The organism is Halorubrum xinjiangense, from assembly GCF_900102375.1.
Lineage (GTDB): Archaea > Halobacteriota > Halobacteria > Halobacteriales > Haloferacaceae > Halorubrum > Halorubrum xinjiangense.
Window position 1 is genome coordinate 1 of record NZ_FNBO01000001.1, and the last position, 57671, is coordinate 57671.

Sequence of the window (57671 nt, forward strand, 5' to 3'; positions counted from 1 at the left end):
CTGGCCATGCCAAATGGCCGTTACTCCTATCCTCGGCGCCGTTGACCCTCTCCTGTTGTTTTTGCCAGCAGAAGGTCGCTGGTGCGTTAGCGGATTTGGAGTTACCTTTGGGCTTACTCAGGCCGACAGGCACGAGACGAACCCTTCGAGGATTCGTGTTCACCACGTCGGCGTTTCGGATACTGCCTCGTTACTGTGGGCGGACAGACCGCCTCCAAAGGTCGTTCGGAATCCGCTCCGTTCCGACCTGACCTTACCATTATATATCGATTCTTGCTATTTGAAAGTGTGTATTGGAAATTCAGGCCGTGTGACTATCGGTGGAAATGTAACAGTATGTCGGTTTTATCACCCGCCTAAAGGCGGGTGTATTCACCTTACAGTCTGTATAAACAGAGCCGCACGCCCCGCCGCCGCGGCTCCTCGCGCTTCTACTCCTCCCGCCGGAACGCCCCCTCCCCGTGCTTCTCGACGGCCGCGAGCAGTTCGTCGCGCTGGCGGCGGACCTCGGGCGGAAGCTCGGCGTACGCGTCCTCGAACACCTCGCTCGGCTCGGCCTCGATCGACTCGGCGAAGTCGATCGCGTCGGCGACGACGTCGTCGGCCTCCTCGCGGATCGCCGCGACGCCCTCGTCGTCGATCCGACCCGTCTCGCGGAGGAACGCCTCCATGCGGTCGAGCGGGTCGAGCGCGCGCCACGGGTCCACGTCGTCGGGGTCGCGGTAGGCGGTCGGGTCGTCGGCGGTCGTGTGCGCGCCGAACCGGTACTCGACGAACTCGATGAGGACCGGGCGCGGGTCGTCCCCATCGGAGCCGTCGCCTCCCGACTCGTCCCCGTCGCCTCCCGACTCGTCCCCGCCGCTCCGCGCGCGCTCGGCCGCCTCCCGCGTGACCGCGTAGCTCGCGAGCGGGTCCATCCCGTCGACGCGGACGCCCTCGAAGCCGTAGGCGGTCGCCTTCTGCGCGAAGGTGTCGCTCGCGGTCTGTCTCTCCCTCGGGATCGAGATGGCCCAGCCGTTGTTGTGACAGCAGAAGAGGGTGGGCGTGTCGAAGACGCCGGCGAAGTTCATCGCCTCGTGGAAGTCGCCCTCGCTGGTCGCGCCGTCGCCGAAGTGACAGGCGACGACGCGGTCCTCGTCGCGGTGGTCGAACGCCCACGCGGCGCCGACCGCGTGCGGGAGATGCGCCGCGATCCCGATGTTGAGGGGGAAGACGTTGCCCTCGGCGATCGCCTCCGTTCCGGACTCGTGACCCATCCAGTACGGGAGGTACTCGGCGAGGAGGTCGCGGACGACGACCGCGCCGTGCTCGCGGTACTGGTAGCTGATCAGGTCGCGGTCCGCGAGCGCGTGCGTCGATCCGACCGCAGAGCCCTCCTGGCCCGCGCAGGGCGCGTACGTTCCGATCCGCCCCTGTCGCTGGAGGCTCACCGCGCGCTCGTCGAACCGGCGCGTGACGACCAGGTCGCGATAGATCGCGCGGAACTCCTCGTCCGACAGGTCCGGGACCGTCGCGTCCGGCAGGGGGCTGCCGTCCGGGCCGAGCACGCGATAGACGTCCTCGTCGGCGAGGGGGTCGGCCGCGGCGTCGTCGGTGTCAGCGCGGTCGGCGGCGTCAGTGCGGTCGACGGCCTCAGCGCGGTCGACGGCCTCAGCGCGGTCGGCGGCGTCAGCGCGGTCGGCGGCGTCAGCGCGGTCGGCGCCGTCGGCGCCGTTCTCGTTCATGCGGATCGGTGTGCGCGCCGGTCACAAGGAGTTAGCGGTCGGGTCGGCCGCCGACCGCGCTCGGCTTCGCCGCCGGAAGAAGGCGATCGGCGGACCGATCAGCGTTCCGACGGCCGTCGACACCCCGAACACGAGCGCGATGAGGGTCAGCGTCGGTCCGGCGGCGAGCAGGTCGACGCTCCAGACGCCGAGGAACCATGCGGTCCAGCAGAGTCCGGTGACGAGCGCCGTGAGCGCGCCGAACGCGACTCCAGCGGGATACGTGTACGCGCGCCGGCGTTCGACGAGCAGCCACCAGACCGCAGCGCCGACGAACAGCGCCGGCGCCGCGAGGAGGGGTACCGGGAACGACTCGGGGAGCCCGATAACCTGGGTGAACACGCGAAGGATGTCCGACAGCACACGGGCCGTGACCGCGCCGCAGCCGAAGGCGTAGACGCCGGCAAAGAGCGACCACAACTGCGGAGACGAGCGGCCGGACACGGGCGAGGCGGAGCCATCCATACGCCGAGATCGCGAACGGTCGGTAAAGGACTTCCCGTGAGTGAAACGCTGATTTAAGCCACGCCTGCGGCGCGTCCGCGGGCGGAGTCGTCTCGGTCAGCGCGACCGCTGAGGGCGCTCACGCGTCGGCGGGCAATCCACCCCGCTCACGCGACGGAAATCGCCAGCTCGAACGGGTACCTCCCGTGTTCGTCCGGCGTCTGGTCCGGGACGCCCCAAGAGACGCCGAACAGCCCGCGGCTCACGTACGTGTCCGCGGGGAGGTCCTCGGGGACCGCGTACGTCGCTGCCATCTCGTCGCCCGCGCCGAGCGACTCCAGCGCCTGGCCGTCGCTGCGGTTCGGTCGCGGCCCCTCGATGCCCTCGGTCTCGACGATCTCCAGCGAGCGCCGCTCGCCCTCGTGGAAGGTCCAGAGGGCGCTCGGCAGCGCGCCACGGCTCGTGAACGTGTACGGGCCCTGGGCGTCGCCGTCGGCGTTCTCCGGCGCCGGCGCGACGGTGAGCGTGAACTGGCGGGGCGCGTCCTCGCTCGGCTCGACCGAGACCGACACCGGGAGCCGGTCGTATCGCGGCTCGCCGACGGCGATGTCGTACACCGTCCCGTCGATCCGGTAGTAGACCGGCTCGTCGCGCCCCGCGGCGAACGCCTCGTAGGCGTCCGGCACCTCGTCGGCGAAGAGCTGGCTGCGGTCGTCTCCCGACAGCGCGGGCGCCCGGTGTTCCGACGCCAGCGCGCGCTCGAAGAAGGTGACAAGCTCCGCGTCGAGTTCCGACTCGTCGATCACCGGGCGCTCCCACATGTCCGCCGTGGACAGCTCGCGTGCCGTGATCGTGTACGGCGGGTCCTCGTTCTCGACGGCCGTCTCGATCCGGGTGACGCCCAGCATGTCCTCCAAGTAGTCGTACTCGTCGAGGAACGCGGCGACAGAGTCCGGGCGGACGCACCGACGGTACTCCCCGCGCGCCACGTTCGTCCCGTAGGCGGTCAGCGCGTGCACGAACGTCTCGACCGCCTCGGAGCGGAGGTCGTCGCGCTGCCCCGCCTCGCGGAGGACGCGGTCCTCGTCGTACCCATCGGCCTCCTCGTCCGCGAGTTCCGCGGTGAACGTCGGGAGCGTCGGGTCAAATGCATAGCGCGTCCCGTCGATATCGACGTACGGCTTCAGCTCGCCCCGGTCGTAGACGCGGAACTCGTCGACCGCGGCCAGCAGCGCGTCGCTCGGGTCCTCGGTCTCGAACCCGCCGTCGCGCGCGGCGGCGAGCGGGTCGCGCAGCGCGTCCGGGATCTCGGACTCGGGGACGACGTTTTTGGGGTCGATCCCGCGGCTCGGCGAGGGCTCGTAGGCGGTGACGACGTGGGGAACCGTCCGGAGTTCGACGTCGAGCGACGGGGTCGACCCCTCGCCGTCGTCCGATCGCCCGTCGTCGGTCCCGTTCGTCTCGTCGTCGGTCCCGTTCGCCGCCGGGTCCGTGACGGTCTCGCCGACGCACCCGGAGAGCGCGACGACGGAGCCGCCGACGGACCCACCGATAGCGGAGAGGAGGGCTCTGCGGTCCATACCGGGCGTTCGCAACGAGCGATAAAAACCTTCCGTGGGCTGTGTCGGGTCTCGCCGATCGAAACCCGGCTCAGGGCGTGATGACGGCGCGCCCGTCGATCTCGCGGTGTTCGAGCTTCTCGGCGACGGTGTTGATCTCGCCGAGATCGTAGCGGCTGGTGTGGAGGTCGACGTCGCCCTGCTCGACGAGCGCGACGAGCTCCTGCAGCTCGGCGTACCGCCCGACGATGTTGCCGACGAAGGAGAACTCGCCGTTCACCAGCGCCTGCGCCGGCTCGTGGACGTGGCCGCCGTAGCCGATGATGTGGTGGTCGCCGCCGGCGGCGGTGATCTCGGGGGCGTACGCGGTCGTCACGTCCTCGCCGACGAAGTCGAGCACCTGCGCCGCGCCGGTGCCGTCCGTGATCGCCTCGATCTCGGCGGTCACGTCTTTCTCGCTCGGATTTATCAGGTGGTCGGCGCCGTAGCTGTCGGCGAGGTTCAGCGCCGACTCCTTGAGGTCGACCGCGGTGATCCGGGCCGCGCTCATCGCGTCGAGACACTGGAGGCCGATGTGGCCGAGCCCGCCGACGCCGATGACGACCGCGTGGTCGCCGGGGTTCAGGTCGCCGACCGCCTTCTTCGCGGCGTGGTACGCCGTGATCCCGGCGTCGGCGTGGGGCGCGATGTCGATCGGCTCGACGCCGGACGGGAGCGGGATCACCGAGCGCTCGCTGGTGTGGAGGTACTCGGCGAAGCCGCCGTCGGTGGTGAGCCCGTTGAACGCGTCGTTCTCGCAGTACATCGTCTCGCCGAGCCGACAGGGGCGACACGTGCCGCAGGTCTGAACCGGGTGGCAGATCACCGGGTCGCCCGGGGAGACCAGGTCGACGTCGTCGCCCGTCTCGACGACGGTGCCGGCGTTCTCGTGGCCGAGGGTCAGTGGGAGCTCCTGGGGAACGTACTCGGCCCACATCCCCTCGATGATGTGGTTGTCCGTCTGGCACCACCCCGCCCCCTCGACCTCGACGATCACGTCGTCCGGGCCCGTCGCCGCCGGCCGGTCTACCTCGTCGATCGTGAGCCCCTCGCTCATGTCGTCCGTGTACTCGTGGAGCCTGGCTGCTTCCATGCGTGTGATCGTCACGCGGAATTCACATAAACGTTCGTCGGAGACTCCGGGAGCCGACCGCCGTCCGGGGAGGAGGCCACCGGGCGAGACGTCGCCCGCGTCGGACTCACGACAGCCGGGCGAGACGCCGGCCGCATCGGACTCACAACAGCCGGTCGAACGCGCCGAGCGGCGGGAACCGGAGGGGCTCACCGACGTCGCCGGCGTCGGCGTCGTACACGATCGGCGCGAGCGCGGCCGCGTCGTCGACGAGCGGGGAGTCGAGCCCCGTGGTCCTCGCGTCGTTGACCGGGACGCCGGCGGCGAGCCGGGTGAACGCGGGCAGCAGCAGCAGGTCCGCGCCGCGATACGTCCCCTCGCCGCGGAGGACGCAGGGCCGGCGGTCGCCCTCGATCTCGATCGTCGGGTGGACGTGGCCGATCACGTAGCGGTCCGCCGCCGCGGACGGTTCCTCGTGGCCGTGACAGACGACGGTGCGGGGCGCGTCGGGCGCGTCGCAGCCGACGCCCGAGGTGTCGCCGCCGTCGGTCCCGCCGAGGACGACCTCCTCGCGGACCGGGCCGTCCCACGCGCTCGCGAGGGCGGCGTCGTGGTTGCCCGCGACGAGTTCGAGGGCGGCGCCGCTCGCCTCGCAGCGGTCGCGGAGCGCGTTCAGGGTCCCGCGAGCCCTGTCGGTGACCCGGTCGAAGGTGTGGACGACGTCGCCCGCGACGACGACCGTCCCCGGGTCGAACCGGTCGAGGAGGGCGCCGAGCCGGTCGGTGAGGTCCGCGCGCTCGCCGAGCGGGAGAGAGACGGCGGAGGCCTCGCCGCGGCCGACGTGGAGGTCGGCGACGACGAGCGCGTCGGCCTCGGAGAGGTACACCGCCCGCTCCGCGAAGGCGACGCCAGCATCAGGGGCCGAGCCGATCACCGGCCGTACCCGGTCGAGCGCTCGCGGCGGCGGTCCGCGTCGCGGTCGGCCGGGCCGCCGTCGGCGTGGTTGCGAGCGGTGGCGTACGCCTCGCGGACGCGCCGGAACGACTCCTCGTCGCCGCCCTGGTCCGGGTGCGTCTCCTTGACGCGCTCGCGGTAGGCGCCCTTCACCGCGTCGAGGTCGGCGTCGCGGTCGAGGCCGAGCTCGTCGAAGGCGTCACCGACGGGGTCTGCGCGGCCGGCGGGGGCGCGCGGTCGCGACGCGCCCGCGGAGCGGTCGGCCCCGAAGCGACCGCCGCCGAAGCGGCCGGAGCCGCCGGCGCGTGAGTTCGTCGACTCGTCGGTCGCCCAGTCGGGCTCGTCGACGTCGAAGGGGAGCCGGCGGCCGAGCCCGCGGCCCGGCATCTCGTGCTCGCAGAGGACGGTGTAGACGCCCTCGCCCTCCAGCCGGAAGTAGTCGTGCGCGTCGAAGGTGATGGCGACGCCCCGCTCGGGGAGGTAGAAGGGAACCGAGACGCCGTCGAATCCGTGGTCCTCGGCGAAGCGCTCGCCGGCCGCGGTCAGGTACGTCCGGATCTCGCGGCGGCGGCGCTCGTCGCCGGCGGCGCCGCGGCGTCCGGTCGCGGCGGCGGGAGGGGGGACGAACCGGTCGCCGAGGTAGAAGGCGAGCGCGACGACCGCGGTGGCGACGGCACCGAGGCCGATCCCCCAGAGGACCCACCGCGGCACCAGCGTCGTGAGCTCGGCGAACACACCCGCCGTAGCGGCTCCGCGGTAATCAACCTCCCGCCGGCGCGTCGGCTACGGCGACAGCGGATTCGCGAGAACAGCGGTGCGTCAACTACGGCGACAGCGGATTCGCGAGAACAGCGGTGCGTCAACTACGGCGACAGCGGATTCGCGAGAACAGCGGTGCGTCAACTACGGCGACAGCGGATTCGCGAGAACAGCGGTGCGTCAACTACGGCGACAGCGGATTCGCGAGAACAGCGGTGCGTCGTCGCTCGCCGGTCAGATCATTCCTTTCGCTTCGAGCCCGTCGAGGATGTCGTCGACGAGCGCTTCGGCGTTGTCGTAGGGAAACTCCTGTTCACTGCCGAGCTTCGCCGCCATCTCCATCGCGGTGAAGCTCACATCACCGGCCTCGAACTTCGTCCCCGGACCGTCCGGCAGCGCCGGGACGAGGTCCATCTGGTTCTCGACGGGGAAGTCTGCGCCGCCGAACGCGTCCATGAACTGTTCGCGGAGTTCCGCTTTCACGTCGCTCATACACACGATATCCCGAGAGCGACCGCAAAAGGGTTGCGGAACAACGGTAAATGTATTTAGGGTTGTCTTTTCCGGTGACGCCCTCTGAATGCGTGACGCACCGACTCGAACACCGCCAGAGCCCCAGCCGTTCGCTTATAAATCGGTAATAGTAGATCGACAGCGAACACCGCCAAAGCCCCAGTCGCGAGGCGGGCGCACGCTAGTTGCGCTCCTCACTCGGTCGCTACGGCTCCCTCGTTGCGGTGCTTACGTCGCCTGCGCCCGCCTCGCGACTGCCCCTTTGAGTCCCGCCCCGCACAGCGACCGCAACCGCACCTCACGCCTCCCCAGCGTCGTCGGCGGTCCTCCGCTTCGCTCCGGATCGCCGACTCCCTCGCGCGTGCGACTCACGGCCGCCTCCGGCGGCCGCTCGTCGGCACGCGCCACCGCGGTGGTTTATAAGTGATTCTCGTTGCCGTTCATCGTATTTCCCTATCGCCTCGCCGCGACGAGAGTCGAGAACGGGACCTCGGCGGTGTCGATGACCCGGCTGTCGTCGAAGGCCGACGGCCGTGCCGGATCCTGCGGACCTTTGTCGCTGGCGCGGTCACGTCTTCGTATGCCACGCGAGTTCGACTTCGACTTCGACCTGCTCCGAGAGCTGACCGAGGCGCGCGGCGTCCCCGGCTACGAGGACGACGTCCGCGAGATCGTCCGCCGCGAGTTCGCCGACAGCGTCGACCGCGTCCGGACCGACGCGATGGGCAACGTCGTCGGCACGATCGAGGGCGACTCGGACTACTCCGTCGCCGTCGCGGCCCACATGGACGAGATCGGGTTCATGGTCCGCCACGTCACCGACGAGGGGTTCGTCCAGGTCGACCCGCTCGGCGGCTTCGACGCCCGGGTGCTGCGCGCACAGCGCGTCACCGTCCACGGCGACGAGGACCTGACGGGCGTCATCGGCTCCGTCCCGCCGCACACGCTGACGGAGGAGCAGCAGGAGAAAGACGACGAGGTGAAAGACATCTTCATCGACCTCGGGCGCGACGCCGAGGCGGTCGAAGAGCTCGTGAGCGTCGGCGACCTCGTCACGCTCGACCAGACCACGACGCGCATGGGCGACCGCGTCACGGGGAAGGCGCTCGACGACCGGATCTGCCTGTTCGCGACCTTCGAGGCCGCCCGCCGCATCGAGGACCCAGACGTGACGGTCCACTTCGCGGCGACGGTCCAAGAGGAGGTCGGCCTCCGGGGCGCGCAGGCGCTCGGCGTGGACATCGACCCCGACCTCGCGGTCGCCTTGGACGTCACCGTCGCCAACGACGTGCCGCAGATCGGCGACCCGGCCGACGCCGTCACAGAGCTCGGCGAGGGGACGGCGGTGAAGCTGAAGGACTCGTCGGTGATCACCAGCCCGAAGGTTCACAGCCGCCTGACGGAGGTGGCGGAGGACGAGGAGATCGATCACCAGCACGAAGTGCTGCCCGCGGGCGGCACCGACACCGCGGGGTTCCAGAACGCGGCGGGCGCGAAGCCGGTCGGCGCCATCTCGATCCCGACGCGGTACCTCCACACCGTCACCGAGACCGCGGACGGCGGCGACGTCGAGGCGACGATCGACCTGCTGACGGCCTTCCTGGAGTCGGAGACGGGCGAGCACGACTACACCCTCTGAGCGGGACGTTCCGTCGTCGCGCCGTGATTGGGATCAGTCGTCGCTTGGGACCGCCGCTCCCGGGTCCCGGTCCGCGCGGTGGGCGGCGCGCGCCTGCCACGCGAAGCCGGTGGTCGCGAACGCGATGAAGGCGGCCGCGAGTAGGAACCCCGTCTCCGTGCTCGTCCCGTCCATCGTGACGCCGACCAGCACGGGCCCGACGACCTGCCCGACCTTCCACGAGACGGAGCGCAGGCTCATCGCGCTGGCGACGGAGTCGTACGCCTCGCCCTCGCTGACGAACAGCGACATGCTCGCCGGCAGGCGGATCGAGTCGGCGATCCCGAGCAGGGAGTAGGCGGCGAACAGCGCGAAGAAGGCCCCACCGAGTGTCTGCGAGTCGCCGAGATAGGAGACGGTGACCGGCGCGAGGGTCCCCTCGAAGTACGCCGCGAGCGGGATTATCGCCGTGCCGACGCCGTACAAGAGCGCGCCGACCGCGACGAACAGGTACGTGCGCTCGTAGCGGTCGGTGAGGTCGCCGACGAACCCCTGCGTCAGCGCCTTCGTCGCCTTCCCGCCCGCCATGATCCAGCCGATAGCGAACGCGGAGATGCCGAACGTCGTCCGCGCGTAGATGGGGAGGAAGATTATCACGGCCATCTTGCCGACGCTAAACGTGAACCGGAAGAAGACGAGCGCGCGCAACATCGGGAGCCCGAGCAGCGACCGGAACGTCTCGATCCCGCCCGCGTCCTCGGGGTCCTTCCGGCCGCCGGGGTTGTCGCGGAGGAAGGCGAAGACGAGGGCGAACGCCGCGAGCGTGACGAGGGTCAAGACGAGGTACGTCTCGGAGAAGCCGTACGCGTACAGGAGGTAACCGCCGACGAGGTCGCCCGCGAGCGAGGAGAAGGAAGCGAACTGGTTGTACGAGCCGAGCCACCGGCCCTGCTCGTCGTCCGGACTGATCTCGCCGATCACCGTCGCGCCCGTGATCCAGAGGATGCTCGCGCCGAGCCCCTGGACCATCCGCACGAGGACGACGTGGACCGAGCTGTCGACCAACGCGAAGCCGACGAAGACGGCGACGTTGATGAGAAACCCGCCGAGCAGCCACCGCTTCGCGTTGCCGGTGTCGACCTTCCGGCCTAAGGGGAGGACGATGACCAGTTGGACGATCGCGAAGGCAGTACCGAACAGGCCCTCGATGAACCCGGTGGTACCGAACAGGTCGGCATACAGCGCAAGCGCGATGAGGATCGTCGAGTACGCCTGGCTGCGCGCGAACGCGGTCCCGGCGAGCGCCGCGAACTCCCGGTCCCCGAGCAGCCGTACCGAGTTGCCGAACTGGGCCACGGTCGTCTCCGATCCGGGCCAAGGACAGCCCGGGAAAAAAGCGGCGTCGATCCGGCGGTCCGCGTGGGGTTATGGTTTCAGAGCGGAAAGGGATCGAGCCGACTCCACCAGGGGTTTCTTAAAAATTCGAGAGCGTTGGCGACGACGATTGATAGAAGACGACGCGGTGGCGCGCGCCTGCGAGCGGCCGCCCTCGGCGGCCGCGAGGAGCACGCGCGAGGGAGTCGGTCGCCGAGCGAAGCGACGGCGACCGACGAGGTTGGGGAGGTAAGAGGTGCGGGGCGGTGCTGTGCGGGGCGGGACTCAAAGGGGCAGTCGTGAGGCGGTCGCAGGCGTTCACGAGAGCAAAGCTCTCGTGAGCCAATCAGAACGCTCCGCGTTCTGATGACGACGTAAGGACCGCAGGGCGGGAGCGAGCGAAGCGAGCGACCGAGGACCGCAGCGAGCGTGCGACCGCCTCGCGGCTGGGGCTTTGAAGATGTTCGTCGTCGATCTACAATCAGTTATTTATAAGCGAGCGGCTGGGGCTTTGGCGGTGTTCGCCGCCGATCAGCAGTCGAGTATTTATATGAGAACGGCTGGGTCTGTAGGGCGGCTTCGTCACCAGTTCGGTATAGCCTATATATACACGTCTCAGTCGTGCCGGAAGCAGCGCGACCCGGTGAACGCCATCGCCATGTCGCGCTCGTCGGCCGCGGCGATCACGTCCTCGTCGTTGACAGAGCCGCCGGGCTGGATTATCGCCTCGATGCCGGCGTCGGCCGCCTCCTCGACGGCGTCCGGGAACGGGAAGAAGGCGTCCGAGGCCATCACGGCGCCTTCGGCGGACTTGCCCTCCGCGTCCTTCTCGGCCTTCATCGCGGCGAGCGTCACGGCGTCGACGCGGGACACCTGCCCCATCCCGACGCCGACCGTCTCGGTGCCGGTCGCGAAGAGGATGCCGTTCGATTTGACGTGTTTCAGCGTCTGCCAGGCGAACAGCATCGTCTCGACCTGCTCGTCGGTCGGCTCGCGCTCGGTGACGACCTCCAACTCATCGGTTGTCGGCGACTGCCGGTCGCGCTCCTGAACGAGGCGACCGCCGACGACCGGTTTCTCGGTGAACCGCTCGGAGAAGCGGTCGTCGCCCTCGCCGAGCGGGCCCACGTCGAGCACGCGCAGGTTCTTCTTCTCCGTGAGCACGTCGAGCGCGCTGTCGGTGTAGCCGGGCGCGACGACGACCTCTTTGAACGAGTCGGCGACGGCGGTGGCGGTGTCGGCGTCGCACTCGCGGTTCAGGGCGACGATGCCGCCGAACGCCGACTTCGCGTCGGTGCGCAGCGCGCGGTCGTACGCGTCCGCGAGGTCCGAGCCGACCGCGCAGCCCGCGGGGTTCGTGTGCTTGATCACCGCGGCCGCGGGCTCGTCGAACTCCTTGACGAGGTCGAGGGCGGCGTCGGCGTCGTTGTAGTTGTTGTACCCCATCCCTTTCGCGCCGGGGTTCAGCTGGGCGGCGTCGACGACGCTCGCCTCCTCGCAGCCGTCGTCGACGTACAGGGCGGCGTCCTGATGGGGGTTCTCTCCGTACCGCAGCGAGGCGCTCCGCTCCTCGGAGACGAACCGTCGCTCCGGGAAGTCACCGCCAACGTCGCCCTCGACCGCGACGCGTTCTGGGCTCCCCTCGGCGTCGCGCTCGACGGTGACGCGGTCCTCGGCGAACCAGCGGACCGCCCGCGGGTACGCCGTGAACTCGGCCTCGCGGAGGACGCGCGCCTTCAGCGAGTCCGCGTCGTCGTCCTCGTACACCGGGATCGGCTCCTGGGTGACGACCGGGCCGGCGTCGACCGCCTCGGTGACGACGTGGACCGTACAGCCGGTCGTGCGGACGCCCGCGTCCAGCACCTGCTCGTGGGCGTCCGTGCCGGGGAACGACGGGAGCAACGAGGGGTGGACGTTCAGCGTCGTCGGGACGGCGTCGAGGAACTCGTCGGTGAGCACGCGCATGTAGCCGTCGAGACAGACGAGGTCGACGTCGTAGTCGGAGAGGCGCTCGACGATCCGGCGCTCGTGCGACTCGCGCGACTCCCCCTCCTCGCGCTCGACGACCTCGGTCGGGATCCGGCGCTCGGTCGCGGCCCCCAACACGGGCGCCTGCTCGCGGTTCGTCAGGACGACCGACAGCTCCGCCCCGCCGGGCGCGGCGTCGGCGATGTGTCTGAGGTTCCGTCCCCGGTTGCTCGCGAGTCCCGCGATCTTCATGTGTGAGCCTCCGACCGATCGGGTATATCGATTGCGGTCCGCGCCGCGAGAGTATCCACGTTTGCGGATCGGAACGCGGTCTCGACGCGTCCCGAGGGCGAGACAGATCCACGTCCGTGCGTCGCCCCATCGACACGCTTTTGCTGGCTCCGGGGGCAGTCGCGGACATGACCGACGACTCCGAACCGACGGCGGACGACCCCGGACCGACGGCGGACGACGCCATCGCCGGGCTCTCCCGGTCGGACCCGCTCGCGGCCGTCTCGCCGCTCGACGGCCGCTACGCCGGCCGGACGGCGCCGCTGTCTCCGTACGCGAGCGAGGCCGCGCTGATGCGCGCCCGGACCCGCGTCGAGGTCGAGTACCTGCTCGCGCTGGCGTCCCTCGACGCGACGCCGATCGGCTTCGACGAGGCGACCGCGGCGGCGCTCCGCGAGCTGTACGAGGAGTTCGACGCCGAGGACGCGCGGCTGATCAAGGACCTCGAAACCGAGGGCGCCGCGGGGTACGACGCCACCAACCACGACGTGAAGGCGGTCGAGTACTTCCTCCGCGTCCGGCTGGCGGAGCTCGCCGAGGGCGGGCCGGACGGGGACGCCGACGCCCCGCTCGACGACGCCGAGTCGCTGTACCCGTGGATCCACTTCGGGCTCACGAGCGAGGACGTGAACAACCTCGCGCACCGGCTGCTGCTCAAGCCCGCGGTGAGCGAGGTGATCGTCCCCGCGGTCCGCGAGGTGCGCGACGTCTTAGTCGATCTGGCACAGGAACACCGGGACGCGCCGATGTTAGCCCGCACGCACGGCCAGCCCGCGACGCCGACCACCTTCGGCAAGGAGATGGCGGTGTACGCCGCGCGGCTCGGCCGCGCACTCGGACGGGTGGTCGTCGCGAACGAGGACCTCTCAGGGAAGCTGGCGGGCGCCTCGGGCACCTACGCCGCGCACCGCGCCGCCTACCCCGACGTCGACTGGCGGGCGTTCTCCGCGTCGTTCGTCCGTGACCTCGACCTCGAGCACACCGGGCTCGCGACGCAGGTGAACCCCTGCGACGACCTCGCGGCGCTGTTCGACGCGCTGCGGGGCGTCAACAACGTCCTCCTCGATTTAGACCTCGACGCGTGGTTATACGTCTCCGACCGCTACCTCGGTCAGGAGGCCGTCGAGGGCGAGACGGGGTCGTCGACGATGCCCCACAAGGTGAACCCGATCGACTTCGAGAACAGCGAGGGGAACCTCTCGAAGGCGAACAGCGACCTCACCTTCCTCGCCGACTACGTGACGACCTCGCGGCTCCAGCGCGACCTCTCGGACTCCACCGTCAAGCGCAACGTCGGCGCCGCGCTGGCGCACTGCCTGATCGGCTACTCCAAGGCCGGTGACGGGCTCGACAAGGTCGTCCCGAACGAGACCGTCATGCGCGAGGAGCTGGACGCGACCCCCGAGGTGATCGGTGAGGCGGTCCAGACGATCTTGCGCCGGGAGGGCGACACCGAGGCCTACGAGCGCGTGAAGGCGCTCTCGCGCGGGCGGTCGGTGACGCTCGACGACTTCCGCGACCTCTTCGACGACCTCGACGTCGACGACGCGGTCCGCGAGGAGCTGAAGGCGCTGACCCCGGCCGGCTACACCGGGGTCGCCGACGAGCTCGTCGACGATATCGACGAGTAGACGGCACGAGGTCGACGAATAGCCACGACGAAGTCGACGAATAGCCCGACACGAGAGCGACAGCGCGGGTGCCGGGGCGCCGGGGCGGCGCAGGCGACGAACGCGGAGTAGCGGCACAAGAGGTTTATCGCTCGGCGGAGACGGAGCGACCGATGCCCTCCGAGAACGACGAGACGAAGTACTCCGTCTTCGGCGACGGCGAATCGAGCGACGAATGGGACCGCGCGGCCGACGGCTCGGCCGGGGGCGGCGACGCCGCGACGGCCGACGACCGCCGGCAGTCGCTCGGCGGCGACGGCGACGACGGCTGCCCGAAGTGCGGCGGCACCGAGACGGAGACCGACGAAATCGCCACCAGCGGGACGGGGCTCACCAAGATGTTCGACGTCCAGAACCGTCGGTTCGTGGTGGTCTCTTGTGCGGAGTGCGGCTACTCCGAGCTGTACAAGGGCCAGTCGTCCGGGAACGCGATCGACTTCTTCCTCGGCTAGGTCCGGCGGGCCGGGCGGCGGCCGCCCCGCGCCGTCGCCGAGCGACCGATTTTTGTCGGACGGCGAACCAGTCGCGGTATGGTCTCCCTCCGACCGCTCGCAGCCCTCCCGGTCGTCGGCGTCGTCGCCGACGGCCGGACGTATCGCCACCTGCTGTACCTGCTGATCGCGGTCCCGCTGGCGGTCGTCTACTCGGGGTTCGTCTCGTTCGCGCTCGTGTTCGGACTCCTATTTTCGGTCGTCCTCGTCGGGATCGGAATCTTAGCCGCCGCAGTCATCGGCTCGCGGCTCGTCGCCGGGCTCGAACGGTGGCAGGCGAACCGCCTGCTCGGCACCGACTTGGTCGCGCCGGACGACCTCCCCGCCGCCGCGGACGACGGCTCTGCGGGCGCGGTCGCGACCGTTCGCGCCTACCTCGCGGCGCCGTCGACGTGGCGCGGGCTCGGGTTCCTCTCGCTGAAGCTCTGGCTCGTGGTACTGGCGTTCGCGCCGCTCTACGTATTCGTGAGCGCGTTCCCGCTACTCGCTGCCCCGGTTCGGTACCCCTACGCGCCGGAGTTCGGCGAGCTGAACGGCGAGCCGCTGGTGTGGTCGGTCGACACCGCACCCGAGGCCGCCCTCGCGGCGGGGCTCGGACTGGTCGGCGTCCTGGTCGCCCTCCACCTGACGAACCTGATCGCGGGCGGCGCCCGATTGATGGCCGTCGCGCTCCTCGGCGACGAGGCCGGGGACGACGAGGGCGGATCGGCCGATAGCGACGGCAGCGACGGTATTACCGTCGACCGCGAGCCCGGCGACCGCAAGCTCGGTGACCGCGAGCCCGGCGACCGCAAGCTCGGTGACCACGACACGCCCGACCCCGATGCCGAGGCCGACGAATCGGTGCCGGACGCAGACGGATTCGAGTTCGGTGACGACCCGGACGACCCCGCCGAGTCGGAGTTCGACTCCGACGATGGCGACGACCGGGCCGACCGCGATTGACCCGCCCGGAGCGCTTATTCGCTTCCGAGCGTCAGGACGGATATGGCACCGACGCTCGTGAGCGCGGCCGTGGGGGCGCTGCTCGCGGCCGCGCTGCTGGGGCACGCGTTCGACCGGCGCGGGGTCGCCGTCGTCGTCGCGGCCGCGGTCTTTCCCTCCCTCGACGCGGCCGCGAGCCTCGTCGTGCCGGGCGCGACGAACGCCCTGCTCCACGCCGTCTGGGCGCCGGTTCTCGTCGGCGGACTGCTGTACTGGGACACCGTGCGCCGACCCGCGGGGGCGTCGACGCTCCGCGACCGCTTCGGTCGCCGCGGGGTGCGGGTCGCGTGGGTCGCGCTCGCGTCGTTTGTCGTCGCCGGGATCGGGTCGGCGCTGTTCGCCGGCGAGGGGGCGGCGCTCCTCTACCCGCTGGAGGACGCGCGCTACGTCGTCCGCGGGCGGCTCGTGTTCTCGACGCGGGAGGGCGTCGTCCAGACGTTCCTCGCGCTGGGCGCGGAGGGACCGGGAGTCCTGCCGCTAGAGCGCGCCGGCGGAGCGGTCGCTGACCCGGTGGCTTCGTGGATCAACCCCGACGGACGCCCCGGTCTCGACCCGGGCGCCGCCCGCGAGTTCCGGTTCGTCGACGGCGGGTGGCAGCTGGTCATCGTCGCCGCCGCGGCCGCGACACTCGCGGTCCGGTTCCGGCGGCGCGGCGGGGGCGGGAGAGGAGGCGAAAGCGCGGCGACCGACGGCGAGGTGAGCCGCTAAATGCCCTCGACGGTCGTCCACGCCGGGTTTGCGCTGCTGCTCGCGGCGGGGCTGCTCGGGGCGTACTACGACCGGCGGGCGCTCGCGGTCCTGCTCGTCGTCCTCGTGCTCCCGGAGGCCGACAGCTTCCTCGGCGTGGTCATGGCGGGCGCGCACCGCACGGTGGGGCACAACTTCGTCCTCCCCGCGGCCGCCGCGCTGGCGCTGTACTACGACACCCGCGTGCGAGAGCGGTCGTGGATCCGCGAGCGGCTCTCGCCTCGGTGGATCGCGGTCGCGTGGGTCGCCGTCTTCGTCCACGTGTTCGCTCACGTCGCGCTCGACTGGACCCACCTCGACGGGGTGAACGCGTTCTGGCCGCTCCGCGACCGCTTTTTCGCCCTCGACGGCGAGATACTCTACTCGACGGCGGACGGGTTCGTCCAGACGTTCGTCGACGTCCGCCTCGACCCGGAGACGGGTTCGCGGACCGTCGATGCGGGCGCGGGCGGCACCAGCGAGTCGGTCCACGTCAACAACCCGGTCCAGCCGCGCGACCCCGACGTTGACGTCGAGGAGCCGGTCGACCGCCGGTTCCCCATCGCGAACAGCGGGTGGCGGCTCTACCTGATCGGGCTGGGGCTGTTCGCGCTCGGCGCCCGGCGGCTCCAAGGCGAGAGCGTCGGGGAGGACGCCTGACGAGCTCGCGGGAGTCGACCGACGGCGGCGCCCCTAACATGGTATGACCGCAGGGTAAACGTTCCCGGACGCGTAGGGTGATGTAATGTCACATAAACCGGACCCGGACCACGCGGCCGAGCCGCTCGCCGGGGAGTCGATCGCGCTCGTCGGTGCCGGCTTCGGCGGACTCTCCGCGGCCTCGTACCTCGCCGACGCGGGGGCGGACGTGACGGTGTTCGAGCGGAACGAACACCCGGGCGGGTACGCCGGACGGATCGAGCGCGACGGGTTCCGGATCGACACCGGCCCTTCCTGGTACCTGATGCCGGAGGTGTTCGACCGCTTCTTCGAGCACTTCGGGCGCTCGACCGACGACTACTACGACCTAATCGAGTTGGACCCGCTGTACGAGGTGATCTGGAAGGACGGCGACCGCGCGTCGATGCCCGCCGACCGCGAGGGGCAGAAGGCGCTGTTCGAGTCGTACGAGTCGGGCGCGGGCGAGGTCCTCGACGAGTACCTCGCGGACGCGGCGGAGGCGTACGAGCTCGGAATGGACCGGTTCGTCTACCCCAGCCGGTCGCGGCTGCGCGACATGGTCGACACCGACGTGCTCCGCTCGGGCCGAGCCCTGCCGAAGCTCCGGGAGATGGACGACTACGTCGGCGACTACTTCGACAGCGAGAAGCTCCGACAGATCGCGGAGTACAAGCTCGTCTTCCTCGGCGGGTCGCCGTACAACACGCCCGCGATCTACACGCTGATGAGCCACGTCGACATGAACCTCGGCGTCTACCACCCGGTCGGCGGGATCGCGAGCGTCGTCGACGCGATGGCCGACCTCGCGCGCGAGCTCGGCGTCTCGATCCGGACGAGCGAGCCGGTGACCGCGATCGAACCGTCGGTCGCCGCGTCCGTCCCGAAGTTCACCGTCGAGACGGAGCGGCGCGGGGGGGACGGTGACTCGGCCGCGACGCCGTCAAGCGACCGCTTCGACCGCGTCGTGGCGAACGCGCCGCCGCCGCACGTCGAGCGCGACCTCCTCCCCGCGGGGACGGTCGACCGCGAGTCGTACTGGGAGTCGCGGACGTACGCCCCCTCGGCGTACCTCGCGTACCTCGGCGTCGAGGGCGATGTCGACCTGGACCACCACACGCTCGTCTTCCCGACGGACTGGCGCCCGCACTTCGACGACATCTTCGACGAGCCGGCGTGGCCCGACGATCCCGCGTACTACGTCCACGTCCCCTCGAAGACGGACCCCGAGGCGGCGCCCGACGGCCACGAGGCCGTCTTCCTGCTCGTCCCGCTGGCGGCCGGGTTAGAGGACGACCCGGAGACCCGCGAGCGGTTCCGCGACCTGGTGTTCGACGACCTCGCCGAGCACGCGGGCGTCGACTTCCGCGACCGGATCGTCTTCGAGGAGACCGCCTGCGTCTCCGACTTCCGGCAGCGGTTCAACGCGCCGCGCGGCACCGCGCTGGCGCTGTCGCACACGCTCGGACAGACGGGCCCGCTCCGCCCCGCGCACCGCGCGCCCGGCGTCGACGGCCTCTACTACGTCGGGGCGTACACCAACCCCGGCATCGGGATGCCGATGTGCCTGCTCAGCGGCGAGCACGTCGCCGAGGCGGTCGTCGAGGACGCGACCGGCGGCGGTGTCCTCCCGTCGGTCGTCCCGACGTCGACGCTGCGGTGAACCGCTCGGGGGACCGGTCGCTCACTCGACATCGGCGTCCGGTGCGCCGATCGGCCCCGGTTCCTGCGCCGCGATCCAGTGCGTGACCGTTCCCGCGTCGCCGAACAGCGGCCGCAACGTGATCCGATTCGCGAACGGGGTGCCGTCACGGCGCCGGTTGCGGAGTTCGACGGTGACCGTCGACCACGTCGACAGCGCCTCGCGGATGTCGGCGCGAGCGGCCCCGTCCGCGCGGGCGTTTCGGTCCGCGCGGGCGTTTCGGTCCGCGCGAGCCTCCTCATCGGCGCGAGTGCCCTCGTCGGCGTCGGGTCCCTGAAGCAGCCGGGGGTTCCGGCCGCGGAGCTCGTCGAGCGCGTAGCCCGTCCGGTCCCGAAACCAGCGGTTGACGTAGACGATCGGCGTGTCGCGATACGCCGGGCCGGTGAGGGTGAGTCCGAGCGGGAGGTCGTCAAATACGCGCACGCGATCGACGAGAGTCGCCTCGCGCTCCGTCCGGTCGGCGGGGTGGACGGCTTCCGGCACCGCCGAGACGACATCGCATCCGTGTTCGTCCGCCAGCGCCGACAGCCTGGTCCGGAATGCGCCGCGGTCGGCGTCGATCGCCGCGAGAACGTCGCGTCGGAGCGTCACGCAGTCGCTTGGCCGCGCGGCGACAAGCCGGTATCGGTCCGCGACGAGCCCCCCTCCCCCGGAGAGCGAGGGTGGACCGGACACCGAGGGGCACGAAGCCCTCGACCGGGCTCGGTCCCCGAGAATTGCCCGTGGCGTTTATTACACAGATAATTCAGATATACCGACGTGAATCGAAGCAGCGAGTCGGCGCGGGGCACTCTGTCGCTTCGGGTCGTCGATGGCGGGGAGAGGCGGAGTCGCGAGCGCGGCACGAAGGGTGGACGGCGATGACGCTCGGCGCAGGGGGTGGACGACGATGACGCTCGGCGCGGGCGCGCCGCTGGCGCTGGTGCCGCTCGTCGTCGTCGCCGCGCTGCTCGTCGGCCTGCTGTGGCCGGCCTCGCGGGCGATGCCCGTCGCGTGGCTGGCGGCCGCCGCGGTGGCGTTCCTCGCGTGGGGGATGCCGGTCGAGTGGATCATCGCGGCCTCGGTCAACGGCGCAATGGCGGCCGTCGAGATCCTGTGGATCGTGTTGGGCGCGCTGGTGCTCCTCTACACCCTGATGAACTCCGGCGCGGTCGACCGGATCAACGCGGGCTTCGCGTCGATAAGCGACGACCGGCGCGTCCAGGTCGTGCTGCTCGGCTTCTTCCTCGCGACGTTCATCGAGGGCGTCGCCGGCTTCGGGACGCCCGCGGCCGTGGTCGCGCCGCTGCTCCTGGCGCTCGGGTTCCCGGCGTTCGCCGCGGTCGTCGCCGCGCTGATCGGCCACGCGGTCGCGACCGTCTTCGGCGCGGTGGGGACGCCGGTCATCGTCGGGTTCGAGCAGCCGCTCGACGCGGTCGCCGACGCGATCGCCGCCGGCGGGTTCGAGTCGGTGGCGACGTACTCGACCGCGGCCGGCGGGTGGGCCGCCGTGTTCAACGGCCTCCTCGGGGTGTTAATGCCGTTCCTCGCCGTGGCGATGGTCGTGTACTTCTTCGGCGCGGTCGACCCCGACGAGCGCTCGCTCGGGCCGGCGCTCGCCGTGGCGCCGCTCTGTCTGTTCGCCGGGGTCGCGTTCGCGGTGCCGTACGTCGCGGCGGCGTGGTTCGTCGGCCCGGAGCTGCCGTCGCTCATCGCGGCCATGGTCGGCGGCGGCGCCGTCGTCGCGGTGCTCCGGGCCGGGTACCTGCTGCCCGACGATGAGTGGACGTTCCCGCCCCGCGAGTCGTGGCCGGACCACTGGGTGGGGAGCATCGAGCCCGGCAGCGAGACGGCCGGCACCGGCGCCGCGACGGGCGGCGGGGAGGCGGACGGGGGCGGTCCCGGCGATGTCGACGGCGCCGAGATATCGCTGTTGCGCGCGTGGTCGCCGTACCTCGCACTCGTCGTCCTCCTCATCGGGACCCGCGTGATCGGCCCGATCGCGACCTTCCTTCAGGAGGGACCGTTGATGACGATCGCGCTCTCTGACATCCTCGGCACGACGATCGACGGGGCGATCGGCTGGGCGTACGTCCCGGGGACGTGGCTGCTCGTCAGCGCGCTGATCGCGGTGCCGGTGTTCGGGATGTCGGCGGACGAGGTGACGAGCGCGTGGCGCGAGGCCGGCGCGAAGATCGTCTCGCCCGCCGTCTCGCTCGTCTTCGTTATCGCGATGGTCGAGGTGATGCTCCAGACCGCGGCGCACCCGGGCGCGACCGCCGACGGCAGCATGATCGTCGTGCTCGCGGACGCGACCGCCTCGACGTTCGGCGCCGCGTACCCGCTGTTCGCGCCCGTGGTCGGCACCCTCGGCGCGTTCATCGCGGGGTCGATCACCGTGAGCAACGTTACGTTCGCGGCGTTCCAGTTCGAGATCGCCCAGGAGCTCGGGCTCTCGACGCAGCTGCTCGTCGGCGCGCAGACGATCGGCGCGGCGATCGGTAACACGATCGCGATCCACAACGTGATCGCCGCGCTCGCGACGGTCGGACTCGTGGGGAAGACCGGTCGCGTCGTCCGGCTGAACCTGATCCCGGTCGCCTACTACGTCGGGGTCGGCGGACTACTGACCGCGGGGTTCGTCTACCTGTTGTTCCCGACGCTGTTCTGAGAGGGGACGCAAGGATCTGCGGTGAAGGCAATCGGCGGCGGGGACGCTCCGCGGCGGGGGAGATCCGCGGCGAGGGGATCCCCGGCGATCCCCCCGTCCAGCATGCCGAGACGTGACCGGGCGATGAAACGAACGTTATACGTCTCCGCCGTCGAGGGGCGGACGACGATGCCCGACACCCGAGCCGTCGCCGCCGCGGTCCTGCTCGTCGCGCTGGCCGGCTGCGGCGGCATCGGCGGCGACGCGGCGCCCGGCGGCCTCCTCGGCGACGCCTCGCTGTCGATCGAGACCGTCTCCGCGCCGGCGTCGGTGACGCAGGGAGAGGAGGCGACGGTCGCCGCGACCGTTCGACAGAGCGTCGACGCCGACGGGACCGCGCCGCTCTCGGTCGCGATCCGACTCGACGGGCGGACGGTCGCGAGCGAGAACCGCTCCGTGCCGCCCGGCAACGAGACGACGGTGACGGCCGCCCTCGACACCGCGACGCTCGACCCCGGCGAGTACGAGATCGCCGTCTCCGCCGGCGACGTCACCGAGACGCGGACGATCGTCGTCGAGCGCGTCCGTCCGGCGACGTTCGCGGTCGCGGCGCTCGACGCGCCAGAAACCGTCGGCTACGGCGACGACCTCGTCGTCGACGTGACCGTTCGGAACCGCGGCGACCGCGCCGGGACCCGCCCGGTGACGGTGCGGTTCGGCGACGACGAGAACGCGTCGCGGACCCTCGATATCGCTCTCGACGGCGGGGAGTCCGCGACCCGCTCGGTCACGCTCGAAGCCGTCCGAGGGGACGAGGGCGACCACCGGCTCGTCGTCGAGACCCCGAACGAGACCCGCGACCGGACCGTCGCGCTCGATCACCCGAGCCCGTACGGGAAGACGGCGCTCCGGCTGTACGTGGACGACGAGGGGGTCGACCGGAACGTCTCGGACGTCGTCGCGGCCGCGACGAGGTACTGGGAGCGCAACGACGAGCGCTACCTCGGCTACCCGGTCGCGTACGATCGCGTCGGCGAGGAGGACCGCGCCGACGTCATCCTCCGGTTCGACCGCGTGGAGCGCTGCGGCGTGGAGGGCAACGACACGCGGTACTTCGGCTGCGCCGACCTCCTCGTCGACGAGCCGCGGACGCCGATGACCGCGACCGTCGACCCCCGGATCTCCGACGCGGAGATGAACGCGACGATCATCCACGAGCTCGGGCACGTTCAGGGGCTCGAACACGGTGCGGAGCCGGCCGGGCTGATGAGCGCGACGAGCACGCTCGCGACCCACCAGCCGGTGAAGGTCCACCTGCGCGCCGACGACGGCGCGGTCACGGGCCCCGTCGAGGACGAGGTGGCCGCGGCGCTCGACCACTTCGCGGGCCGCGACGACCTTGCCGGGAGCGACGCGTTCGCGTGGGAGTTCGTCGACGAGGCGCGCGACGCGCACATTCAGATCACCTACGACGAGCGCGGCGACGTCTGCTTCGCCGACGGTGGCGGCTCCTGTACGGTCGCGGGCGAGTACTACGGGCAGGAGGACGTGCGACTGGAGTCGTTGGACGACGAGGTGGTCGCGTGGCACGTCGGCGCGTCGCTCGCGCCGGTGCTGTTGGAGGAGGTGCCGCCGGAGCTCACTGGCGAGGCGGAGCGGCGGGAGCGGGAGGCGTGGCCGGAGTGAGAGCGGGCGAGCGAGCCCGTCCGTCCTTCGGCGCAGTCTCGGAGCGACAGAACGCTTATTCCACGGTGACGACTACCATTACCCATGAGTACTGGCCGGGAGATCCGTCTGATCGAAGAGGATGAGGGCGGTTGGTCGGCGATCGACCAGGAGCTGAACGTCGCCAGCCAAGGCGAGACGCGCGAGGAGGCGCTTTCGAACCTCGACGAGGCGGTCGAACTGACGAAGGAAGCCCGCGAGGCGGACACGGACGCGCCAGAACCGGACGCTCCCTGGTTCGAGGAATGAGCGGTCCGCCGCGAAACTTCTCCGGCCGAGAGATAGTCACCGTCCTCACTTCTTTCAATTACCGCAAAGACCGACAGCGCGGAAGCCACGCGATTCTGAAGTACACGAATCCCGACACCGGCGAGGTCCGAACCGTCACCGTCCCGCTACACGACCGGGTGAAGATCGGGACGCTCCAGTCGATCGCAGACCAGTGCGGCGCGGAGGACTTCGACGCGTGGTGTCGCTGGATCGACGAGCATCGCTGACGCGGTCACACGCGAGTTCCTTCTAAGCCGCTCCCCGCCGGTATCGGCGACCTTGTCGACCGCTGCGCCACAAGAGAACGAGGAAATGAGGCGACTGGAGGGTGCTGAATGGACTCGCGGGGGTCCCGCGAGCGAACGGAGTGAGCGAGTGGGACCAAGCGAGGGAACGACTGAACGACCGAAGGGAGTGAAGGAGTGGACTCGCGGGGATTTGAACCCCGGGCCTTCCCCGTGCCAGGGGGATGATCTACCACTGATCTACGAGCCCGCGAACGCATCTTTTCGTTCCCCGCTGGATATATTAAGGCCTTCGACTCAGGGACGCGGTCGGTCCGGAGGCGGATGCGGCGTCAGATTCGGTCTGAATCCACGTACACGTCGAGGTCGACGTCCCGCGTCGAGCCTTCGAGGTCCTGAACGGCGCGCTCGACGACGCGCTCCGCCTCGCTTCGGATCAGCGGGATCGCCTTCTTCAACACCCAGTCGAACGAGACCAGCCGCGGCAGGTCGAGCGCGTCGGAGCTGGCCGAGCCGGGGTCGAACTCGACTTCGAGCGCGACCTCGCAGGGAGCGTCGTCGCTCGGGTCGGCGGTTTCTTCATCGGTCGCTTCGTCGCCCTCGTCGGTCTCGGCCGGCGTCACGCGCCAACACCCGCCGGCGTCGATATCCTTCGTGATCTCCCAGTCGATCCGCTCGGGCGGCTCGACGCCGGTCACCTCCGAGCGGGCGGTGTAGGAGATCTTCCACCACGCGAACGTGAGTGCGTACCGGGTCCCGGGACCGCCGTCGCCGGTGACGGTCCGGACCTCCCGGAGGTACTCGGAGTAGTTCGCGTACCGCGGGAAATCGAGCAGGAACGCGTACACCTCTTCGGGGTCGGCGTACACCTCCGTGCTCACGACGAGTTCGTCCACGTACTGGGGTTCGGGCGGCGCTTATTAAACGAACCGGCGACCAGATCACTCTCGCTGAGACGAGTCGGTCGCCGCTTCAGGCGTCGAGCTATAGCTTTTATAAATGGTTGCTGGTGGATCGGCGGCGAACGCCACCAAAGTCCCAGCCGTTCGCTTATAAATGGCTGATCGCGGATCGGCGGAGAATACCGCCAAAGCCCCAGCCGGGAGGGCGGCGCACGCTCGCTGTCGTTCGAAAGGCGCTTTGCGCCTTTCGTCATGACGAGACGCCGGAGGCGTCTCGAACCACGCGCTTCAGTCGCTCACTCCGTTCGCTCCTTCCAGTGCTTGCGTCGCCTGCGCCGCCCTCCCGGCTGCCCCTTTGAGTCCCGCCCCGCACAGCACCGCAGCCTCACACCTCCCCAGCCTCGCGGCTCCCTCCGCTTCGCTCCGGTCGCCGCGTCCCTCGCGCGTGCTGCTCGGCCGCGGAGCGGCCTCACAGGCACGCGCCACCGCACTCGGTCGGTTCTTTATAAGTGATCCGCGGGGCGGGAGCCGAGATCGTCGGAACCCGGAACGGGCCGCCGAGGCCGCCGGATACATGGGGATCGCCGCGTTGCTACCCGCATGGCCGCTGACGACCGCAACGCCTTCGAAGTGTACCGCGACCGGGTCGACCGACCCCTGGGTCGGCTGTTCCGTGAGTACGGGGCCTCCGAGGCTCACTGGCTCGTGATCGGGATGGTCGCTAACGTCGTCGCCCGCGTCGCGGGGCTGCTCCCGCCGGTCGTCCTCGGCGTCGCAATCGACGCCGTCTTCACCGGCACCGGTCCGTACACGCTTCCGATCGTCCCCGACGCGTTGCTCCCCACCGAAGAGAGCGCGCAGTTCCGGCTCTCGGTGCTGCTCATCTTCGGGTCGTTCATCGTGACGGGCGTGTTCACGTACATCTACGGCATCGCCGCGAACAACTTCGCACACCGCGTGATGCACGCGGTCCGCACCGACTCCTTCGACCAGATGCAGCGGCTCGACATGACCTTCTTCGACGACAAACAGACCGGCGAGGTCATGTCCGTCCTCAACAACGACGCCTCGAACCTGGAGGTCTTCCTCGATAACGCCCTGCAAAACTCCGCCCGTTTGGGCGTGATGGTGGTCGGGATCGCGACCGTCCTCGTCTACTACAACTACGAGCTCGCCGTCGTCACTCTCGCCGCCATCCCGCTTATGTTCCTCTTCACGCTCTGGTTCATGCGAGCCGTGGAGCCGCGGTACGTCGCGCAGCGCTCGGTCGTCGGCGACCTCAACACGGCCCTCGAGAACGCGCTCTCCGGCGTTGAGCTAGTGAAGACCTCGAACACGGAGGCCCACGAGAGCGAGCGCGTTGAGGACGCCTCGTTCTCGTATTTCAAGCGCACGATGTCGATCCTCCGTCTCAACTACGTCTACCGGCCGGGGATGGAGCTGCTCGCCGGGCTGGCGTTCGCCGCCACCTTCGCGGTCGGCGGCTTCTGGCTCGCGAACGGCCCGCCCGGCCCGTTCTCGACTGAGCTGACGGTCGGGACGTTCGTCACCTTCGTCCTCCTCACCCAGCAGTTCGTCGCCCCGCTCGCGGAGGTGTCGAACATCATCGACCAGTACGAGAACGCGAAGGCCTCCTGCGAGCGCGTGTTCGGCCTGCGAGACATCCCGGTCCGTATCGAGGACGACGACGACGCGGTCGAACTCGGCGGCGGGACGCGAAGCGACGGCGGAAGCCAGGGCGACCGCAAAACCGATGAGACCGCCGACCACGGCGGCGTCAGGGGCGCCGTCGAGTACGACGACGTCTCCTTCGCGTACCCCGAGAACGCCCTCGTCGACCCCGAAGACGCCGACGAGGAGGTCCTCCGCGGCGTCTCCTTCACCGCAGACCCGGGCGACACCGTCGCCCTCGTCGGCCCGACCGGCGCCGGGAAGTCGACGCTGCTCAAGCTCCTCCTCCGGCTGTACGACGTCACCGACGGCGCGGTCTCCGTCGACGGCCACGACGTCCGCGACGTGACCGTCGAGAGCCTCCGCTCCGCTGTCGGCTACGTCGCGCAGGACACCACGCTGTTCGACGGCACCATCGCCGAGAACATCCGCTACGGGCGGTTCACCCGGATCGACGATGAGGACGAGGGAGAGGAGATCCGCGAGCGCGTTATCGAGGCCGCGAAGGCCGCGGAGGCCCACGAGTTCATCTCGTCGCTGCCGAACGGCTACGAGACGCGGATCGGCGAGCGCGGCGTGAAGCTCTCCGGCGGCCAGCGCCAGCGGCTCGCCATCGCGCGGGTTGTCCTCCAAGACCCCACGATCTTGATTCTCGACGAGGCGACCTCGGCGGTCGACACGGAGACCGAGATGCTGATCCAACGCTCGCTCGACCGCCTCGCGGCCGACCGGACCACCTTCGTCATCGCGCACCGCCTCTCGACGGTGACCGACGCCGACACCGCGCTCGTGTTGGAGGACGGCGAGGTCGTCGAGCGCGGGACCCACGACGAGCTGCTCGCCGCGGACGGCCTCTACGCGAAGCTCTGGGGTGTTCAGGCCGGCGAGATAGACGAGCTGCCGGAGGAGTTCGTCGAGCGGGCCCGCGAGCGCCACGTTGACCGCGCGGTCGAGCGGGCGACCGCCGAGAGCGAAGTCGAGTCGGAGACGCTCGAGTAGCGGGCTACTCTTTTTATTCAGTCGTCGCCCGAGACCTGCCCGGCCGCGTCGGCGTCGGCGTCCGGCACCGCGGCGGCGGGCGCGGGCGGCTCCTCGCGCACGTCGGCCCCCTTGCCCTCGGCGATGACCTCGGCGTACGCGTCGGGGAAGACGCGGACGAAGTCGCCGAGCGCGGCCTCCCAGTCGTCGAGCAGGTCGGCCGCGCGCTCGCTGTCGGTGTACGCGCGGTGGTTCTCGACGAGCCGCCGGAGCATGCGCTCGTCGGACTCCTCTAGCGTCTCGGAGACGGACACCATCCCGCGGTTCACGCGCTCGTCGAACCGGTCGTCCGGGTCGTACACGTACGCGATGCCGCCGGACATCCCGGCCGCGAAGTTGCGGCCCGTGTCGCCGAGGACGGCGACGACCCCGCCGGTCATGTACTCGCAGCCGTGGTCGCCGACGCCCTCGACGACCGCCCGAACGCCGGAGTTGCGGACGCCGAACCGCTCGCCGGCGACACCGTTGACGTACATCTCGCCTGAGGTGGCGCCGTACAGGCAGACGTTGCCGGCGACGACGTTCTCAGTCGGGTCGTACGCCGCCTCGGCGGGCGTGTCGATCACGATGCGGCCGCCGGAGAGCCCCTTGCCGACGTAGTCGTTGGCGGCGCCCGACAGCTCCAATGTGATCCCCGGCGCGAGGAACGCGCCGAAGCTCTGTCCGGCCTGACCGTCGAACCGGCAGGAGACCGTGTCGTCCGGGAGTCCCTCGCCGCCGTGCTCGGAGACGACGCGGTTCGAGAGCGTCGCGCCGACCGCGCGGTCGACGTTGCGCACGTCGCGGGTGAGCGCGACCGGCGCGCCGTCCTCGATGGCCGGCGCGGCCTCGTCGATGAGATCCCAGTCGAGCAGGTCGTCGATGCCGCCGTGCGCCTGCTCGCGGACCTTCGTGCGGGCCTCGCCCGCGGGCTCGGCGATGACGGCCGAGAGGTCGAGGTGCTTCGCCTTCTCGTGGTCGGTGTCGCGCTGGGCGAGCAGCCCGGGGCGACCGATGAACTCCTCAAGCTCGGTGTAGCCGAGCTCGGCCATGATCTCCCGGAGCTCCTGGGCGATGAACGTCATGTAGTTGATGACGTGGTCGGGCTGACCGGGGAACCGCTGGCGGAGGTCCTCGCGCTGGGTGGCGACGCCGACCGGACAGGTGTTTTCGTGACACTGCCGGGCCATCACGCAGCCCGAGGTGACGAGCGACGCGGTGCCGAAGACGTACTCCTCGGCGCCCAAGGCGGCCGCGACCGCGACGTCGCGGCCGGTCTTGAGCCCGCCGTCCGCGGTGACGCGAATGCGGTCGCGAAGGCCGGTCGCGCGCAGCATCTGGTTCGCCTCCGCGAGCCCCAGCTCCCACGGCAGGCCGGCGTTCTTGATCGATGTCTTCGGCGAGGCGCCGGTGCCGCCGTCGTGGCCGGAGACGTGGACAACGTCGGCGTTCGCCTTCGCGACCCCGGCCGCGATGGTGCCGATCCCGGCCTCCGAGACCAGCTTCACGTTGACATCGGCGTCGGGGCTCCCGGCCTTCAGGTCGAAGATGAGCTGCTTGAGGTCCTCGATCGAGTAGATGTCGTGTTGGGGCGGCGGCGAGATGAGCCCGACGCCGGGGGTCGAACACCGGACGTGCGCGATCATCTCGTTGACCTTCTTCCCGGGGAGGTGGCCGCCCTCGCCGGGCTTCGACCCCTGCGCCATCTTGATCTGGAGCTCATCGGCGTTCGCGAGGTACTCCGAGGTGACGCCGAAGCGCCCGGAGGCGACCTGCTTGACCGTACACTCCTTCTCGGTGTCGAAGCGCTCCGGAAACTCGCCGCCCTCGCCCGTGTTCGACTTCGCGCCGAGCCGGTTCATCGCGATGGCGTTGTTCTCGTGGGCCTCCGGCGAAATGCTCCCGAGGCTCATCGCGGCCGTCGAGAATCGCTCGACGATCGACTCGACCGGCTCGACCTCCTCGACCGGCACCGGGTCGCGGTCGGAGTCGAACGAAAGGAGGCCGCGCAGCGACTGTAGCTCCTCGGTCTGGTCGTTCACCAGCTCGGCGAACTCGCGGTACTGCTCGTAGTCGCCGCCGCGGACCGCCTGCTGGAGCGTGCCGACCGTCTGGGGGTTCCAGCCGTGTTTCACGCCGGACGAGCGGTGCTCGTACTCGCCGATGGTCTCCAGCTCGGGGTCGGCGCCGAACGCCATCGCGTGGCGGGTGCGGAGGTCGTCTTCGATCTGCTCGATCCCGATCCCCTCGGTGCGGATCTCGGTCCCCTCGAAGTACTCGGCGACGAAGTCGGAGTCGAGCCCGACCGCCTCGAAGATCTGGGCGCCCTGGTACGACTCCATCGTCGAGATGCCCATCTTCGCCATCGTCTTCAGGAGGCCGTCCTCCAGCGCGTGCCGGTACGCCGCGAGCGCCTCGTCCTCGGCGGCGCCGTCCGGGCCGGCGACCACGTCGGCGATGGAGGCGTACGCGAGGTACGGGTCGATCGCGTCCGCGCCGTAGCCGACGAGCGTCGCGATGTGGTGGACCTCGTGGGGCTCGCCCGACTCGACGACGACGCCAGCGCGATTGCGCAGCCCCTTGCGGACGAGGTGGTGGTGGACCGCGCCGGTCGCGAGCAGGCTCGGCACCGCGAGGCGGTCCGGGCCCACGTTACGGTCGGAGAGGACGACCACGTCGGCGCCGTCCTCGATGGCGGCCGCGGCGTCCTCGCGAACGCGGCTCACGGCGTCGACGAGCGAGCCGTCGCGGTCGTAGGTGACGTCGACGGTGACGGCGGTGAACGAGGGACCGTCGGCCGCGTCCCCGTCGCCCGGCGTCCGCTCGCCCGGTCCCGGCAGGTCGCGGAGCGCGGTCGTCTCGGCGTCCGTCAGGACCGGCGTGTCGGCGACGATCTGCTCGGCGTGTTCGGGCGTCTCCGCGAGGAGATTGCGCTGGTTCCCGATCCGGGTCTCCAGCGAGGTGACGAGCTCCTCGCGGATGTAGTCGATCGGCGGGTTCGACACCTGCGCGAACAGCTGCTTGAAGTAGGTGAAGAGGGGGCGGTCGACGTCGGCGAGGACCGAGAGCGGCGTGTCGTCGCCCATCGATCCGACCGGGTCCTTCCCCTCCTTCGCCATCGGCTCGACGAGGTGGTTCAGCGAGTCGGTCGTGTACCCGAACGCGGCCTGGTGAGCGCGGACGGTCGGTTCCGTCTCGTCCGCCTCGGCCGCCTCCGCACCCTCGCCGTCTGCCTCGCTCGCCTCCGCAGCCTCACCGTCCGCCTCGTCGATCGAGTCGCCGTCGATCCCGGCCGCGACGCCGTCCTCATCGGTGAGGTCGGCGAGGTCGACCTGTCCGCGGTCGACCCATTCGCCGTACTTCTCGTCGGTGAGCTCCTCGAACACCTCGTCGTCGGGGACGATCCGGCCCGCCTCGGGGTCCGCGACGAAGATCTCGCCGGGCTGGAGCCGACCGCGGCGGCGCACGTCGGCGGGTTCGGTCGGGAGCGCGCCCACCTCGCTGCCGACCACGAGGCGGTCGTCGGTCGTCACCTCGTAGCGACAGGGGCGGAGGCCGTTGCGGTCTAAGACGCCGGCGACGCGCTCGCCGTCGAAACCGATGACGAGCGCGGGGCCGTCCCACGGCTCGACGAGCGACGCGTGGTAGTCGTAGAACTCGGCGCGGTCGTCGTCCATCAGGTCGTCGCCGCGGAACGCCTCCGGGATCAGCATCCGGAGCGCGTGCGGGAGGTCGCGGTCGGTCTGGAGGAGGAGTTCGAGCGCGTTGTCGACGCTCGCGGTGTCGGACTGGTTCGGGTCGTCGATCACCGGTTTGATCGTGTCGAGCTCGGCCCCGAACGCCGGGTGGTCGAGGTCGTTCTCGCGGGCCCGCATCCAGTTGACGTTGCCGCGGATCGTGTTGAACTCGCCGTTGTGGACGATGTTGCGGTACGGGTGCGCGAGGTGCCACGCGCCGAGCGTGTTCGTCGAGAAGCGCGCGTGGACCAAGGCGACGTGGCTCGCGAAGCGCTCGTCGGTCAGGTCCGGGTAGTAGTCCGCGAGCTGCGAGCCCTTCAGCAGGCCCTTGTAGACGACGCGCTGGCGGTCGAGCGAGCAGACGTAGAAGCGGCCGGCGCCGTCGACTTCCGACACCGCGTTCTCGATCTCGCGGCGGGCGGCGTACAGCGCGCGGTCGAACCCGAGCAGGTCGGGATTGGCGTCGTCCGGGCGGTTCTCCTCGCTGGTGAACCGCTGGGCGAGCCCCGCGCCCTCGACGGGGGCGACGAACACCTGTGACACCTCCGGCTCCGATTCGAGCGCCGTCGCCCCGAGGTCGGCGTTGTCGGTCGGGACGGAGCGCCACGCGAGCACCTCCAACCCGTAGACGGCGCACACCTCAGCGATGACGTCGTGGATCTCCGCCTGGACGCCCGGTTCCGGCGGCATGAACACGGAGCCGACCGCGTACTCCTCGGGGAGGTCGGCGTCGACGACCTCGCGGAAGAACGCGTCCGGACGCGCGACCATGATCCCGGCGCCGTCACCGGTGTTCTCCTCGGCGCCCGTCGTGCCGCGGTGTTCGAGGTTTTCGAGCAGTTCGACCGCGTCCGCGACGGCCTCGTGCGATGGTGCGCCGTCGAGGTCGACGACGCCTCCGATACCGCAGTTCGACCGGTCGTCCGTCTGTGCCGCGAGTCCCCCCTCCTGACCCGAGGGCTCCGAGTCGCGTACGCCCCGGGTGGTACTACGTGACTTGGTCATACACTCGCATACGAGTGAACACTTAAAGGTATGACCCTGATAGGGGTAGGATCCATCGTACACACATTAGGGTATATAAGGTAATTATTCATCACGGGTGGTGACCAGATCACACACCAGCGGATCGATCAGAAGTCACGCGATTTCGAGCGATAGAACGACAGAATCAAGAATTTTCTACTGTGAACGTCTCGCATACTCGGATAAGAGTGTCGGAACGTCCAATAAGCGGCTACTCTTCGAGGGGGACAAACGAGCCGTTGATGTCCCACTCGTGGATACAGTAGACGTTGCCGGGTTCGTCCGCGATCCGCCACCCCTCGGCCTCGGTGTCCCACCGCTCATCGCGACCGCACAGTTCGCACGTGCGCTCTTTCGGCGGTGTGATGGTCACGCTCATACGCGAACGAACGGCGTCGGCGAGCAAAAGGATACCGGCGAGCGGCGACGCCGACCGACCGCAGGAACCCGATCCGACGACGCGCACCCGGACCGTTCGCGCCGTCGCACGCTCACGATCCGGGTCCACGGCGCCGAGCGAGCAGCGAGGCGGCCCCGACCGCCGCGAGCGACGCGAGGGGGCCGAATCCGGGGAGGTCGTACGCCGTCGATCGGATCGGCGCGTCGTCGTACCCGAGGTCACTCGCGTCGGTCTCGTCCGCGGACCGACCGCTCGGCGCGGACGAATCGCCCGGCGCCGACGAATCGCCCGATTCGGAGATATCTGATGAATCCGTCGACTCGTCCGATGGTGTATCCGACGGCGCGTCGTTGCGTTCGCCTCCGGCGTCGTCAGGCTGCGCGCCGACCGACCGAGACTCCCCGCCTGCGGGGCCCTCCGCGCCGCGCTCGGGCCGACCGGCGTCGAACAGCCCCGACGGCCCCGCAGACCGCGGTATCTCGGACGTACCGGGAGCGATGGAGATCCCCACCCCGGGACGCGGCCCCGAGCGGTTCGCGTCCGACTCGGACGACCCTCCGGCCGAACTCGGCCCGCCAGCGCCGGCCGCGGTGCCACCACCGGTCGAGTCGGGAGAATCGGCGGCGCTGCCGGACCCAGCGGAGCCGCCGGTCGAACCACTGCCTCCAGCCGAACCACTGCCTCCAGCCGAACCACTGCCTCCAGCCGAACTACTGCCTCCAGCCGAACCACTGCCTCCAGCCGAACCACTGCCTCCAGCCGAACCACTGCTGTCGCCGGCCGAACTGCTGCCGCCGGCCGAACCACTCCCGTTGGTCGTGCCGGATTCTGACGGGCCACCGTCGGTTGGTGCCCCGGACGAGTTGGACATCTCGGCGTCGGCGGACTGGTCCGTATCAGTCGTGTTGCTGTCGGCAGTCGACGTCTCCGAGTCGGCGGACTGGTCCGTATCAGTCGTGTTGCTGTCGGCAGTCGACGTCTCCGAGTCGGCGGACTCGTCCGTATCAGTCGTGTTACTGTCGGCAGTCGATATCTCGGTGTCGGCGGACTCGTTCTTCTTAGTCGTGTCGCTGTCGGCAGTCGACGTCTCGGACTCGATAGACTTGTTCGTCTCAGTCGTGTTGCTGTCGGCAGTCGACGTCTCGGACTCGATAGACTTGTTCGTTTCAGTCGTGTTGCTGTCAGCAGTCGACGTTTCGGAGTCGGCGGACTCGTTCGTATCAGTCGTGTTGCCGTCGGCAGTCGACGTCTCGGTCGCCCCGTCGGCCATCTCGTTTTCCGTGGCCTCGTCGGTCGAGTTCGGTGCGGCGTAGGCCAGTTCAGCCGTCACGCGGTGGCGGCTGTCCGCCGCGGTCCGGCGCAGTCGGTCGTCGTCGACGCGAAACGCGGCCGCGAACGTCTCGCCGGGATCGGGTGCCGTCTCGGTGCCGAACGCGCGCTCGCCGTCGGCGACGAGGTACAGCCCCTCGCGGTCGAGGTGGACCGCGGACTCGTTCGGCGTCGTCCCGAGCGCGTCGCCGTCGACGGTCTCGTTGTCGTCGCTGGTCTCCGCCGGCGCGACCCCGAACGAGAAGCCGTCGAGTCGGTCGAGATCCGCGCCGCGGTCCAGCGAGGCGTTCGCGGTCGCCGGGAGACCGGTCAGTCCGGTCGCGTTCACGGCGTACACGACGGTGTCGTTCGCGGTGGCGTTCGGTTCGGGCGTGAGCGTGCCGTCGTCGATCGCCTCCCGGATCGCGGTCGCGTTTTCGAACCCGTCCGGGGAGACCTCGCGCGTCGTGTACGCGGTCAGGTTGTTCGTCGAACGGGGGCCTACGGTGACCGTGGCGGTGTCGTTCGCGATTTCGGTGCCGTGTTCCGACCGCAGCGTGAGGTCGTACGTCCCGGGCGAGAGCGGACCGGTAGATCCCGTGACCGATTCGACGCTGACACCGCTCCCGGTCGCGGCGAACTCCGACGGGGAACCCGGTGACGCGTAGGTGTTGAGTGTGACGGGGCTAGGGCCTCTCTCGCTGGTGTTCAGTTCGAGTGTGGTGGTGGTGTTACTAGTCGTATTGGTAAGTGTCAAGTTCAAGTATGGAACACTATGGAAGACCGACGTTCGAATGTAATTCCCGTAAACAGACCGATTTGGGGTGTGATTTAATTCTATTCCCTTCTCGCCCTTACCAATGATGTTGAAATTTTCTGAGTTTCTTTTTGATGAGTGAACGTAATATGTACCAGAGGAGAGCCTAGATGTGTTGTATCCGACTTTGGATGAATTATTTATTCTAGTTCCCACAGAGACGACACGAGCTTCGTTTTCATCGACTACTTTGTGTAGTTCGATAGAATTTTCTTTTAATGATGAATTGATATAAATATGTTGTCCAGAATATACCGGCTTATTTAGTGAACGATTATAATTGATTTGGATATCAGTACCTAAATGAGATTTATTCGTGTTGAATGGTTCTTCTATTGAAATTATTCCAGCATCCGCAACACCGTCAGAGACGAACTGGTTATTTAGATCCGAGTTCCGGAGCAACTCGAAGTTTTGAGGAGAGATTTGGTCGCCAGTCTCGTGGCCGCGTGAAAGTTGAATTGCCGCAGCATAGCGGTTGCTGTGGTAAATTCCTGATTTATTGTTGGGAGTATTGAAATAAAGGGCAACATTATCATTCCATCCAGTCAGGACCCTAGAGTTAGCAATAGTTACATTTTGTAACATATACCCGGTTGAGTTGACTGGGTGTAACGAAACAAAAAATGGCGTTTCGTCTTGAATAGTGTCTTTGACTGTAGCGCTAGAAACTATGATTTTGTCTGTCTGTGGAGACTCATACGAGCGATTTTTGAGATTAACCTTCGCATTGAGTATCCGCCCTGTATCCCTTGATAAAGCAGACTGTGCTACGTTGTGGGATAAACTATCCCGGATCTCGTAGTCAGCATCTCCAAGCGTAGAATTAGCAATAAGAAATGCCTTCACATCACCACCAGGATAGGATGTATCAACAGAAACCGTTCGTCTTGTTCTAAGAACATTTTCAGGAAGAGGCCGAATTCCAATGATTTCATTCTCATCCCCGCGAGCAATGAACAACGTTGAATTTACGTTTCCACTGACATTGTCGATCGTTATTCCAGTGGTTGTTCGACCACTCCGATGGAGTTGAGGGGAAGCGGTGGCCTGATCATGAACCTCAATAGAGCCGTCAATTATTTTGAATGGATCCGAATTTGTTTCGTTAATATTTTCTGGAGGATTCTCGCTGCCAGTATTGTAAACACTAATATTATACGTTAAGTTCTCCGATTTTTGGGCTGTACTTGTATTAATACCGGATATTCTAGCAGAATCGATCTGTACGGAGCGGCTGGAACTATCTGGACGAATAGTGGCTCTTAGGATTATCCTATCTTCTGATCTTAATCGTGTTGTGTTGGTTATAGATCCACGTTGAATGCTTTCGATCGAAAATGAGGCAGAAGATGTGTTAACATTCTTTGACTTAAGACTAGTTAGATTTATACGTAAATTGAATTCATCGTTGACATGCGTCTGATTTGTAACTATTATCTCTATATTGCTAATATTCTGCTCAGATTGACCAATCCGAATAGATTCTGCGTCACCAGTCTCATTTAGAATAGGAGTGTCGTCAGAGGTTTGGGCTGCGACGGTGCCTGTACCCGGCAATAACACAACAGCACCGATCATCAAACAGACGACGATACCGATTGACAGCCAACGGAGCGATCGCGTCCGGATCATAGCGAACGAGCCGCGGATGCCAGAGCGATCGCTCCCGGGGTCACACGGCGTCGGTCATCGACCCGTTACCCACGAAGCGGCTCTTGTCACACCGCGGGATCTCTCACTCGGGCCGATCGATTATAAGTGTGTTACGGACGTGAAAGCTTCCGCTCAGAGAAATAATCGCATGACTGCGGCGTCAAATATTCGGATAATCGGCTACGCTTGCGAGAACAAGTTTGAAATCCGAAAGGAACTGACCGACGAAGAGGGAACTCGCTGAGCCGAGTCAGTGCTCGACCGCTTCCATCATCGAGAGCAGCTGGTCGGACTGGTCGATCTGGACGGGGTGGATACCGACGAGCGCGATCACGTCGTCGTCGTGCTCAACGGTCACGAGATAGAGGACGACGGGCACGTCCTCGACGGATTCGCTCGAGTTGCCGCCCCCCTCGACGTCGGCGCTGATTGTCGTCTCGAAGATCGAGACGGTGGTCTCCTCGCCGAGGACCGTCCGGGTCTCCTCGCCGCGCGACTCGATGTCGTCCGTTTCGATGTCGGCGTTCCCGCCCCCGACGTCTTGCTGGTTGATCTGGTTGAGGAGCCGCCGGATGAGGTCCGCGCCCTCGACCCTAACGAGAGGGTTGACCGACTGTCCGGCGACCGACGCGTTCGGCGTGCTCGCCACGAACAGTGCCGATTGCGTTTCCGAGTTGACGTACCGGGCGACCCACGTCGTGGCCGTCACCTCCGCGTTCACGCCCGTGGCGTTGAACTCCCGGTCGACGGTGTACGACTCCGGATCTTCGCCGGAGTACGCGGCGTCCGCGTACGCGCTCTCGGGGACGCGTGCGGGGTCCGCGTTGAACTCGTAGCTCCCGTCCTGGCCGGCGCACCCGGCGACCGCGACGGACGTTGACGCGGCGATCGCCGCGAGCAGCTCTCGTCGGTTCATGTGTCGTGCTAGGTCTGTACAGTTCTTTAAGCCTATCGACGCGTCTATCGGTCGCGAGAACCCCGCAGTCGAAGGCACAAAGTTCACGTCGGGGCGCGCGCGACGTGAGGCAAATGGAACGTCGAGGGCAAACCGGGCTGGTGGAAGCGCTCTTCTTAGACGTGGTTCGCCTCCACGAGACGTGGATGGAGATCGTCTTCCCGCGACAGCTCGATCCGAGCGCCGTCCTAGGGAAGTGGAAGCCCGAGACGACCGTCCAGTCGGTCGGGTACTACCTCTGGGCGGTGCTGGGCGCGCCGCTCGTCGCGGTCGCGTACCCGCTGCTGCTCGTCGGGTTCGCCACGCGCTACTACGCCGCGAAGCTCGACTCGGCGGTCACGCGCATCGGCGTCGCCGGCGCCGTGGTCGTCGCCGCGGTCGTCTGGGGGACGCTGACGGTGATCACGCACCTCCAGCTCCCGTTCGACGCCGTGATCGCGGTGGGCGCCGCCAGCGCGGTGGCGGTCGTCTCCGCCGCCCTCGCCGCCGGCTTCTCGAAGGTCGGCGGGCGGTTCGTCAGCGTGCTGCTCGCGTACCCGTTCGCGATGACGGCGCTGTTTTTACCGCCGGTCGTCGCCGCGCTCGTCACGCCGACGCTGGAGGAGCTAATCCTCCCGCCGAGCTACGAGCTCGCGCGGTGGATCCTCGACACGTTCCTCTCGGTGGGCGGGATAAACGAGACGCTCCGCGGCGCGTTCAATCTGGAGACGTTCGGCGAGCAGTGGGGGCTCCCCGGACTCGGCTACGTCCTGATGTGGATCGGCATCTCGGTGCCGCTCGGTTGGTTCCTCGGGCTGCTCGTCGCGCTGGCGAACCTGATCCGGCCGGCGCCAGACGCCTGAATCGTCGACTCACTCCTCTGAGTCGTACTACTTCTTGCGGTCGTACCGCTCGCTCGCCGTTTCGAACGCGGACGCCGAGCGTTCCGTCTCTCGCCGCCGCTCGCGTTCGGCGACCGCCTCGGGGTCCGGGCTCGCGTCGTCATCGATCCGGGCGATCGACTTGTGGACCTTGGCGTGACACCAGCGACACAGCCCGACCGTGATCTCGTGGGCGTCATCGCCGCCGTACGAGAGATGGTGTTCTTCCACGAGCGGGCGGGACTCGTCGTGCGCCAGTCGCACGTTATCCAGTCCGCACCGAACGCAGGTCTTCGCGTCAGTCGTCGAGCGGTAGTGCGGGCAGGCGCGCCACTCGCCGTCGGCGCCGACGTGACAGTCGTAGCCGTCGGCGCGCCGGTCGGCCGAGAACGCCGGGTCGTCGCCCGCCCGGGTCAGCGCGAAGCGGCACCGGCCGTCGTCGGTGAGGTGGTCGCAGACGCCGGCGACCGCGTACGGGTCGTCGACGCCGACGGGAGTCCCGTCGGGGGTGCGCTCCATATCGGGCGGTGGGGGCGGACTCACTTCAATTCGGTCGCTCGAGGAGGAAGAGCGGTCACCGAGCGCGCGGGACCGCGGAGGCCTCAGATGAGGCTGGCGCCGTCGAAGTCCGTGCGGCCGTAGTCGACGTCGAGCAGTCGGAGGAGCGTGGGCGCGACGTCGAGGAGGTCCGCGTCCTCGACCGTCGCGTCCGGATGGTCGACGAACAGCGCGGCGTCGTCGAAGGCGTGCATCCCGGTCCGCGGCCCGTCGGGGTCGAACACCGCGTCCTTGGGGCGGAACCCGGACTTGAGATCGAACCCGTCGTTCGGGAGGACGACGAGGTCGGGCGCGATGGCCGCGTGGTCGCCGCGGAACACGGTCTCTCGGTCGACGACGCGGTCGGCGACGGGCTTCCCTCCCGGACCCGTCCACGACTCCAGCGCCTCGCGCAGCTCCGCGCGCGTCTCCTCGTACTCGGACTCGGAGACGACGCCGTTCGGCTCGCGGCCCTCCACGTTGAGGTAGAAGCGGCCGGGGACGAGCGAGTACGCGCGGGCGTCGTCGTCGATGTTCGCGAGGGCGTCGTGGTCGTCGTTCGCGTAGGAGAGCCACCCCTCGCGTTCGAGCCACTCGTTGCAGTAGACGTCGTAGCGCAGCCGCCGGAACCCGTGCGTCGAGCCGACGACGAGCGTGACGTCGTCCTGGAGCGCCTCGCGGACCGCACCGATGTGTTCGTCGAGCGCGGCGTGGAAGGAGAGCAGTTCCTCGCGATACGTCCCGCCCTCCTCGTAGTCGCCCCACAGGAAGTGGTTGACGCGGTCGGGGGCGGTGAAGACGCCGACGAAGAGGTCCCAGTCGTCGCGCTCGACGTACCGCTCGAACGCCGCGGCGCGGGCGTCGAGCGTCTCGCGGGCGTGGTCTAAGAACGCCGTCTTGTCTTCCTTGTGCCCCAGCTTCGCGTTGACCGACAGCCGGTAGTCGCTGCCGGTGAGGTGCTCGCGCAGCTCCTCGGGGTGCGCGGCCGCGTCGAGGTCCGGCGAGAGGTAGCCCGAGACCATCCGCTGGACGGTCCGCTGCGGCGGGAATGTGACGGGGACGTTCATGACTGTCGCGTCGAGCCCCGCGTCGGTCGCGCGGTCCCACACCCGGGGGGCCTGGACGTCGCGCCCCATCGGCACGTAGGTGTCGTAGGATCCGACCTCGCGGTCCTGGAACCCGTACACGCCCGTCTCGCCCGGGTTCTTCCCCGTCGTGAGGCTCGGCCAGCACGCGCTCGACTCCGCCGGGACGATGCTGTCGATCCGTCCGCCCTCGCCGTCGTCCGCCATCGCCGACAGCGTCGGGAACGTCTCCGGGTTGTCGGCGACGAGCCGGTACGAGAGGCCGTCGATCCCGATGAACGCCACGCGCGGCGTGTCGCTCCCTCGCAGCCGGTCGAAGAGACCCATACACACTCATCCGCGGTCGAGGGCAAAAGGATTGACATCGCCGGTGGGGGCGTTCGAGGGTCGATCCCGTCCTCCCCGGCGCCGATGACCACCGGCGACGGGGTCGAGAGACCCACATAGCCAACTGGCCGCGGCGGAAGGTCCGAACGATGCCCAGGGAGCCCGTGCGCGTGTCGCTCGCGGACGCCGACGACCGCTTCGCGGCGGCGCTCGGCGACGCGCTCGACCGACTCTCGGACGGGACGACCCTGCGGCGCGAGCTCGCTCGGGAGGCTTTTTGACCGCGACCGCGAGGGGGTTGACATGGAGACCAGACGCGCGCTGCTCGTCGACGCGTTCGCCGCGGAGCCGCTGGCCGGGAACGCCGCCGGCGTCGTCCCCGAAGCGGAGGGGCTGAGCGACGACCAGATGGCCGCGGTAGCCGCCGAACTCGGCGCCTCAGAGACGGCGTTCCTGACCGACGCCGACGGCGCGGCCGACGACCGGCTCCGCTACTTCTCGCCGACCACGGAGGTCGACCTCTGCGGGCACGCCACGATCGCGACCTACGGCGTCCTGTTCGCCGAGGGCGCGATCGACGGCGGCGAGCGCACGGTCCGCACGAACGTCGGCGACGTCGCGGTCGCGGTCGACGACGACGGCACCGTCTGGATGCGACAGCAGGCGCCGAGCGTCGAGGTCGTCGACGTCGACGTCGAGCGGGTCGCGACCGCCCTCGGCGTCGACCCCGCCGCGCTGCGCGACGTGGGGGCCGACCTCCCGGTCGCGGTCGCGTCGACCGGGCTGCCGTTCCTCGTCGTCCCGGTGAACTTCTTGGAGCGCCTCGGCGAGGCCGACTCGGACGACGCGGCGGTCGAGCGCCTCGCCGAGGAGTTCGACGTCGCGGGCGTGTACGCGTTCACCTTCGACGCGCTCGACGCCGACTCGACGCTCCACGGCCGGGCGTTCGCGCCCTCGCTCGGCGTCTCGGAGGACCCCGTGACCGGGACCGCGAGCGGAGCCGTCGGCGGATACCTCCGGCACGTCGACGCCTTCGAGGGCGACGATCCCGACGAGCTCCGGTTCGAGCAGGGCCACTTCGTCGACCGGCCGGGGCACGTCCGCGTTCGCGTGGCGGCGGACGGGGTCCGCGTCGGGGGGCGGGCGACGGTCGCGCTCGACGGGGAGATCCGGATCCCCGACGAGGAGGACGACGAGATCATCGAGGCCTGACCACGTCGGCTCGATAGCGGGCGTCGGCTCGATAGCGGGCGTCGCCCCGCAGCAGAATCCCGCGCCGCGGACAGAACGTTTAGGCTCGCTCGCGACATAACGCATTCATGGAGTTCGACCTTCCACGCGCGGCAGCGGTCCTCGTACTGATCGTCGCGGTCGGCGCCGGCGGACTCATCGGCGCGGGGATGATGCCCCTCCAGACGACGCTAATGATGGTCGTCCCGTCGATGCTCGTCTTCGGCGCGCTCGCGTTCGCGATCGGTGTGAAACACGGCGAGTTCCGGGCGGGACACGCCTAATCCCGGACCGGTACCGTCTGTCCCCCACACGGGCGGGGACCACGACCCTTTTGAAACGTCGTTGCGAACCGAGAGCCGTGCTTCCCGGGTCGCCACTCGTCGAACTACTGTTGATCGCCGGCGGCGTCGCCCTCCTCTACGCTGGCGCCGAACTGCTCGTGTCGGGCGCGAGCGACCTCGCGCTCGCCGTGGGGCTGAAGGCGCCGACCGTCGGCGTCACCGTCGTGGCGTTCGCGACCACCGCCCCGGAGCTTTTCGTCTCCCTCCTCGGCGCCGTCACCGTGTCGACCGACATCGGCCTCGGCGCCATCGTCGGTTCGAACATCGCGAACATCGGCCTCGTGTTAGGGATCTCCGCGCTCATCCGCCCGCTCGACGTCTCCGACACCGTGTTCCGCCGGCACGTCCCGTTCATGGTGCTGGCCGCGCTGCTGCTCGTCGGCCTCGGCTGGGACGGGCGGATCGGTCTCGTCGACGGCGTCGTGCTGCTCGCGGCGCTCGTCGCGTTCACCGCCGCGGTCCTCCGCAACGTCCAGCAGAACCAGTCGGCGATCACCGACGCGCAGCGCGACGAGATGCCCGACGCGAAAGCGCGCGACGTCGCGATGGTGGTCGGCGGCATCGTGGCGCTCGTCCTCGGCTCGCGGTGGCTGATCGACGGCGGCGAGTCGCTTCTGTCGGCCGCCGGCTTCTCCGACATCTTCATCGGGCTCACGGTGTTGGCGCTCGGCACGTCGCTGCCGGAGTTAGCCGCCAGCGTCGTGGCCGCGGCCCGGGGCGAGGCCGAGTTCAGCGTCGGCAACGTCGTCGGCTCGAACATCTACAACGTCCTCGCGGTCATCGGCATCGTCGCGGTGGTGACCCCCATCGGCGTCGCCCCGAGCGTCCGCGGCTTCGAGTTCCCCGCGCTGCTCGCGTTCACGGCGGTCATCGTCGGCATGATGGCGTACGGCGAGCGGATCACTCGGGTCGACGGCGCGGCCCTCACGGTCGGCTACGGCGTCTTCGTGTACCTCCTGCTCCCGTAGCGGGGGACCGACCCGCCGGGCCGAGACGGGAACGAAACGGGACTGAGACGAGGCGCGAACCGACGGGTATTCGGTCGCGGGCGGCGGAGCCGGTGACGTGATAGCGATCGTCGTCAGCCGGGCCGACGGCGCCTCGGCGCACATCGGCGAGCGGCTCTTGGAAGTCGGCGACTGGGAGGCGCGCGAGGACGGCTCGCGCCCCGACGCCGACGGGGGCGGGACCTACTACCGGACGGCGGGGTTCGAGCTCCGCGAGTTCGACGACCTCCACATCCGCCTCTCGGACCCGACCGCCGCGTTCGACTGCGACCCCGCGTTCCTCGCGTTCGTCTCCAGGCACTCGGGCGAGACCGGCGAGCTCCTCACCGCGCACGTCACCGGGAACTTCGGCGGCGCCGAGTACGGCGGCGACCCCGAGTCGCTGGCGCGGGCCGCGCCCGGCGCCGAGAAGCGCGTCGTCGAGGCGCTCGGGCGGCACGCGCCCGAGGGATACGAGGTCGGTATCGAGTGTACCCACCACGGGCCCACGGACGTCGGCGTCCCCTCGCTGTTCGTCGAACTGGGGTCGGACGAGCCGCAGTGGGAGGACCCGGAAGCGGCCCGGGCGGTCGCGCGGGCGATCCTCGATCTGCGCGGCACTGGCGCGGACCTAGTCGGCGACGGCGACGCCGGCGATGCGGCCGACACCGAGCGCCGCCCCCGCCACGTCGTCGGGTTCGGTGGCGGCCACTACGCGCCGCGGTTCACCCGTATCGTCCGGGAAACGGAGTGGGCGGTGGGCCACGTCGGCGCCGACTGGGCGCTCGCCGACCTCGGCGCGCCCGACGCGAACCGCGACGTGATAGCGGCCGCCCTCGAGCGGAGCCGCGCCGAGCGCGCCGTGATCGACGGCGACCGCCCGGATCTGGCCGCGGTGGTCGAGGACCTCGGCTACCGGACGGTGAGCGAGACGTGGGTCCGCGAGGTGGGCGACGCGCCGCTCCCGCTCGTCGAGTGGCTGGAGGCCGAGATCGGTCCCGTCGAGGAGGGACTGCGGTTCGGCGCTGTCGCGCTCGACGGCGACGGGATCGACGACGGCAATAACTCTGACGCGGCCGACGACCGCGACAACTCCGGCGCGGCCGACGACCGCGACGACTCCGACGCGGCCGACGGTGACTCCGACGCGCTCGGCGACGCGGTCCGCGTCCGCGACCTCCCGGCGGACCTGCTCGCGCGGGCGCAGGGGCTCGACGCCGACGCGGCGCGGGAGGCGGTCGAGCGCGTCGCCGTTGCCTTCGACACGGAGCAGGGCGGCACTCGCGCCGCCGGCCGCGTCGCCTTCGCGACGGCGGCGGAGGCGCCGGGGTACGCCGACCTCGTCGCGGGGTTGGCGACGGTGTTAGAGACGGGGTACGACGCGGTCGAGGTGGCGCCGGATCGGGGCGCGGTCGTCGCCCGCGAGAACGCGTTCGACCCGTCGCTGGCGGCCGAGCGGGGCGTGCCTGAGGGGCCGGCGTTCGGGCGGTTGGCCGACGGGGAGGCCGTCGAGGTCGACGGCGAGACCGTCGCCCCCGATGACGTGTCGCGGACGCGCACGGATCGGTTCCCGATCGACGCGGGTACGTTCGAGTGATTTATAAGTAGCGGCGCGCTCGGCGGTGGCGCCCTCGACGCCCGTACTCTCGGCGGTCGGCGGCGGACGCCGGTGATTTCGGCGTCCGACTCGCGTCAGACGAACGGGCAAAAATAAATACGTCCGGGTCGCAACCACACCACATAATGGACTCTATCGTTGAGGACGCCATCGACGAAGCCGAAGAGGCCCCCGCAGACGACGCCGGGGGAGCCGGCGAGAACGCCGCCGGAGGGAGCGCCGGCGCGCCGCCGCAGACCGGGACGATGACCGACGACGAGCTGCAGGACGTCCTCCAGGACCTCCAGACGAACATCACGGTCGTCGGCTGCGGGGGCGCCGGCGGCAACACGGTCAACCGGATGACCGAGGAGGGGATCCACGGGGCGAAGCTGGTCGCAGCCAACACAGACGTCCAGCACCTCGTCAACATCGAGGCCGACACGAAGATCCTCATGGGCCAGCAGAAGACGCAGGGCCGCGGCGCCGGCTCGCTCCCGCAGGTGGGCGAGGAGGCCGCCATCGAGTCCCAAGAGGAGATCCAAGACGCCATCGACGGCTCCGACATGGTGTTCGTCACCGCCGGGCTCGGCGGGGGCACGGGGACGGGCTCCGCGCCGGTCGTCGCGAAGGCGGCCCGCGAGTCGGGCGCGCTCACCATCGCCATCGTCACGACGCCGTTCACGGCCGAGGGCGAGGTCCGACGGACGAACGCCGAGGCGGGCTTAGAGCGGCTCCGCGACGTGAGCGACACGGTCATCGTCGTCCCCAACGACCGCCTGCTCGACGCGGTCGGGAAGCTCCCCGTGCGGCAGGCGTTCAAGGTGTCCGACGAGGTGCTGATGCGCTCGGTGAAGGGGATCACGGAGCTCATCACGATGCCCGGGCTCGTCAACCTCGACTTCGCCGACGTTCGCACCGTGATGGAGAAGGGCGGCGTCGCGATGATCGGGCTCGGCGAGTCCGACTCCGACTCGAAGGCGCAAGACTCCGTGAAGTCGGCGCTGCGCTCGCCGCTGCTCGACGTCGACATCTCCGGCGCGAACTCCGCGCTGGTGAACGTCACCGGCGGCACGGACATGTCCATCGAGGAGGCCGAGGGCGTCGTCGAGGAGATATACGACCGCATCGACCCCGACGCGCGGATCATCTGGGGGACCTCGGTCGACGACGAACTGGAGGGCGAGATGCGCACGATGATCGTCGTGACCGGCGTCGAGTCGCCGCAGATCTACGGGAGCAACGGCGAGCCGCCGGAGGGCGGGGCGCCGAGCGACGTCGAGGACATCGACTACGTCGAGTAACGGGAGTCCGGCGTCGGGGGCGGAGGGCGGTCCCGCGGGCGGCGAATCGCGCCGCGGCGCTCCGGGGTCGCATCAAAAGGTAAAAACCGTCTCGTCTCGAATCTCCTCGTAACATGGACGTTCCGTACGACCTCAACAGCTACATTCGGGTGCTGAAGCTGGCGAGCACGCCGAGCACCGACGAGTTCCTCCAGGTGTCGAAGATCGCTGGCGCCGGAATCCTCCTCATCGGGTTCATCGGCTTCCTGATCTTCGCGATCATGAGCCTGCTCCCGGGGGTCGGCGCGTAATGCCGATCTACTCGGTCAAGACGACGGCGAGCCAGGAGCGAACCGTCGCCGACATGCTCGCCGAGAAGGAGACGCCGGAGATCCAGGCCGTCATCGCCCCCGACCAGCTCACGAGCTACGTGATGGTCGAGGCGACCGACGGGGCCGCATTCGGGCGGATCCTCGACGAGATCCCGCACGCCCGCGGCGTCATTCAGGGCGGCGACGGCCCCGCCGAGAGCCCCTTCTCCGAGGTCGAGCACTTCCTCTCGCCGACCCCGGACGTGGAGGGGATCGGCGAGGGCGACATCGTCGAACTGATCGCTGGCCCGTTCAAGGGCGAGAAGGCCCGCGTCCAGCGGATCGACGAAGGGAAAGACCAGGTGACCGTCGAGCTGTACGAGGCGACGGTCCCGATTCCGGTGACGGTCCGCGGCGACCAGATCCGCGTGCTCGACAGCGAGGAGCGGTAGTTCCTCGTTTGAACGAGCGGCGTGACACGCCACGAGCCGACAGCGAGGAACGGTAGCGCCACATACTGAGCGAGCGGCGCGATACGCGGCGGCGTCGCGGCCGGCGGGTCCGGCGCGCCGACTTCTGGCTCGCACGCAACGACAAGGGCTTTATTCGACGACGACGGACCACTCCGGTATGCTCGGCCACGGCGCGCCAGCGGTGTTGAGCGTGATCCCCGACACGTTCACGTTCGCGTGGATCGTCGCGGCCCTCTTCGCGGCGGCGTGGCTGCTCGACAGCCGCGGGCTGTCCGCGGGGCGCACGCTCGCGGCCGCGACGTGGGCACTGTTCGGGCTCTTCTGGCTGTCGACGGTGCCGTACTTCGCGCTCGAACACCAGAGCTACGTGGAGTCGATCCTCGCGCTCGTGGGCTTCCCGGCCAGCGTGTACGCGGGGTACCTTCTCTACGACGGCCGGGCGTCGCTTTTTACCCTCACCCGGGCCATCGCACTCATGTTATTCATCTACCTCCCGTTCGAGACGATCCCGGCGTTCACCGTCGCCGGGGTCGCGTTCCCGGAGCCCCGTCGGATCCTCATCGAGGTCGTCGCGACGCAGACGGGGATGCTCATCGACCTCCTCGGGTACGCGCCGGAGGCGGTGACGAGCAGCGAGGGGTACGACGCGGCGTACTCGTGGACGCTGGCCGACGGCCACACCGTCGTCATCCACATCGTGCTGGCGTGTACGGGGCTGGGGAGCATGGCCATCTTCGGCGGCCTCGTCGCCGCCGTCGAGGCGCCGCTCTCCCGGAAGCTCCGTGCGCTCGCGGTGTCGATCCCGCTCATCTACGTCCTGAACCTCTTCCGGACGACGTTCATCTCGGTGGTGTCTGGCAACCAGTACATGCACTGGTACCCGGACCTCGTGATGACGATGTTCGGCGCGACAGACCCCTATCGGGTCTCCTTTCTCATCTCCGACCGCATCATGAGCCAGCTGCTGGCGGTCGTGGCGCTCATCGGCATCACCTTCCTCGCGGTGCGGGAGCTGCCCGAGCTGGCGGTCATCTTAGAGGACGTCCTCTACCTGATCACCGGCGAGGAGCACGACCTGACGGAGGCGCTCGACCTCCCGCGCGAGCCGACGAACCGGTAGGTCGGAGGTCGGTCCTCGACTCTGCCGAGGCCGTCACGTCCCTGACTACCCTCCCAAAATACATAGCGCTATATAGCAAGCTATAGACGTGCGAGACGGGTACGACGGGCCATGACTGCGAGGACGCGAGACGGACCGCCGGGCTCCGCGGGCGGATCGCGGCCGCGAGGGGGTGGTCGCCGGTGATGGGCGCGGTCGACCCGTTCGTCTACCTGGAGACGAACGTCGCCAAGCTCGTGTTAGCGACCGCGCTCGGGATGTTCCTCGGGCTGGAACGCGAGTGGTCACAGAAGTCGGCGGGGATCCGGACGTTCGCGCTCGTCAGCCTCGCGGCCGCGGTGTTCTCGATACTCGACGAGACGGGGCTGCTCGTCGTCGGGGGCGTGCTCGTGGTCGCCAGCGCGGTGCTGTTGGCGGTTCGGAGCTTCGTCGAGGCCGACGTCGACGGGCTCTCTTTGACGACGTCGGCGTCGATGCTCGTGGCGTACGGGGTCGGCGTCCTCGTCGCGGAGGGCCTCTTCATCGAGTCGGTGACGGTGGCGGTGCTGTCGTCGCTCCTGCTCGTGTTGAAGCGGGAACTCCACGAGTTCGCGTGGGGGCTCTCCCGCGAGGAGGTTCGCAGCGCGGTGGAGTTCACCATCCTCGCGTTCGTCGTCTTCCCCCTCCTCCCCGCTGAGACGATCGACCCGTGGAATGCGGTCCAGCCGCGGCTCGTCTGGTCGCTCGTGGTCGCGGTCAGCGCCATCGGCTTCGTCAACTACGTGCTGGTGAAGCGGTATCAGGGGCGCGGCTACGCGGTGACGGGCTTCTTCGGCGGGCTCGTCAACTCGACCGCGGTCGTCGCCGAGATGGCGAAGCGCGCGAAGGGCCGGGCGGACCTCGGCGAGATAGCGGTGGGGTCGATCCTCCTCGCGAACGCGGCGATGGCGTTCCGGAACGCCGCGGTCGTGGCCGTCTTCGTCCCCGAGGCGGCGCTCGTCGTCGGGGCTCCCCTCGGCGCGATCACCCTCGCGGGCATCGGCGTCGCCGTGTGGCGCAGCGACTGGCGGACGACGATGGAGGCCGAGCTCACCTCGCCGTTCAGCCTCGGGAACGCGCTCACCTTCGGCGCCCTCTTCTTGGTCGTGCTGCTCGCCTCCGCCGTCGCAGAGCAGACGTTCGGTGCGGGCGGGTTCGTTGCCACCTCGTTTCTCGCGGGGCTGGTGTCGTCGGGAACCTCGACCACCACGGCGGTCTCGCTGCTCGGGACCGGACAGATCGGCGTCGACACCGCGGTCGCGGGCGTGGTCGCCGGCACCGCCGCCAGCATCCTGATCAAGACCGCCTTCGCGGCGAGCATCGCGCGCGAGCTGGTCCGGCCGGTGTTCCTCTGGAACCTCCTGTTGATCGTCGTGGGGGTACTCGCCGGGCTGCCGCTCTTTCTGCTCTGAGGAGCCCCGGCCCCGGCGTGCGGCCCATATCGGGGAGGACCCCTACGAGAGGTGTTCGGCGATGTCCGTCGACGAGACCATCCCCACGTAGTCGTCGTCGACGACCGGGAGGTGTTTCACGCCGTACATCGTCATCATCGCGGCGACCTCCTGCATCATCAGGTCGGGCGTCACCGTCTCGACGTCGTCGGTCATTACCTCGCGGACCGTCGTCGCCTCGGGGTCGCGGCCGTCGGCGACCGCCCCGACGACGTCGCTCTGCGTGACGATACAGCCGCCGCCGGTCGTCACGACGAGCGCGCTGATCTCCTCGTCGCGCATCCGGCGGGCGACCTCCCGGAGCGGTGCCTCCGCTCCGATCGTCTCCAGCGGCGTCGACATCACGTCCGCGACGCGGGTTCTGTCATCGAGATCCATACGTGGACGTGTGTTACCACATTTCATTACTCTTCCGGAACGCACAACCGGGCGGGGGCGGCTCGGAGCCGGTCGGCCGAAGCCAACCGGATTCGACCGAGTTCGAAGCGTGACCGGATTCGACCGGGTTCGAAGCGTAACCGGATTCGACGCCCGGTCGGTCCGTCACCGCGCCTTCGAGAGGTGCGCTGTGAGGTCGGTCGTGGACACCATTCCGATCGGCCGGCCGTCGCCGTCGGTCACCGGGAGGTGGGTGTAGCCGTGGGCGGTCGGCTCCGCCAGCTCGGCGACGGTATCCTCGCGGCCCACCGTGACGACATCGGTGGTCATGAACGCCTCGACCGGCGTCCGGTCCTTCGGGTCGTTGTCGCGGACGAGCGCGACGAAGTCCGTCGCGGTGATCAGGCCGGCCAGCGCCCCGTCGGGCTCGACGACGAGAATCGAGCTGACCCCGGTCTCGCGCATCTTCTCGGCCGCCTCGGCCGCGGCGGCACCGCGTTCGATCGTCGTGAGGTCGGTCGACATGAGTCGGTCGACGGGCACGTCTTTCATGGTTCATGATAACGTTCGGCACGGTAATCAAACGTGCGGTCGGTCCGGGAGCGCCGCGGAGTCCGACCGCGTGCGGTCCGAGGGCGAGGGATTCACTCCTCGACGAGCGACTCGGGGGCGCCGGCGAGGCCGACGAGGGCGTCCGCCTCGACGTGGTGGAGGTCGCCGGGAATCACGAGCAGGTGGAGCGGATCGCCGAACTCGCGGTCCGCGAGCGCGCGCAGCCGGTCGGCGGCGACGACCGCGTCTGGAGAGCCGGCGCGCGCGACGACGACCGCGAGCTCGGCGCCCCAGTTATCGGCGAGCAGGCCGGCGGCCACGTCCGCGGTCATGTACTCCTCGTGGTCGGGGTCCGGTCCGGTCGGTCCCGTCCCGACCTTGATGTCGAGGTAGACGACGGTGTGGAGCCCGCGCTCCCGGTTCGCCTCTATCGTCTCGATCACGCTCGCGGGCACGTCGTCGCCGCCGTGCGCGTACGGGAACGGCAGCGTCGTCGCCTTGCCGAACCGGTAGTTCTGGAGCCCGGTCAGGCTCGACGCCGCCGACTGGGCGGTGACGCCGTGGACCACCCGCGTGTCGATCCCGCGCTCCTCGGCGCGGAGGCGGAGGTCGGTGTGGGTAGTCGAGATCATCGTGTCGCCGGCGGTGAGGAACGCCGCGTCGCCGGACGCGGCCGCCTCGAGTATCGGCTCCGGGTTCCGCTCGACCCCGTCGCGGTCGCGAACCTCGACGTCGACGTCGTGGTACGCCTCGAGGTCGGCGACGTCGGCGCCGACCAGCCGGCTGGTGTAGAACTCCGCGAAGACGCGGTCGGCCTCGCGCAGCGCCTCGCGCCCCTCCACGGTGACGGAGCGCTCGTCGTAGAGGCCGAGTCCGATGAACGTGAGCATGCGAGCGTTCGGCGCGCGGCGCAGTAAAAGGGCGCGGACCCCGGCCGGCGGTATGCGACGGCGTGGCAACCTAATAGACCTTCATGATTGTCCCTTGGGATTCCATAGCAAGCCCTAAGAGGGAACCAACATAACTTCGGACCACGAGGCCCACTCGGGCTCACATACCACTATGACTGACGACGAACTCATCTGGCGGATATCGGGGGGGTCCGGTGACGGGATCGCTTCGACCAGCCAGAACTTCGCGAAGGCCTTGATGCGATCGGGGCTCAACGTCTTCACGCATCGGCACTACCCGTCGCGGATCCGCGGCGGTCACACCTACACGGAGGTCCGCGCGTCGGCGGACCCCGTCGAATCCCGGGGCGACGGCTACAACTTCCTGCTCGCCTTGGGCGACTCGTTCGCCCGCAACCCGCAGGAGGAGGCCGTCTACGGCAACGAGGAGATCAAGCCGCTCTCAGAGAACTTAGACGAACTCCGCGAGGGCGGCGTCATCGTCTACGACGAGGGGCTGCTCGACGCCTCGGAGATCCCGGACTTCGACGAGCGCGTCGAGGAGAACGACTGGCACGTATACCCCCTCGACCTCCGCGGGCTCGCCCGCGACATGGGTCGCGAGGTCATGCGCAACACCGCCGGCGTCGGCGCGACCTGCGCTTTGACCGGCATGGAGCTCGACCACGTCGAGGACCTGATGCGCGACGCGATGCCGGAGAAGATCCTCGAGCCGAACCTCGAGATCTTAGAGACGGCGTACAACCAGGTCAGCGAGGAGTACGACATCGACGCGCCCGACGTGTCGGTCCCGACGGGCGAGCACGACGAGACCCAGCTGCTCATGTCCGGGTCGGACGCCATCTCCTACGGCGCCATCGACGAGGGGTGCCGGTTCATCGCCGGCTACCCGATGACGCCGTGGACCGAGGTGTTCACCATCATGACGCAGAACCTGCCGAAACTCGGCGGGATCTCCGAGCAGGTGGAAGACGAGATCGCCGCGGCCGCGCTCGCGGTCGGCGCCTCGCACGCCGGCGTCAAGGCGATGTCCGGCTCCTCCGGCGGCGGGTTCGCGCTGATGTCCGAGCCGCTCGGGCTCGCGGAGATGACGGAGACGCCCGTCGTCCTCGTCGAGGCCATGCGCGCCGGCCCCTCGACCGGGATGCCGACGAAGCCGGAGCAGTCCGACCTCGAACACGTCCTCTACACCTCGCAGGGCGACTCCCAGCGGGTCGTTCTCGCGCCGGGTACCGTCGAGGAGGCGTACGAGCAGTCCCGGATCGCCTTCCGGCTGGCCTACGAGTACCAGATCCCGACGATCCTGCTGTACGACCAGAAGCTCGGCGGCGAGATGAAGAACGTCCCGAAGAGCCACTTCGACCGAGAGCCGAACCCGACGCTCGGGAAGACGCTCTCCGAGGACGCGCTCGCCGACGAGCCGCACTCCGGCGACGGGAAGTTCCACCGCTTCCAGCACGACGTCGAGGACGGCGTCTCCCCGCGGTCGATCCCCGGCCAGAAGGGCGGTCGCTTCCTCGCGACCGGCAACGAGCACGACCCCACCGGGCACATCGCCGAGTCACCCGACAACCGCGTCGCGCAGATTGACCGCCGGACCCAGAAGCTGGAGGCCATCCGCGACGACCTCGACGGGGAGGACACAGGTTCGTACACCGGTCCCGAGGACGCCGAGTACGGCATCCTCACGTTCGGTAGCCAACAGGGAACCGTCGAAGAGGCCGTCGAGCGCCTCAACGACGCCGGGATCTCGGTGAAATCGTACGGCGTCTCCGACATGCTCCCGTTCCCGACAGAGCAAGTCGAGGCGTTCGTCGAGAGCGTCGACGAGGTCCTCGTCGTCGAGATGACGGCGTCGGGACAGTTCCGCGGGCTCGTCCAGAAGAACCTCGGCCGCTACGGCGAGAAGCTGTCGAGCCTGCTGAAGTACAACGGGAACCCGTTCGAGCCGGCGGAGGTCGTCGACGGGTTCGAGGCCGCCATCGTCGAGGGCGACGGCGACGCGTCCGGCCATCAGACCACCTTCGTCCCAGCCGCAGGTGACTAACCAATGAGCACGTTTTCAGCAATCGGCGACGAGCGAGAGATCGACCGCGACGAGTACACCCCGAGCGTCGAGCCCCAGCCGACCTGGTGTCCCGGCTGCGGTGACTTCAGCGTCCTGAAGGCGCTCAAGCAGGCGCTCCCGGAGGTCGGGCGGACCCCCGAGGAGACCCTGCTTTGCACCGGAATCGGCTGTTCGGGCAAGCTGAACAGCTACCTCGACACGTACGGGTTCCACACGATCCACGGGCGCTCGCTGCCCGTGGCCCGCGCCGCGAAGCTCGCCAATCCCGACCTCGAAGTGATCGCCGCCGGCGGCGACGGCGACGGCTACGGGATCGGCGGGAACCACTTCATCCACACGGCCCGGGAGAACCACGACATGACGTACATCGTCTTCAACAACGAGATCTTCGGGCTCACGAAGGGGCAGACCTCCCCGACCAGCCCGAAGGGCCACAAGTCGAAGACGCAGCCCCACGGGAGCGCCAAGGAGCCGATCAAGCCGCTCTCGATGTCTTTGAACGCCGGCGCCTCCTACGTCGCCCGCACGGCCGCGGTGAACCCGAACCAGGCGAAAGAGATCATCATCGAGGCGATCGAACACGACGGGTTCGCGCACGTCGACTTCCTTACCCAGTGTCCGACCTGGAACAAGGACGCGCGCCAGTACGTCCCGTACATCGACGTACAGGAGTCGGAAGACTACGACTTCGACACTACGGATAAGGTCGAGGCCGCGGAGATGATGCGCGAGACGGAGGAGGCGCTCCACGAAGGGAAAGTCCTCACCGGTCGTTACTACGTTGACGACGACCGCCCGTCCTACGGCGCGGAGAAACAGGCGATCGGCGAGATGCCCGAGGAACCGCTCGCCGAGCGCTACTGGGACGACGACTACGAGTGGGAGCGCTCCCACGACATGTTCCTCGACAAACACGCCTGAACGGGGCCGGCGGCCGTTCACGGCGCGGTGAGTTCGTTTTTTGATTCGCAAGGTATTTTTTCATTGGTGACAAACGGAGAGGTATGAGTACGGTATCGACGGAAGAACGGATCCTCTCCGTGTTAGAAGAGGACGCGCAGGCGTCCTGCGGGGAGATCGCCGAACGCGCGGACGTCTCGAAGCCGACGGTGCGGAAGTATATCGACCGCCTCGAAGAGCGGGGCGTAATCGTCGGCTACTCCGCGGAGATCGATCCGAAGAAGCTCTCGTCACAGTCGATCGCCATGGTCGGGATGGACGTCGACTCCGGTCAGTACGTGGAGGCCACCCGCGAACTGAAGTCGCTCGACGAGGTCCAGGCGCTGTACACCTCCTCGGGCGACCACATGCTGATGGCCGAGGTACGCGCCGGCGACGGCGACGAACTCGGCGACGTCATCTCCGAGAAGCTGCTCGGCGTCGACGGCGTCACCGCCGCACATCCTTCGTTCCTTCAAGAACGGCTAAAATAAAACCGCGTTCCGTTTTCCACGTCGCGCCCGCGTCAGGCGAGCACGTGCGGGTCCGCGACGACGACCGACTCGTCGCCCGCCGGGCTCCGGCGGGTCCCGCGCCGCGCGAACCCGTGCGCGCTGAAGAACTCCTGCGCGCTCGGTTGGTCCGCGGGGACCGTCGCGCGCAGGGTCTCGACCCCGCGGTCGGCCAGCGCGTTCCCCACGCGGGCGAGCAGCTCGTCCGCGACGCCCTCCCCCGCGCGGTTCGGGTGAACCCACAGGGCCAGCAGCTCCGCCTCCGCTCCGTCGGGGTCCGGGTGGGCGATCGCCAGACCGACGGGCCCCTCTTGATCGTGTTCCATCAGGAACGACCACTCCGCCTCGGCGGCGGCCTCGCGGACGCCGGCAGCGGACACGTCGAGTAAGGGCGCGCCGATGTCGTCGAACACCGTCTCCTCGCGGGCTCGCGAGACCGCCGTTCGCAGGTCCTCTGCGTCGTCGGGCCGAGCCGCCCGGACATCCATGTACGACCGTGAGTAAAGAACGCACCTATAGGTTTCGGGGTGCGAATTGTTGTCACAGTAATCCGGGACCACGCGGTGGACGGTGTCGGCTCGGGACGGCGCGTCGCGACTTCGCGGTCGACCGGCTCAGGCGATCGGGAGAGCTACGCGACCGGCTCGATCCCGATCGTCACGGCGACGCCCTCGACCGTCCACTCCTCGACGAGGCCGCCCTCGGCGTCCGCGGCGTCGCTCGGGTCGTCCAGCCACGCGTCGGCGCGCACCTCGCCGGCGATCAGGTCGGCGTGGTCGTCCACGAAGCCGGCGACGCGCTCGTCGTCGACCGCGACGCCGACGCGGATCCGCGCCTCCACGTCCAGGTCGAGCTCCTTGCGCATCTCTTGGATCCGGCGGATCACGTCGCGGGCGTACCCCTCGGACTCGATGTCGGGAGTCAGCGAGGTGTCGACGTAGACGGTGCCGCCCTCGAAGTCGGCGCCGGAGACGTTCTCGGGCGGCTCCGCGACGTACTCGACCATCTCGTCGTCGAGGTCGACGGGCTCGCCGTCGACGGTCACCTCGCCGCCCTCGACCGCCGATCGGGTCGCGCCCTGGACCGCCTCCATCACCCGCTGCGCGTCGCCGCCGAACGCCGGCCCGATGGCGGCCATCTGCGGCTCCGCGGTCTCGACAAGCTCGTCGAAGGCGTCGGTGACGACCACCTCGCGGGCGTTGACGCGGTCGGCGATCAGCGCTTCGAGGCGGTCCACCGCGGCCGAAACGGTCTCGTCGTCCGTCTCGACGACGACGCGCGGGACGGGCCAGCGGAGCTTACGGCCGGCCTGCTGGCGCGCGTTCGCGGCCGCCTCCTCGACGTCGCGGAAGACCGCCACGTCGCGTTCGAGGTCGGGGTCGCGCAGGGCGGCGTCCGGCTCGGGGTACGACAGCGCGTGGACCGTCGTCGCCTCGCCGTCGAGCCGCTGGTACATCCGCTCGGTGAGGTACGGGGCGATCGGCGCGAGCAGGCGGATCACCTCGTCAAGGACGGTCGCGAGCGTGGCGTAGGCACCGCGCTTCGAGGCGGAGTCGGCCTCCTCCCACATGCGGTCGCGGACCGCCTTGACGTAGAACCGCGAGACGTCCTGCGTGACGAACTCGATCACGGCGTTGACCGCGTCGCTGACCTGATAGTCCTCCCAGGCGTCGGCGACCTCGGCCTCCACCGACTGGAGCCGCGAGAGCACCCACTCGTCGACGAGCTCGAGCTCGCCGTCCGCGAGGTCTGCCTCGGCCGGGTCGTAGCCGTCGAGCTCCATGTACTCCAGCGGGAACCGGAACACGTTCCAGAGGATGTTGAGCTTGCCCTGTAACTCGGCGAGCCCGTCCCACTCGAACGCGAGGTCGACGCCCTGCTGGTCGTGCGAGAGCAGGTAGGTGCGGAGCGGGTCGCGGCCGGCGCGCTCGATCGCCTCCTCCGGGGTGACGATGTTCCCGACCGACTTCGACATCTTCCGGCCGTCCTCGTCGTTGGCGAAGCCGTGCATCAGCACCTCCTCGTACGGGACCTTGCCGACCGCAGCGGTCCCCATGCCGAGCTGCGACCAGAACCAGCCGCGCGTCTGGTCGTGCGCCTCGATGATCAGGTCGGCGGGCCACAGCTCGTCGTGTGCTGCCTCGTCGCTCGGGTAGCCGAGCGTGCCCCACGTCGCGACCGAGGAGTCGAGCCACACGTCGAACACGTCCTCGACCCGGCGGTACGTCGTCCCGTCCTCGACGATCGTGAGGTCGTCGACGGCGGGGCGGTGGAGGTCGATCGAGTCTGGGTCGACGTCCTCCTCGACGCGCTCGGCGAGCTCCTCGCGGGTGCCGATGACGATCATGTCCTCGTCGAGGTTGCCGGACGCGGCGTCCTCCGGCACCCAGATCGGGATCGGCACGCCCCAGTAGCGCTGCCGGGAGACGTTCCAGTCGGGCGCGTCCTCGATGAAGTCGCGGAACCGGTTGTCGCGGGCCCACCCCGGGTGCCACTCCGAGTCCTCCATGTTGTCGAGGAGGTCGTCTTTCACGTCCGTGATCGAGATGAACCACTGGTCGGTGACCAGCTGGATGATCCCGGTGTCACAGCGCCAGCAGTGGCCGTAGCTGTGGTCGACGGTGCCGTGCGCGAGCATGTGGCCGTCGGCGACCAGATCGTCGATGATGTCGTCGTTGGCGTCGCGCACGAACTGGCCGGCGTACTCGCCGGCGGCCGCTTCGAACTCGCCGTTGGCGGCGACCGGACAGTAGATATCGAGTCCGAGCTCCGTGCCGCGGTGGAAGTCTTCCTCTCCGTGGCCCGGCGCGGAGTGGACGAGGCCGGTGCGATCGGCCTCGACGTAGTCGGCCGCGTACACCTCGCCGGCGCCCTCGAAGTCCGGGTACTCGGCGACGCGGTCGGCGAGCGGGTGGTCGTACGCCCAGCCGACGAGCTCCTCGCCCGTCAGCTCGGCCTCGACGTCGTACGACTCGTAGCGGCCCTCTCCGAGGACGTCCTCGACGCACTCCTCGGCGACGTAGAGGAGCTCCTCCTCGTCGCCCTTCTCCGCGCGGACCGCGTTGTAGGTGAGGTCCTCGTCGACGGCGACGAAGGTGTTCGCGGGGATGGTCCACGGCGTCGTCGTCCAGATGACGAGGCTCCCCTCGCGGTCAGCCAGCGGGAACTTCACGTAGATGGAGGGGTCCTCGACGTCCTCGTACTCGACCTCGTTGTTGGCGAGCCCCGTCTCGCAGCGCGGGCACTGCGAGATGGAGCGTTTCCCCTGCTCGACGAGGCCGTTGTCGGCGACCTCGGAAAACGCCCACCAGGCGGCCTCCATGTACTCCGGCGAGATGGTCTCGTAGGGGTTGTCCCAGTCCATCCACGCGCCGATCGATTTGAAGTCCTCGTCCATCGCCGCCCGGTTTTCTAAGGCGAACTCCTTGCACTTCTCGATGAACGACTCCATTCCGTACTCCTCGATGTCCCGCTTGTTTTCGAAGCCGAGCTCCTCTTCGACTTTCACCTCGATCGGGAGCCCGTGCATGTCGTAGCCGGGGCGGTCGGTGACGCGGTGGCCGGTCATCCGCTTGTACCGGATGACGGCGTCCTTCAGCGTCTTGTTCCAGGCGGTCCCGAGGTGCATCTGTCCGGAGGTGTACGGCGGGCCGTCCACGAAGAAGAACGGCGGGTCGTCGGCGTGCGCCTCTTTCGCCGCCTCGTAGGCGTCGTGCTCGTCCCAGT

48 protein-coding genes and 1 tRNA gene (1 of these 49 running past the window's edge) are annotated in these 57671 nt (G+C 68.8%); 26 read left to right on the top strand and 23 right to left on the bottom strand.

All coding sequences use genetic code 11. The annotated features are described in order from the left end of the window. Nucleotides 1-431: 431 nt before the first annotated feature. The 7 genes from F3H13_RS00005 to F3H13_RS00035 form a co-directional block, all read right to left on the bottom strand. A complete protein-coding gene (locus tag F3H13_RS00005) occupies nucleotides 432-1724 on the bottom strand; it encodes a thiamine pyrophosphate-dependent dehydrogenase E1 component subunit alpha (protein ID WP_149797031.1) in 1293 nt (430 codons plus the stop codon). A gap of 21 nt (nucleotides 1725-1745) precedes the next feature. After that, nucleotides 1746-2228: a hypothetical protein gene (locus tag F3H13_RS00010; protein ID WP_149797032.1), complete on the bottom strand. Its 483-nt coding sequence runs from the start codon at nucleotides 2226-2228 to the stop codon at nucleotides 1746-1748. A 146-nt stretch (nucleotides 2229-2374) separates the two neighbouring features. Then, nucleotides 2375-3787 (bottom strand): hypothetical protein, encoded by a 1413-nt coding sequence (locus F3H13_RS00015; protein ID WP_149797033.1) that lies wholly within the window; start codon nucleotides 3785-3787, stop codon nucleotides 2375-2377. A gap of 70 nt (nucleotides 3788-3857) precedes the next feature. Then, on the bottom strand, nucleotides 3858-4898 hold the full coding sequence (locus tag F3H13_RS00020; RefSeq protein ID WP_149797034.1) for an NAD(P)-dependent alcohol dehydrogenase: 1041 nt from the start codon (nucleotides 4896-4898) through the stop codon (nucleotides 3858-3860). A 142-nt stretch (nucleotides 4899-5040) separates the two neighbouring features. After that, nucleotides 5041-5811: a metallophosphoesterase gene (locus tag F3H13_RS00025; protein ID WP_149797035.1), complete on the bottom strand. Its 771-nt coding sequence runs from the start codon at nucleotides 5809-5811 to the stop codon at nucleotides 5041-5043. After that, the gene (locus F3H13_RS00030; RefSeq protein ID WP_149797036.1) at nucleotides 5808-6566 is read right to left on the bottom strand and encodes a J domain-containing protein; all 759 of its coding nucleotides are present in this window, start codon (nucleotides 6564-6566) and stop codon (nucleotides 5808-5810) included. The genes F3H13_RS00025 and F3H13_RS00030 overlap by 4 nt, the downstream gene beginning before the upstream one ends. Nucleotides 6567-6824: 258 nt before the next feature. Beyond that, complete coding sequence (locus F3H13_RS00035; protein ID WP_149797037.1) at nucleotides 6825-7082, bottom strand: MTH865 family protein; 258 nt, start codon at nucleotides 7080-7082, stop codon at nucleotides 6825-6827. A 601-nt stretch (nucleotides 7083-7683) separates the two neighbouring features. On the opposite strand from F3H13_RS00035, the gene F3H13_RS00040 reads away from it, so the two are divergent. Next, on the top strand, nucleotides 7684-8742 hold the full coding sequence (locus tag F3H13_RS00040; protein WP_149797038.1) for a M42 family metallopeptidase: 1059 nt from the start codon (nucleotides 7684-7686) through the stop codon (nucleotides 8740-8742). Nucleotides 8743-8775: 33 nt separating this feature from the next. Here the strand turns inward: F3H13_RS00040 and F3H13_RS00045 are convergent, their stop codons facing one another. After that, nucleotides 8776-10077 carry an MFS transporter gene (locus F3H13_RS00045; protein ID WP_149797039.1) on the bottom strand — a complete coding sequence of 434 codons (1302 nt, stop codon included), beginning with the start codon at nucleotides 10075-10077 and terminating at the stop codon, nucleotides 8776-8778. Nucleotides 10078-10710: 633 nt separating this feature from the next. After that, entirely contained in the window at nucleotides 10711-12315 is a 1605-nt protein-coding gene (purN, locus tag F3H13_RS00050; RefSeq protein ID WP_149797040.1) for a phosphoribosylglycinamide formyltransferase, read from the bottom strand. A 167-nt stretch (nucleotides 12316-12482) separates the two neighbouring features. On the opposite strand from purN, the gene purB reads away from it, so the two are divergent. The 6 genes from purB to F3H13_RS00080 all read left to right on the top strand — a co-directional run bounded on the left by purB (nucleotide 12483) and on the right by F3H13_RS00080 (nucleotide 18566). Next, complete coding sequence (purB, locus tag F3H13_RS00055) at nucleotides 12483-13985, top strand: adenylosuccinate lyase (RefSeq protein ID WP_149797041.1); 1503 nt, start codon at nucleotides 12483-12485, stop codon at nucleotides 13983-13985. Nucleotides 13986-14137: 152 nt separating this feature from the next. Further along, nucleotides 14138-14476 carry a zinc ribbon domain-containing protein gene (locus tag F3H13_RS00060; RefSeq protein WP_149797042.1) on the top strand — a complete coding sequence of 113 codons (339 nt, stop codon included), beginning with the start codon at nucleotides 14138-14140 and terminating at the stop codon, nucleotides 14474-14476. A 78-nt stretch (nucleotides 14477-14554) separates the two neighbouring features. Then, nucleotides 14555-15460 carry a sensor domain-containing protein gene (locus tag F3H13_RS00065; RefSeq protein WP_149797043.1) on the top strand — a complete coding sequence of 302 codons (906 nt, stop codon included), beginning with the start codon at nucleotides 14555-14557 and terminating at the stop codon, nucleotides 15458-15460. A 42-nt stretch (nucleotides 15461-15502) separates the two neighbouring features. Further along, nucleotides 15503-16207, top strand: coding sequence for a hypothetical protein (locus F3H13_RS00070; protein ID WP_149797044.1), 705 nt, complete (start codon nucleotides 15503-15505; stop codon nucleotides 16205-16207). Beyond that, nucleotides 16208-16885: a metal-dependent hydrolase gene (locus F3H13_RS00075; protein ID WP_149797045.1), complete on the top strand. Its 678-nt coding sequence runs from the start codon at nucleotides 16208-16210 to the stop codon at nucleotides 16883-16885. Between the two features lie 85 nt (nucleotides 16886-16970). Next, entirely contained in the window at nucleotides 16971-18566 is a 1596-nt protein-coding gene (locus F3H13_RS00080) for a phytoene desaturase family protein (RefSeq protein ID WP_149797046.1), read from the top strand. Nucleotides 18567-18587: 21 nt separating this feature from the next. On the opposite strand, the gene F3H13_RS00085 is transcribed toward F3H13_RS00080, so the two are convergent. Beyond that, a complete protein-coding gene (locus F3H13_RS00085; RefSeq protein WP_149797047.1) occupies nucleotides 18588-19196 on the bottom strand; it encodes a PAS domain-containing protein in 609 nt (202 codons plus the stop codon). 298 nt (nucleotides 19197-19494) lie between these two features. Here F3H13_RS00085 and F3H13_RS00090 point away from each other — a divergent pair, with 298 nt between their 5' ends. The 4 genes from F3H13_RS00090 (at nucleotide 19495) to F3H13_RS00105 (ending at nucleotide 23456) form a co-directional block, all read left to right on the top strand. Next, the gene (locus F3H13_RS00090; protein ID WP_149797048.1) at nucleotides 19495-21255 is read left to right on the top strand and encodes an L-lactate permease; all 1761 of its coding nucleotides are present in this window, start codon (nucleotides 19495-19497) and stop codon (nucleotides 21253-21255) included. Nucleotides 21256-21423: 168 nt separating this feature from the next. Continuing rightward, on the top strand, nucleotides 21424-22920 hold the full coding sequence (locus F3H13_RS00095; protein ID WP_149797517.1) for a zinc metalloprotease: 1497 nt from the start codon (nucleotides 21424-21426) through the stop codon (nucleotides 22918-22920). A gap of 84 nt (nucleotides 22921-23004) precedes the next feature. Next, nucleotides 23005-23208 (top strand): type II toxin-antitoxin system HicB family antitoxin, encoded by a 204-nt coding sequence (locus F3H13_RS00100; protein ID WP_092921224.1) that lies wholly within the window; start codon nucleotides 23005-23007, stop codon nucleotides 23206-23208. Next, nucleotides 23205-23456, top strand: a complete 252-nt coding sequence (locus F3H13_RS00105; RefSeq protein ID WP_149797049.1) for a type II toxin-antitoxin system HicA family toxin — start codon at nucleotides 23205-23207, stop codon at nucleotides 23454-23456. Before F3H13_RS00100 ends, F3H13_RS00105 begins: the two co-directional genes overlap by 4 nt. 196 nt (nucleotides 23457-23652) lie before the next feature. Here F3H13_RS00105 and F3H13_RS00110 read toward each other — a convergent pair. Next, a tRNA-Ala gene (locus tag F3H13_RS00110) sits at nucleotides 23653-23724 on the bottom strand. Between the two features lie 82 nt (nucleotides 23725-23806). Further along, on the bottom strand, nucleotides 23807-24370 hold the full coding sequence (locus tag F3H13_RS00115; RefSeq protein ID WP_149797050.1) for an SRPBCC family protein: 564 nt from the start codon (nucleotides 24368-24370) through the stop codon (nucleotides 23807-23809). Nucleotides 24371-24976: 606 nt separating this feature from the next. Here F3H13_RS00115 and F3H13_RS00125 point away from each other — a divergent pair. After that, nucleotides 24977-27046, top strand: a complete 2070-nt coding sequence (locus tag F3H13_RS00125; RefSeq protein ID WP_149797052.1) for an ABC transporter ATP-binding protein — start codon at nucleotides 24977-24979, stop codon at nucleotides 27044-27046. Nucleotides 27047-27063: 17 nt separating this feature from the next. Here F3H13_RS00125 and gltB read toward each other — a convergent pair whose 3' ends face one another. From gltB to F3H13_RS00140, 4 genes are all read right to left on the bottom strand, one after another. Further along, a complete protein-coding gene (gene gltB / locus F3H13_RS00130) occupies nucleotides 27064-31806 on the bottom strand; it encodes a glutamate synthase large subunit (protein ID WP_149797053.1) in 4743 nt (1580 codons plus the stop codon). A gap of 232 nt (nucleotides 31807-32038) precedes the next feature. Beyond that, entirely contained in the window at nucleotides 32039-32206 is a 168-nt protein-coding gene (locus F3H13_RS16020; RefSeq protein ID WP_188127963.1) for an HEWD family protein, read from the bottom strand. A 112-nt stretch (nucleotides 32207-32318) separates the two neighbouring features. Further along, on the bottom strand, nucleotides 32319-34292 hold the full coding sequence (locus tag F3H13_RS00135; protein ID WP_149797054.1) for a PGF-CTERM sorting domain-containing protein: 1974 nt from the start codon (nucleotides 34290-34292) through the stop codon (nucleotides 32319-32321). A 1966-nt stretch (nucleotides 34293-36258) separates the two neighbouring features. Then, nucleotides 36259-36924: a DUF6517 family protein gene (locus F3H13_RS00140; protein WP_149797055.1), complete on the bottom strand. Its 666-nt coding sequence runs from the start codon at nucleotides 36922-36924 to the stop codon at nucleotides 36259-36261. A gap of 140 nt (nucleotides 36925-37064) precedes the next feature. Between F3H13_RS00140 and F3H13_RS00145 the strand changes: the two genes are divergently transcribed. Then, on the top strand, nucleotides 37065-37805 hold the full coding sequence (locus F3H13_RS00145; RefSeq protein ID WP_149797518.1) for a hypothetical protein: 741 nt from the start codon (nucleotides 37065-37067) through the stop codon (nucleotides 37803-37805). A 27-nt stretch (nucleotides 37806-37832) separates the two neighbouring features. On the opposite strand, the gene F3H13_RS00150 is transcribed toward F3H13_RS00145, so the two are convergent. Together F3H13_RS00150 and F3H13_RS00155 are read right to left on the bottom strand one after the other, a co-directional pair. Next, the gene (locus F3H13_RS00150) at nucleotides 37833-38342 is read right to left on the bottom strand and encodes a DUF7097 family protein (protein ID WP_149797056.1); all 510 of its coding nucleotides are present in this window, start codon (nucleotides 38340-38342) and stop codon (nucleotides 37833-37835) included. Between the two features lie 83 nt (nucleotides 38343-38425). Then, nucleotides 38426-39772, bottom strand: coding sequence for an alkaline phosphatase family protein (locus F3H13_RS00155; protein WP_149797057.1), 1347 nt, complete (start codon nucleotides 39770-39772; stop codon nucleotides 38426-38428). Between the two features lie 149 nt (nucleotides 39773-39921). On the opposite strand from F3H13_RS00155, the gene F3H13_RS16470 reads away from it, so the two are divergent. The 10 genes from F3H13_RS16470 to F3H13_RS00200 all read left to right on the top strand — a co-directional run bounded on the left by F3H13_RS16470 (nucleotide 39922) and on the right by F3H13_RS00200 (nucleotide 48546). Further along, nucleotides 39922-40053, top strand: a complete 132-nt coding sequence (locus F3H13_RS16470) for a hypothetical protein (RefSeq protein ID WP_262488585.1) — start codon at nucleotides 39922-39924, stop codon at nucleotides 40051-40053. 22 nt (nucleotides 40054-40075) lie between these two features. After that, entirely contained in the window at nucleotides 40076-40984 is a 909-nt protein-coding gene (locus F3H13_RS00160) for a PhzF family phenazine biosynthesis protein (protein WP_149797058.1), read from the top strand. 107 nt (nucleotides 40985-41091) lie between these two features. Further along, the gene (locus F3H13_RS00165; RefSeq protein ID WP_149797059.1) at nucleotides 41092-41286 is read left to right on the top strand and encodes a DUF7333 family protein; all 195 of its coding nucleotides are present in this window, start codon (nucleotides 41092-41094) and stop codon (nucleotides 41284-41286) included. 77 nt (nucleotides 41287-41363) lie between these two features. Beyond that, nucleotides 41364-42314: a calcium/sodium antiporter gene (locus F3H13_RS00170; RefSeq protein ID WP_149797060.1), complete on the top strand. Its 951-nt coding sequence runs from the start codon at nucleotides 41364-41366 to the stop codon at nucleotides 42312-42314. A 97-nt stretch (nucleotides 42315-42411) separates the two neighbouring features. Continuing rightward, entirely contained in the window at nucleotides 42412-43929 is a 1518-nt protein-coding gene (locus F3H13_RS00175; protein WP_149797061.1) for a D-aminoacyl-tRNA deacylase, read from the top strand. A gap of 146 nt (nucleotides 43930-44075) precedes the next feature. Beyond that, nucleotides 44076-45233: a cell division protein FtsZ gene (ftsZ, locus tag F3H13_RS00180; RefSeq protein WP_149797062.1), complete on the top strand. Its 1158-nt coding sequence runs from the start codon at nucleotides 44076-44078 to the stop codon at nucleotides 45231-45233. 113 nt (nucleotides 45234-45346) lie between these two features. Next, nucleotides 45347-45523 carry a protein translocase SEC61 complex subunit gamma gene (locus F3H13_RS00185; protein WP_017342689.1) on the top strand — a complete coding sequence of 59 codons (177 nt, stop codon included), beginning with the start codon at nucleotides 45347-45349 and terminating at the stop codon, nucleotides 45521-45523. Next, nucleotides 45523-45975, top strand: coding sequence for a transcription elongation factor Spt5 (locus F3H13_RS00190; RefSeq protein WP_149797063.1), 453 nt, complete (start codon nucleotides 45523-45525; stop codon nucleotides 45973-45975). The genes F3H13_RS00185 and F3H13_RS00190 overlap by 1 nt, the downstream gene beginning before the upstream one ends. A 178-nt stretch (nucleotides 45976-46153) precedes the next feature. Next, nucleotides 46154-47116: an archaeosortase A gene (artA, locus tag F3H13_RS00195; RefSeq protein ID WP_149797064.1), complete on the top strand. Its 963-nt coding sequence runs from the start codon at nucleotides 46154-46156 to the stop codon at nucleotides 47114-47116. A 182-nt stretch (nucleotides 47117-47298) separates the two neighbouring features. Beyond that, nucleotides 47299-48546, top strand: a complete 1248-nt coding sequence (locus F3H13_RS00200) for an MgtC/SapB family protein (protein WP_149797065.1) — start codon at nucleotides 47299-47301, stop codon at nucleotides 48544-48546. Nucleotides 48547-48588: 42 nt separating this feature from the next. On the opposite strand, the gene F3H13_RS00205 is transcribed toward F3H13_RS00200, so the two are convergent. The 3 genes from F3H13_RS00205 to dph5 all read right to left on the bottom strand — a co-directional run bounded on the left by F3H13_RS00205 (nucleotide 48589) and on the right by dph5 (nucleotide 50405). Beyond that, nucleotides 48589-48963: a CBS domain-containing protein gene (locus F3H13_RS00205; protein ID WP_149797066.1), complete on the bottom strand. Its 375-nt coding sequence runs from the start codon at nucleotides 48961-48963 to the stop codon at nucleotides 48589-48591. 165 nt (nucleotides 48964-49128) lie between these two features. Further along, nucleotides 49129-49515 carry a CBS domain-containing protein gene (locus tag F3H13_RS00210; protein ID WP_149797067.1) on the bottom strand — a complete coding sequence of 129 codons (387 nt, stop codon included), beginning with the start codon at nucleotides 49513-49515 and terminating at the stop codon, nucleotides 49129-49131. Between the two features lie 92 nt (nucleotides 49516-49607). Beyond that, the gene (gene dph5, locus F3H13_RS00215; protein ID WP_149797068.1) at nucleotides 49608-50405 is read right to left on the bottom strand and encodes a diphthine synthase; all 798 of its coding nucleotides are present in this window, start codon (nucleotides 50403-50405) and stop codon (nucleotides 49608-49610) included. A gap of 172 nt (nucleotides 50406-50577) precedes the next feature. Between dph5 and F3H13_RS00220 the strand changes: the two genes are divergently transcribed. From F3H13_RS00220 to lrpA1, 3 genes are all read left to right on the top strand, one after another. After that, nucleotides 50578-52473 carry a 2-oxoacid:acceptor oxidoreductase subunit alpha gene (locus F3H13_RS00220; RefSeq protein WP_149797069.1) on the top strand — a complete coding sequence of 632 codons (1896 nt, stop codon included), beginning with the start codon at nucleotides 50578-50580 and terminating at the stop codon, nucleotides 52471-52473. Nucleotides 52474-52476: 3 nt separating this feature from the next. After that, the gene (locus tag F3H13_RS00225) at nucleotides 52477-53415 is read left to right on the top strand and encodes a thiamine pyrophosphate-dependent enzyme (protein ID WP_149797070.1); all 939 of its coding nucleotides are present in this window, start codon (nucleotides 52477-52479) and stop codon (nucleotides 53413-53415) included. Between the two features lie 83 nt (nucleotides 53416-53498). Further along, the gene (lrpA1, locus tag F3H13_RS00230) at nucleotides 53499-53927 is read left to right on the top strand and encodes an HTH-type transcriptional regulator LrpA1 (protein WP_149797071.1); all 429 of its coding nucleotides are present in this window, start codon (nucleotides 53499-53501) and stop codon (nucleotides 53925-53927) included. Between the two features lie 32 nt (nucleotides 53928-53959). Here lrpA1 and F3H13_RS00235 read toward each other — a convergent pair whose 3' ends face one another. Further along, nucleotides 53960-54433, bottom strand: a complete 474-nt coding sequence (locus F3H13_RS00235; protein WP_149797072.1) for a GNAT family N-acetyltransferase — start codon at nucleotides 54431-54433, stop codon at nucleotides 53960-53962. Nucleotides 54434-54576: 143 nt separating this feature from the next. Continuing rightward, nucleotides 54577-57671 carry the 3' portion of an isoleucine--tRNA ligase gene (ileS, locus tag F3H13_RS00240; RefSeq protein ID WP_149797073.1) on the bottom strand. 58 nt of this gene lie beyond the right edge of the window, so only the last 3095 of its 3153 coding nucleotides appear in the window; its start codon lies off the right edge, out of view; the stop codon is at nucleotides 54577-54579.

Coding starts and splice junctions, on each gene's coding strand:
- F3H13_RS00185 (WP_017342689.1), top strand. CDS start 45,347: ATGGACGTTCCGTACGACCTCAACAGCTACATTCGGGTGCTGAAGCTG.
- F3H13_RS00235 (WP_149797072.1), bottom strand. CDS start 54,433: ATGGATGTCCGGGCGGCTCGGCCCGACGACGCAGAGGACCTGCGAACG.
- F3H13_RS00080 (WP_149797046.1), top strand. CDS start 16,971: ATGTCACATAAACCGGACCCGGACCACGCGGCCGAGCCGCTCGCCGGG.
- F3H13_RS00075 (WP_149797045.1), top strand. CDS start 16,208: ATGCCCTCGACGGTCGTCCACGCCGGGTTTGCGCTGCTGCTCGCGGCG.
- F3H13_RS00005 (WP_149797031.1), bottom strand. CDS start 1,724: ATGAACGAGAACGGCGCCGACGGCGCCGACCGCGCTGACGCCGCCGAC.
- F3H13_RS16470 (WP_262488585.1), top strand. CDS start 39,922: ATGCCCAGGGAGCCCGTGCGCGTGTCGCTCGCGGACGCCGACGACCGC.
- F3H13_RS00040 (WP_149797038.1), top strand. CDS start 7,684: ATGCCACGCGAGTTCGACTTCGACTTCGACCTGCTCCGAGAGCTGACC.
- F3H13_RS00155 (WP_149797057.1), bottom strand. CDS start 39,772: ATGGGTCTCTTCGACCGGCTGCGAGGGAGCGACACGCCGCGCGTGGCG.
- purN (WP_149797040.1), bottom strand. CDS start 12,315: ATGAAGATCGCGGGACTCGCGAGCAACCGGGGACGGAACCTCAGACAC.
- purB (WP_149797041.1), top strand. CDS start 12,483: ATGACCGACGACTCCGAACCGACGGCGGACGACCCCGGACCGACGGCG.
- F3H13_RS00010 (WP_149797032.1), bottom strand. CDS start 2,228: ATGGATGGCTCCGCCTCGCCCGTGTCCGGCCGCTCGTCTCCGCAGTTG.
- F3H13_RS00015 (WP_149797033.1), bottom strand. CDS start 3,787: ATGGACCGCAGAGCCCTCCTCTCCGCTATCGGTGGGTCCGTCGGCGGC.
- gltB (WP_149797053.1), bottom strand. CDS start 31,806: ATGACCAAGTCACGTAGTACCACCCGGGGCGTACGCGACTCGGAGCCC.
- F3H13_RS00020 (WP_149797034.1), bottom strand. CDS start 4,898: ATGGAAGCAGCCAGGCTCCACGAGTACACGGACGACATGAGCGAGGGG.
- F3H13_RS00035 (WP_149797037.1), bottom strand. CDS start 7,082: ATGAGCGACGTGAAAGCGGAACTCCGCGAACAGTTCATGGACGCGTTC.
- F3H13_RS00070 (WP_149797044.1), top strand. CDS start 15,503: ATGGCACCGACGCTCGTGAGCGCGGCCGTGGGGGCGCTGCTCGCGGCC.
- F3H13_RS00205 (WP_149797066.1), bottom strand. CDS start 48,963: ATGGATCTCGATGACAGAACCCGCGTCGCGGACGTGATGTCGACGCCG.
- F3H13_RS00220 (WP_149797069.1), top strand. CDS start 50,578: ATGACTGACGACGAACTCATCTGGCGGATATCGGGGGGGTCCGGTGAC.
- F3H13_RS00060 (WP_149797042.1), top strand. CDS start 14,138: ATGCCCTCCGAGAACGACGAGACGAAGTACTCCGTCTTCGGCGACGGC.
- F3H13_RS00210 (WP_149797067.1), bottom strand. CDS start 49,515: ATGAAAGACGTGCCCGTCGACCGACTCATGTCGACCGACCTCACGACG.
- F3H13_RS00160 (WP_149797058.1), top strand. CDS start 40,076: ATGGAGACCAGACGCGCGCTGCTCGTCGACGCGTTCGCCGCGGAGCCG.
- F3H13_RS00105 (WP_149797049.1), top strand. CDS start 23,205: ATGAGCGGTCCGCCGCGAAACTTCTCCGGCCGAGAGATAGTCACCGTC.
- F3H13_RS00065 (WP_149797043.1), top strand. CDS start 14,555: ATGGTCTCCCTCCGACCGCTCGCAGCCCTCCCGGTCGTCGGCGTCGTC.
- F3H13_RS00140 (WP_149797055.1), bottom strand. CDS start 36,924: ATGAACCGACGAGAGCTGCTCGCGGCGATCGCCGCGTCAACGTCCGTC.
- F3H13_RS00125 (WP_149797052.1), top strand. CDS start 24,977: ATGGCCGCTGACGACCGCAACGCCTTCGAAGTGTACCGCGACCGGGTC.
- F3H13_RS00090 (WP_149797048.1), top strand. CDS start 19,495: ATGACGCTCGGCGCGGGCGCGCCGCTGGCGCTGGTGCCGCTCGTCGTC.
- F3H13_RS00190 (WP_149797063.1), top strand. CDS start 45,523: ATGCCGATCTACTCGGTCAAGACGACGGCGAGCCAGGAGCGAACCGTC.
- lrpA1 (WP_149797071.1), top strand. CDS start 53,499: ATGAGTACGGTATCGACGGAAGAACGGATCCTCTCCGTGTTAGAAGAG.
- F3H13_RS00100 (WP_092921224.1), top strand. CDS start 23,005: ATGAGTACTGGCCGGGAGATCCGTCTGATCGAAGAGGATGAGGGCGGT.
- F3H13_RS00095 (WP_149797517.1), top strand. CDS start 21,424: ATGCCCGACACCCGAGCCGTCGCCGCCGCGGTCCTGCTCGTCGCGCTG.
- artA (WP_149797064.1), top strand. CDS start 46,154: ATGCTCGGCCACGGCGCGCCAGCGGTGTTGAGCGTGATCCCCGACACG.
- F3H13_RS00225 (WP_149797070.1), top strand. CDS start 52,477: ATGAGCACGTTTTCAGCAATCGGCGACGAGCGAGAGATCGACCGCGAC.
- ftsZ (WP_149797062.1), top strand. CDS start 44,076: ATGGACTCTATCGTTGAGGACGCCATCGACGAAGCCGAAGAGGCCCCC.
- F3H13_RS16020 (WP_188127963.1), bottom strand. CDS start 32,206: ATGAGCGTGACCATCACACCGCCGAAAGAGCGCACGTGCGAACTGTGC.
- F3H13_RS00165 (WP_149797059.1), top strand. CDS start 41,092: ATGGAGTTCGACCTTCCACGCGCGGCAGCGGTCCTCGTACTGATCGTC.
- F3H13_RS00150 (WP_149797056.1), bottom strand. CDS start 38,342: ATGGAGCGCACCCCCGACGGGACTCCCGTCGGCGTCGACGACCCGTAC.
- dph5 (WP_149797068.1), bottom strand. CDS start 50,405: ATGCTCACGTTCATCGGACTCGGCCTCTACGACGAGCGCTCCGTCACC.